This window comes from Dehalobacter sp. CP (genome assembly GCF_047652685.1).
In the GTDB taxonomy this organism is placed as follows: Bacteria; Bacillota; Desulfitobacteriia; order Desulfitobacteriales; family Syntrophobotulaceae; genus Dehalobacter.
The window spans coordinates 1329366-1387036 of sequence record NZ_CP157399.1 but is presented as its reverse complement, the minus strand read 5'-3'; the positions used below and the strand labels follow the sequence as shown (position 1 = coordinate 1387036).

General features: G+C 43.1%; 60 protein-coding genes and 1 pseudogene (2 of these 61 cut by a window edge). 4 read left to right on the top strand and 57 right to left on the bottom strand.

Annotated features, from left to right (window positions below; all coding sequences use genetic code 11):
- The 11 genes from pyk to trxB form a co-directional block, all read right to left on the bottom strand.
- Positions 1-292: the 5' portion of a pyruvate kinase gene (pyk, locus tag AAH944_RS07095; protein ID WP_415537595.1), read on the bottom strand. It extends 1436 nt beyond the left edge of the window; the window shows 292 of its 1728 coding nt (coding positions 1-292); its start codon is at positions 290-292; its stop codon lies off the left edge, out of view.
- Positions 293-543: 251 nt separating this feature from the next.
- A complete protein-coding gene (gap, locus tag AAH944_RS07090; RefSeq protein WP_415537593.1) occupies positions 544-1554 on the bottom strand; it encodes a type I glyceraldehyde-3-phosphate dehydrogenase in 1011 nt (336 codons plus the stop codon).
- A gap of 217 nt (positions 1555-1771) precedes the next feature.
- Entirely contained in the window at positions 1772-2305 is a 534-nt protein-coding gene (locus AAH944_RS07085) for an HD family phosphohydrolase (RefSeq protein WP_415537592.1), read from the bottom strand.
- Positions 2256-2981: a putative ABC transporter permease gene (locus AAH944_RS07080; RefSeq protein ID WP_415537590.1), complete on the bottom strand. Its 726-nt coding sequence runs from the start codon at positions 2979-2981 to the stop codon at positions 2256-2258. The genes AAH944_RS07085 and AAH944_RS07080 overlap by 50 nt, the downstream gene beginning before the upstream one ends.
- 77 nt (positions 2982-3058) lie before the next feature.
- Positions 3059-3808 carry a nickel pincer cofactor biosynthesis protein LarB gene (gene larB, locus AAH944_RS07075; protein WP_415537588.1) on the bottom strand — a complete coding sequence of 250 codons (750 nt, stop codon included), beginning with the start codon at positions 3806-3808 and terminating at the stop codon, positions 3059-3061.
- Between the two features lie 17 nt (positions 3809-3825).
- Positions 3826-4830: a M42 family metallopeptidase gene (locus AAH944_RS07070; protein WP_415537586.1), complete on the bottom strand. Its 1005-nt coding sequence runs from the start codon at positions 4828-4830 to the stop codon at positions 3826-3828.
- 162 nt (positions 4831-4992) lie between these two features.
- Entirely contained in the window at positions 4993-6048 is a 1056-nt protein-coding gene (locus AAH944_RS07065) for a M42 family metallopeptidase (protein ID WP_415537584.1), read from the bottom strand.
- 1 nt (position 6049) lies between these two features.
- Positions 6050-7108 (bottom strand): M42 family peptidase, encoded by a 1059-nt coding sequence (locus tag AAH944_RS07060; RefSeq protein ID WP_415537582.1) that lies wholly within the window; start codon positions 7106-7108, stop codon positions 6050-6052.
- A 38-nt stretch (positions 7109-7146) separates the two neighbouring features.
- A complete protein-coding gene (locus AAH944_RS07055; RefSeq protein WP_415537580.1) occupies positions 7147-9174 on the bottom strand; it encodes a penicillin-binding protein in 2028 nt (675 codons plus the stop codon).
- Between the two features lie 376 nt (positions 9175-9550).
- Positions 9551-9976, bottom strand: a complete 426-nt coding sequence (locus AAH944_RS07050) for a LysM peptidoglycan-binding domain-containing protein (protein ID WP_019225348.1) — start codon at positions 9974-9976, stop codon at positions 9551-9553.
- A 90-nt stretch (positions 9977-10066) separates the two neighbouring features.
- Positions 10067-10981, bottom strand: coding sequence for a thioredoxin-disulfide reductase (gene trxB / locus AAH944_RS07045; RefSeq protein ID WP_415537578.1), 915 nt, complete (start codon positions 10979-10981; stop codon positions 10067-10069).
- A gap of 195 nt (positions 10982-11176) precedes the next feature.
- On the opposite strand from trxB, the gene AAH944_RS07040 reads away from it, so the two are divergent.
- Together AAH944_RS07040 and AAH944_RS07035 are read left to right on the top strand one after the other, a co-directional pair.
- Positions 11177-14041: a UPF0182 family protein gene (locus AAH944_RS07040; RefSeq protein WP_415537576.1), complete on the top strand. Its 2865-nt coding sequence runs from the start codon at positions 11177-11179 to the stop codon at positions 14039-14041.
- Between the two features lie 22 nt (positions 14042-14063).
- Positions 14064-15296 (top strand): mechanosensitive ion channel family protein, encoded by a 1233-nt coding sequence (locus tag AAH944_RS07035; RefSeq protein ID WP_415537574.1) that lies wholly within the window; start codon positions 14064-14066, stop codon positions 15294-15296.
- Positions 15297-15303: 7 nt separating this feature from the next.
- Here AAH944_RS07035 and AAH944_RS07030 read toward each other — a convergent pair whose 3' ends face one another.
- The 8 genes from AAH944_RS07030 to AAH944_RS06995 all read right to left on the bottom strand — a co-directional run bounded on the left by AAH944_RS07030 (position 15304) and on the right by AAH944_RS06995 (position 22165).
- Complete coding sequence (locus tag AAH944_RS07030) at positions 15304-15708, bottom strand: ferritin family protein (RefSeq protein WP_368292473.1); 405 nt, start codon at positions 15706-15708, stop codon at positions 15304-15306.
- 112 nt (positions 15709-15820) lie between these two features.
- Positions 15821-16519 carry a hypothetical protein gene (locus AAH944_RS07025; protein ID WP_415537572.1) on the bottom strand — a complete coding sequence of 233 codons (699 nt, stop codon included), beginning with the start codon at positions 16517-16519 and terminating at the stop codon, positions 15821-15823.
- Between the two features lie 38 nt (positions 16520-16557).
- Positions 16558-17628 carry a hypothetical protein gene (locus AAH944_RS07020; RefSeq protein WP_415537570.1) on the bottom strand — a complete coding sequence of 357 codons (1071 nt, stop codon included), beginning with the start codon at positions 17626-17628 and terminating at the stop codon, positions 16558-16560.
- Complete coding sequence (locus tag AAH944_RS07015; protein ID WP_415537813.1) at positions 17625-18629, bottom strand: phosphodiester glycosidase family protein; 1005 nt, start codon at positions 18627-18629, stop codon at positions 17625-17627. Before AAH944_RS07015 ends, AAH944_RS07020 begins: the two co-directional genes overlap by 4 nt.
- On the bottom strand, positions 18626-19192 hold the full coding sequence (locus AAH944_RS07010; protein ID WP_415537568.1) for an ANTAR domain-containing response regulator: 567 nt from the start codon (positions 19190-19192) through the stop codon (positions 18626-18628). The genes AAH944_RS07015 and AAH944_RS07010 overlap by 4 nt, the downstream gene beginning before the upstream one ends.
- 196 nt (positions 19193-19388) lie before the next feature.
- On the bottom strand, positions 19389-19943 hold the full coding sequence (locus tag AAH944_RS07005) for a hypothetical protein (RefSeq protein ID WP_415537566.1): 555 nt from the start codon (positions 19941-19943) through the stop codon (positions 19389-19391).
- A gap of 158 nt (positions 19944-20101) precedes the next feature.
- On the bottom strand, positions 20102-20932 hold the full coding sequence (locus AAH944_RS07000) for an ATP-binding protein (RefSeq protein ID WP_415537564.1): 831 nt from the start codon (positions 20930-20932) through the stop codon (positions 20102-20104).
- A 489-nt stretch (positions 20933-21421) separates the two neighbouring features.
- Complete coding sequence (locus AAH944_RS06995) at positions 21422-22165, bottom strand: DnaD domain-containing protein (protein ID WP_415537562.1); 744 nt, start codon at positions 22163-22165, stop codon at positions 21422-21424.
- A gap of 204 nt (positions 22166-22369) precedes the next feature.
- Between AAH944_RS06995 and AAH944_RS06990 the strand changes: the two genes are divergently transcribed.
- A complete protein-coding gene (locus tag AAH944_RS06990; protein ID WP_015042643.1) occupies positions 22370-22960 on the top strand; it encodes an HD domain-containing protein in 591 nt (196 codons plus the stop codon).
- A gap of 6 nt (positions 22961-22966) precedes the next feature.
- Here the strand turns inward: AAH944_RS06990 and AAH944_RS06985 are convergent, their stop codons facing one another.
- The 8 genes from AAH944_RS06985 to AAH944_RS06950 all read right to left on the bottom strand — a co-directional run bounded on the left by AAH944_RS06985 (position 22967) and on the right by AAH944_RS06950 (position 30963).
- Positions 22967-24712, bottom strand: a complete 1746-nt coding sequence (locus AAH944_RS06985) for an MBL fold metallo-hydrolase RNA specificity domain-containing protein (RefSeq protein ID WP_415537560.1) — start codon at positions 24710-24712, stop codon at positions 22967-22969.
- A gap of 40 nt (positions 24713-24752) precedes the next feature.
- Entirely contained in the window at positions 24753-25391 is a 639-nt protein-coding gene (locus AAH944_RS06980) for a response regulator (protein ID WP_415537558.1), read from the bottom strand.
- An 18-nt stretch (positions 25392-25409) separates the two neighbouring features.
- Positions 25410-26531 carry a sensor histidine kinase gene (locus tag AAH944_RS06975; RefSeq protein ID WP_415537556.1) on the bottom strand — a complete coding sequence of 374 codons (1122 nt, stop codon included), beginning with the start codon at positions 26529-26531 and terminating at the stop codon, positions 25410-25412.
- Positions 26532-26721: 190 nt separating this feature from the next.
- Positions 26722-26961: a thioredoxin family protein gene (locus AAH944_RS06970; protein ID WP_019225335.1), complete on the bottom strand. Its 240-nt coding sequence runs from the start codon at positions 26959-26961 to the stop codon at positions 26722-26724.
- Positions 26962-27006: 45 nt separating this feature from the next.
- Positions 27007-28008, bottom strand: a complete 1002-nt coding sequence (locus AAH944_RS06965; protein ID WP_415537554.1) for a permease — start codon at positions 28006-28008, stop codon at positions 27007-27009.
- Positions 27998-28345 (bottom strand): ArsR/SmtB family transcription factor, encoded by a 348-nt coding sequence (locus AAH944_RS06960; protein ID WP_415537552.1) that lies wholly within the window; start codon positions 28343-28345, stop codon positions 27998-28000. Before AAH944_RS06960 ends, AAH944_RS06965 begins: the two co-directional genes overlap by 11 nt.
- Before the next feature lie 762 nt (positions 28346-29107).
- Entirely contained in the window at positions 29108-30604 is a 1497-nt protein-coding gene (locus AAH944_RS06955) for a hypothetical protein (protein ID WP_415537550.1), read from the bottom strand.
- Positions 30605-30663: 59 nt separating this feature from the next.
- Positions 30664-30963: a hypothetical protein gene (locus tag AAH944_RS06950; protein ID WP_415537548.1), complete on the bottom strand. Its 300-nt coding sequence runs from the start codon at positions 30961-30963 to the stop codon at positions 30664-30666.
- A gap of 127 nt (positions 30964-31090) precedes the next feature.
- Between AAH944_RS06950 and AAH944_RS06945 the strand changes: the two genes are divergently transcribed.
- A complete protein-coding gene (locus tag AAH944_RS06945; RefSeq protein WP_415537545.1) occupies positions 31091-31966 on the top strand; it encodes a transposase in 876 nt (291 codons plus the stop codon).
- Positions 31967-32098: 132 nt separating this feature from the next.
- Here the strand turns inward: AAH944_RS06945 and AAH944_RS06940 are convergent.
- The 30 genes and pseudogenes from AAH944_RS06940 to AAH944_RS06795 all read right to left on the bottom strand — a co-directional run.
- A pseudogene (locus tag AAH944_RS06940) lies at positions 32099-32977 on the bottom strand (AraC family transcriptional regulator).
- A 143-nt stretch (positions 32978-33120) separates the two neighbouring features.
- Positions 33121-33378 (bottom strand): hypothetical protein, encoded by a 258-nt coding sequence (locus tag AAH944_RS06935; protein WP_052514478.1) that lies wholly within the window; start codon positions 33376-33378, stop codon positions 33121-33123.
- 62 nt (positions 33379-33440) lie between these two features.
- Positions 33441-33935: a nucleotidyltransferase domain-containing protein gene (locus tag AAH944_RS06930; RefSeq protein ID WP_123779059.1), complete on the bottom strand. Its 495-nt coding sequence runs from the start codon at positions 33933-33935 to the stop codon at positions 33441-33443.
- A 196-nt stretch (positions 33936-34131) separates the two neighbouring features.
- Positions 34132-34770, bottom strand: a complete 639-nt coding sequence (locus AAH944_RS06925) for a Vat family streptogramin A O-acetyltransferase (RefSeq protein ID WP_123779058.1) — start codon at positions 34768-34770, stop codon at positions 34132-34134.
- Positions 34771-34804: 34 nt separating this feature from the next.
- Complete coding sequence (locus AAH944_RS06920; protein WP_123779057.1) at positions 34805-35251, bottom strand: DUF5946 family protein; 447 nt, start codon at positions 35249-35251, stop codon at positions 34805-34807.
- A gap of 135 nt (positions 35252-35386) precedes the next feature.
- Positions 35387-36850: an ABC-F type ribosomal protection protein Msr(D) gene (msr(D), locus tag AAH944_RS06915; protein ID WP_128123317.1), complete on the bottom strand. Its 1464-nt coding sequence runs from the start codon at positions 36848-36850 to the stop codon at positions 35387-35389.
- Between the two features lie 120 nt (positions 36851-36970).
- On the bottom strand, positions 36971-38188 hold the full coding sequence (gene mef(A) / locus AAH944_RS06910) for a macrolide efflux MFS transporter Mef(A) (protein ID WP_128123316.1): 1218 nt from the start codon (positions 38186-38188) through the stop codon (positions 36971-36973).
- 434 nt (positions 38189-38622) lie between these two features.
- On the bottom strand, positions 38623-40194 hold the full coding sequence (locus AAH944_RS06905) for a recombinase family protein (protein WP_415537543.1): 1572 nt from the start codon (positions 40192-40194) through the stop codon (positions 38623-38625).
- 3 nt (positions 40195-40197) lie between these two features.
- Complete coding sequence (locus AAH944_RS06900) at positions 40198-40611, bottom strand: recombinase family protein (RefSeq protein WP_044037642.1); 414 nt, start codon at positions 40609-40611, stop codon at positions 40198-40200.
- Complete coding sequence (locus AAH944_RS06895; RefSeq protein ID WP_415537541.1) at positions 40612-42174, bottom strand: recombinase family protein; 1563 nt, start codon at positions 42172-42174, stop codon at positions 40612-40614. It lies immediately after the preceding gene.
- Positions 42175-42235: 61 nt separating this feature from the next.
- A complete protein-coding gene (locus tag AAH944_RS06890; protein WP_046128486.1) occupies positions 42236-42442 on the bottom strand; it encodes an SHOCT domain-containing protein in 207 nt (68 codons plus the stop codon).
- Positions 42443-42672: 230 nt separating this feature from the next.
- Complete coding sequence (locus tag AAH944_RS06885; protein WP_044037646.1) at positions 42673-43374, bottom strand: N-acetylmuramoyl-L-alanine amidase; 702 nt, start codon at positions 43372-43374, stop codon at positions 42673-42675.
- Positions 43371-43787, bottom strand: coding sequence for a holin family protein (locus AAH944_RS06880; protein WP_415537539.1), 417 nt, complete (start codon positions 43785-43787; stop codon positions 43371-43373). Before AAH944_RS06880 ends, AAH944_RS06885 begins: the two co-directional genes overlap by 4 nt.
- Before the next feature lie 84 nt (positions 43788-43871).
- Complete coding sequence (locus AAH944_RS06875) at positions 43872-46340, bottom strand: glycosyl hydrolase family 18 protein (protein WP_163243987.1); 2469 nt, start codon at positions 46338-46340, stop codon at positions 43872-43874.
- Complete coding sequence (locus AAH944_RS06870; protein WP_044037652.1) at positions 46337-46906, bottom strand: hypothetical protein; 570 nt, start codon at positions 46904-46906, stop codon at positions 46337-46339. Before AAH944_RS06870 ends, AAH944_RS06875 begins: the two co-directional genes overlap by 4 nt.
- Before the next feature lie 9 nt (positions 46907-46915).
- Positions 46916-47110, bottom strand: a complete 195-nt coding sequence (locus AAH944_RS06865) for a hypothetical protein (protein WP_044037654.1) — start codon at positions 47108-47110, stop codon at positions 46916-46918.
- Between the two features lie 18 nt (positions 47111-47128).
- Complete coding sequence (locus AAH944_RS06860) at positions 47129-49648, bottom strand: phage tail spike protein (RefSeq protein WP_195217978.1); 2520 nt, start codon at positions 49646-49648, stop codon at positions 47129-47131.
- Between the two features lie 5 nt (positions 49649-49653).
- Positions 49654-50427, bottom strand: coding sequence for a distal tail protein Dit (locus tag AAH944_RS06855; RefSeq protein WP_044037658.1), 774 nt, complete (start codon positions 50425-50427; stop codon positions 49654-49656).
- 15 nt (positions 50428-50442) lie between these two features.
- A complete protein-coding gene (locus AAH944_RS06850; RefSeq protein ID WP_195217977.1) occupies positions 50443-52899 on the bottom strand; it encodes a phage tail protein in 2457 nt (818 codons plus the stop codon).
- A gap of 17 nt (positions 52900-52916) precedes the next feature.
- Positions 52917-53096: a hypothetical protein gene (locus AAH944_RS06845; protein WP_015926191.1), complete on the bottom strand. Its 180-nt coding sequence runs from the start codon at positions 53094-53096 to the stop codon at positions 52917-52919.
- Between the two features lie 11 nt (positions 53097-53107).
- Complete coding sequence (locus tag AAH944_RS06840) at positions 53108-53491, bottom strand: hypothetical protein (protein WP_195217976.1); 384 nt, start codon at positions 53489-53491, stop codon at positions 53108-53110.
- A 2-nt stretch (positions 53492-53493) separates the two neighbouring features.
- A complete protein-coding gene (locus tag AAH944_RS06835; protein WP_044037664.1) occupies positions 53494-54093 on the bottom strand; it encodes a major tail protein in 600 nt (199 codons plus the stop codon).
- 2 nt (positions 54094-54095) lie between these two features.
- Complete coding sequence (locus AAH944_RS06830; RefSeq protein WP_085333697.1) at positions 54096-54440, bottom strand: hypothetical protein; 345 nt, start codon at positions 54438-54440, stop codon at positions 54096-54098.
- On the bottom strand, positions 54437-54868 hold the full coding sequence (locus AAH944_RS06825; protein ID WP_195217975.1) for an HK97-gp10 family putative phage morphogenesis protein: 432 nt from the start codon (positions 54866-54868) through the stop codon (positions 54437-54439). The genes AAH944_RS06830 and AAH944_RS06825 overlap by 4 nt, the downstream gene beginning before the upstream one ends.
- On the bottom strand, positions 54861-55196 hold the full coding sequence (locus AAH944_RS06820) for a head-tail adaptor protein (protein WP_044037671.1): 336 nt from the start codon (positions 55194-55196) through the stop codon (positions 54861-54863). The genes AAH944_RS06825 and AAH944_RS06820 overlap by 8 nt, the downstream gene beginning before the upstream one ends.
- Before the next feature lie 3 nt (positions 55197-55199).
- On the bottom strand, positions 55200-55508 hold the full coding sequence (locus tag AAH944_RS06815; RefSeq protein ID WP_044037674.1) for a head-tail connector protein: 309 nt from the start codon (positions 55506-55508) through the stop codon (positions 55200-55202).
- Positions 55509-55526: 18 nt separating this feature from the next.
- Complete coding sequence (locus AAH944_RS06810; protein WP_044037676.1) at positions 55527-55745, bottom strand: head fiber protein; 219 nt, start codon at positions 55743-55745, stop codon at positions 55527-55529.
- A 12-nt stretch (positions 55746-55757) separates the two neighbouring features.
- Positions 55758-56951: a phage major capsid protein gene (locus AAH944_RS06805; RefSeq protein WP_044037678.1), complete on the bottom strand. Its 1194-nt coding sequence runs from the start codon at positions 56949-56951 to the stop codon at positions 55758-55760.
- Positions 56952-56970: 19 nt separating this feature from the next.
- Positions 56971-57660: a head maturation protease, ClpP-related gene (locus tag AAH944_RS06800; RefSeq protein ID WP_090411882.1), complete on the bottom strand. Its 690-nt coding sequence runs from the start codon at positions 57658-57660 to the stop codon at positions 56971-56973.
- Positions 57661-57671 carry the end of a phage portal protein gene (locus tag AAH944_RS06795; RefSeq protein ID WP_415537532.1) on the bottom strand. 1234 nt of this gene lie beyond the right edge of the window, so 11 of the gene's 1245 nt are visible here — the last part of the coding sequence; its start codon lies off the right edge, out of view; it ends in the stop codon at positions 57661-57663.

The window sequence follows — 57671 nt, the reverse complement described above, 5'->3', positions numbered from 1 at the left end:
GGCTTTCATCCTGATCAAGCATAAAGCTGCTTCCGTTTTCCAGATGAACCCCTTGCTCAGGAACCAAGCCTGTACGAATCTCCGGACCTTTGGTATCCAGCAGGATCCCCAGATTAACACCGGTTTGTTCTGCAGCAGCCCTGAGGTTCACAATTGTTTTTCCATGCGCCTCATGACTGCCATGAGAAAAATTAAGTCTAGCCACATTCATGCCGGACTGAATCAGCCGTCTGATCTTATCCGGATGCTCACTGGCGGGACCGATCGTACAAATGATCTTGGTTCTTCGCATCATATCGCCCTCTCTCGAAGAATTCAGCTAGCACGACATACTTAATTAACCTACGAAAAATAAACTAGCATGCAAAGATTCATCTACATTACTCCAGATTTTGTCTGCGTGCCACAATTCCAGCGTCAAGCGGAGCATGGAGTGCGTAGCGCGGCCTTTTGTGTCAAGGAAGACACAACGGCCGAAAGCGGAATTGTGGCACGTAGACAGGCCCGAAACACTAAAACTGAATGTTATTTACCCAATATTAATTAAAACCCGCGAGCAGCCATCATTTTGATCACATCAATAACCCTGTTCGAATAGCCGGATTCGTTATCATACCAGGCCAGGACTTTGACCATCTTATCCCCGATAACCATTGTGGACAGTCCGTCAACAATGGAACTGGCGTTATTGCCGTTATAATCGCTCGAAACAAGGGGAAGTTCGTTATAGGAAAGGATTCCTTTAAGTTCACCTTCTGCAGCCTGTTTAAGCTTGGCGTTGACTTCTTCCTTCGTCGTCGCTTTACTGACATTCACAACAAAATCGACCAAAGATACATTCGGTGTCGGGACTCTTACTGCCAGACCATTCAGCTTTCCTTTAAGTTCTGGCAAAACAAGGGCCACGGCTTTTGCCGCTCCAGTGGTTGTCGGGATCATTGATTGGAATGCAGCTCTGGCTCTGCGCCAGTCGGAATGCTCAAAGTCTAAAATTCTCTGGTCATTGGTTACGGAGTGCGTTGTTGTCATCATTCCCTGCTCGATGCCAAATTCTTTCATAATCACTTTCGCAACAGGAGCCAGGCAGTTGGTGGTACAGGAAGCATTGGAAATGATATGATGTTTGGCCGGATCATATTTATCGTCATTGACACCCATCACAATCGTGATATCTTCATCTTTACCGGGTGCCGAAATAACAACCTTTTTAGCCCCTGCTTTCAGGTGTTTACCTGCGCCTTCCCTGTCCACAAATCTTCCGGTCGATTCAATCACGACATCGACGCCCAGTTTTTTCCAGGGTAGCTCTTCCGGGTTCTTTTCGGCCAGGAGTTTGATGGTGCTTCCTTTGACCTTCATCACACCAGCTTCGACGATAACATCGTAAGGCAGTGTACCGTGGGTAGAATCGTATTTCAGCAAATGCGCCAGCATATCTGCTTTGCCAAGATCATTCACTGCAACGACTTCCAAATCCCCTGAAGATTCAAGAAAAGCTCTCATACAAAGCCTTCCGATTCTGCCAAAACCATTGATTGCTACTTTTACCGACATAGTTCTCATCCTCCAAATGTTTATTTAAACATATATATTCCGTGTAAATGAACATATTCCTGCATTAAAATGTTAATTCGCACATTTTTGTTTTGGAATTTGCATATGAACATAGCGTCCCCAGAAAAGAACAAATCTTTCAGGAAATTTCAAGGATTACTGCATGAAAAAACCAGGATAACCTAATGAGATACTATCCTGGTTTTTTATTTTCTCTCTAATTGTGGTTAGTGATCAGCAGCGTTTTTAAACGATCCTTCCTTGCCATCGCCGATCTTGGAATAACGATTTCAAACAGTGCACAGTATTTATCTGCAAAGGTGACAACAAACGATTCCGTATAGCGCGGCGGTTTCACAGTTAAGGGCCACATATGTTTGACAATAATGTCCTTTTCCACATCATTCAAAATAAAATACTTGCCGGCATTTTCCAGGGCAGCTGACGGATGCGTAAATCCATGCAACCCCTTCTCCGGTTTCGTCGTATGCCAGTCATACAGAAAAAAGTCATGCAGGAGTCCGCCTCGCGCCGCAGACCGGAAGTCGAGCCCCAGTCTATGGCAAAGAATAAAACTGGTGTAGGAAACGGAAAAGCTGTGTTCCAGACAGGTGATATGCTTATGATGAATATACTTCTCCATGACATACAGTTTTTCGTTATTAATCAATTCCTGAATACAGTCCCGGTATTCTTCAAAATCACAGGAATCTGTTTTTAAGTTCGACCTTAATTTTGTTAAGCCTTTCATTCAGGATGCTCCTTACATCACGGTTAATGATACCTGCATTCAAAACCATCAGGCGTGGAAAAGCCAGGAAAAACCGTTTGTATTTCAATACATTTTCTCGATATTTGTTTACGGGGATATTGGCATAATTCAAAATGACTTCCCTGAGATTCAGCGCATCGCCGACAGATTTCACCGTATCTGCAAAGAAGTAGACAACAAACGCAATGACCAGATACGCCTTGACTTCTGCAGGTATCAAGAATACCCTTGCAGAAATGACCGGATGAACATACTGGAGCAGCACAAAGGCCAGTAAACCCCAAAGTACAGAATATTCCAGACAGATATACCCCTTTAGATTGGCGATTTTGTTGCTGTAGTCCCACCATTTGTAGCGAAATATTTTTTCCAGAAGAAACCCTGTCAGATATTCCAATCCGGTAACAACCAGGACAGCCACCAAAATACTGATCAGTACTACGGCCGGTGAGTTTTCAAAGACGGAACTCGCCCATTCAGAAGAAAGAAGCACTAAAACAGCGCTGAAACCATAAAGCGGGCAAAAGAATCCGGCTAAAAAGCCCCTATTGACAAATCTTCTATGGACGATGCAGGCAAACCCCGATTCCAGCATCCAGCCTAAAAAAGAATAGATTGTAAAGAATAACAGAATATCCATTTCGCTGCTTCCCATGATTCCCCCTCCTTTCCTCCATTTAAAACTAAGATTAATCACAATTATTAATAAATTCTTTTAATTTTTAGGCCTCGTTATATTCCCGCCTGATTAATCAGCGAAGCCAGATACCCGGCTCCAAACCCGTTGTCAATATTAACAACGCCGATTCCTTCCGAGCAGCTGTTCAGCATGGTAAGCAAAGGGGCGAGTCCGCCAAAATTCGCGCCATAACCGACACTTGTTGGGACCGCGACGACCGGACTGGCGGCCAGTCCACCGACAACACTTGGCAGCACGCCGTCCATTCCTGCGACAACAATCAGCACCTTGGCCTGCTGCAGCCGCTCCGACTGGGACAATAGTCGGTGAAGACCTGCTACGCCTGTATCATACATGCGTTCGACCTTATTGCCCATAGCTTCCGCGGTTACAGCTGCTTCTTCGGCAACCGGCAGATCTGAAGTACCTGCACTCACAACCAGGATATTGCCAACAGACCTTTGAACCCCTTTTCTGATCACAATCGTGCGGGAGGTTTCATTGAACTCAGCTGACGGGATCTCCCGGCAGACGGCCTCATAGACTTCCCTGCCGGCCCTTGTCGCGAGTATGTTCTGATCGGAAACCTCGTGCAGTTTTTTGGCAATCTGAACAATTTGGTTTGTCGTTTTGCCCGGACAAAAGATTGCTTCCGGAAAACCCTTACGATACTGACGGTGAGTATCCAAACGCGCATAGCCCATGTCACAGCTGTACATCTGCTCAAGCTGCTGCAAGCCTTCATCGATTGAAATCTGGCTGTCCTGAACCTGATTCAGGATTTGTTTGATTTTATCTTTCATGTTATTCCTACTCTCTCTTATGCAAGTAAGGCAAGCAACAGCGATATACCGGATCGCATATCGTTTTTAGACGCAATTTCACCTGGCGTATGCAGATGCCGGACTGGAACAGCCAGGCCCCCGGTAGGGATCCCGCCTTTGGTCAGGTGAACCGGGCCGGAATCGGTGCCTCCGTTCGTAATGATTTCCCATTGATAGAGTATTTCGTGCTGTTCGGCGATTTCAGCCATCCAGTTTTTAATTTGGGGAGATACGACGATTGATCTGTCCATCACTTTAATCGCGATACCTTTATTCAGAGAAGTCCGCGGCACCCCGTATTCCCTGGGCATATCAAAACTGAACGTCGTATCGATATTCAAAGCGAGATTCGGTTCCAGCGCGTAGGCGGCTGTTTTTGCTCCGCGCGCGCCCACTTCTTCCTGGGCAGTAAACACAAAGTACAAGTCATCTTGGCTGCTGACTCTTTTCAATACTTCCAAGGCAATAAAACAGCCTACCCGGTTATCCAGCGCTTTGGAGATTACACAGTCTTTGGTCTCCTGATAGGTTCCGGAGAATACGGCCATATCGCCTTCCCGAACCATCGTTCTGGCCTCTTGCTCACTGGTTACTCCAAGATCGAGGAACAGCCGTTCCGGTGAATTCTCATCCAGCTTCTTTTTCTCTTCACGGCTGACGACACCTACTGCCCCGTTGGCAAAAACGAAGCGCTGTGCGAGCAGAACATGATCTCGCAAACCGCCAACCGGTGCAAAGTACAGATAGCCCTGCTTATTGATATGGGTCACCATGATGCCGACTTCATCCATATGGCAGGCAATCATAATCTTCTTCCCAGGACCTTTTTTTCTGACAATCAGATTACCCAGCGTATCCGTATAAGCGGTATCAGCATCATTTTTTGTCTGGTCTAAAATCAGCGCCGCAACGTTGTGTTCTTGGCCCGAAGGACCAAAAGTCTGGGTGAGCTGTTGAAGTAAGGTGAAATCTAAAGAATCTAAAGGTTTTGTATCTGTCATAAAGAGCCTCCTACTTCTTATCAGGGATTCCGTTAGACGTATTTTCTCGGGTAAGTCTGAGGTCCACAATACCGCTTTTCGGCTCTTGTGCCATCCTTGGCGCAAAGAGCCGCACTCCGCATTCAGCTTCGCTTTTCGCGGAACTGTAGCCCTCAGACTATGTTAAGAAATATTAAGATTTAAGAAATAGTGAATGTCATTTAAAATGCATTGAAGAAGCCGCACGCAGTGCTGATAATCATTCTTTGAAATAATGGAGCTCATCGTATGGATATTCCGGCAGGGTACACTGAGTGTCATCGTGGGTATGCCGATACCGGCCTGATGGATGTTCCCTGCATCATTGGCCGCGGCAGCTCCTTGTCTGAACTGGAGCGGAATATTATTTTTTGCAGCTGCAGCCATCACTTTTTGGACGAGTCCAGGTTTATAGACCGTTGCGGAATCCATCAGCGAACAGGCCGGACCGTTTCCTGGTGTGACAATCCAGTTTTCCCGTTCGGATTCAGTAAAATCAGCAGCGCGTGTCGCCTCAACAACCAGGGCCAGATCAGCCTGAAGATAATTGCTTACCACTTTCGATCCGCGCAGGCCAACTTCCTCCTGTACTGTGAATACAGCTGTCAAATCACAGGGATAATCCTGTTCTAAGAGCTCCATGATCGCCGCACAGCCCACCCTGTCATCAAGGGCCTTTCCTTTGTACAGTCCTGAGCCAATCTCTTCAAATACCGTTGGGAATGTGACGTAATCGCCCAGCTTCACAACGTTTTCTGCTTCTGCCTTGGAAGATGCCCCGATATCAATATAGAGATCCTCGATATCCGGGATTTTTTTTCTTTCCTCCGTTTTCTGCAAATGAACGGCTTTCAAACCGATGACGCCCTGCAGACCGCTGTCGAATACGACGGTCTTGGCAATCAAAATCCCCGGTTCAATACCGCCGACGGTCTGAAATTTCAGATAGCCATCCGCAGTAATTTCCGTAACCATTAGGCCGATTTCATCCATATGGGCACAGACCAGGACTTTTGGCAGATTTTCACCGGATCCTTTGCCGACCCCTTTTCTCTCTATCAGTAGATTTCCGATCTGATCCGTCCTGCACGAATTCAAATTGTCTTGGAGTCGGTCTTTAAGATGCGCCAGAATAAAGTCCCTGACCGGTTTCTCATTTCCGGATACGCCGTTAAGCTCAGATAATTCTTTTAACAGCATGTTAGATTTCCTCCAATTCTTCCGGCAACGACGCAATGAAATACGCCAGCAGCTTGCCGCATTCAACAATATCCTGCAGCGAGGCCGTCTCGACGGATGTATGCATATACCGGAGAGGTATGGACACCAACCCGGTCGGTATGCCATAACCGGTCAACTGAATCACTCTGGCATCGGTGCCTGTCGCCCCTGGAATCGCCTGCCGCTGACAGGCAATCCTGTTCTGCTGCGCACTGTCGGAGAGCCTGGTGTAGACCCAGGGATGAATATTCGGGCCGAGACTAATCACCGGTCCTTTCGCCAGTTCAGCGGAAACCTGACTTTTGGTATCCAGCGTTTGGGCATGCGTCACATCAACGGCAACTGCCAGCGACGGCAGAAGTCGCTCCGAGCTGGTAAGTCCTCCTCTTAAACCCACTTCTTCCTGAACCGTAGCGACTGCTACCACATCATGCTGATGTTTCATACCCATCAGTTCGTTCAGGCATACCGCCAGTACGACCACTCCAGCTCTGTCGTCAAGTGCTTTGCCGGATATTCTGTCGTTGAGCAGACGCAGCGGGCACCTTTTGATGCTGGCGATATCTCCCGGTTTGACCATTTGAACTGCCGCTGCATCATTAAAACCGATATCGATCACCAGATCCTCTATATCGAGGGTCTGCCGCTTTTTGCTGTCCTTGTGGGAAGATCCCAGGCAAACTACGCCACGCAGATCTTCCTTTCCGTGTACCAGGATTTCCTGGTAAAGCAAGGTTCTCTGGTCAATTCCGCCGAGCGTGGCAAAGTGTAAAAATCCTCTTTCATCAATATGGGTGATCATCAACCCGATCTCGTCGATATGCGCAGCAAGCATTACGGAATGTTTCCCGCTGTGCTCTCCTTTTTTAACCGCATAGAAGTTGCCGATAAAATCAGAGAAAGTCTCTGCTGAGAGTGGCGCAAAAATATCCTGAAGTGTTGTTTTTAAGCCCTGTTCATATCCGGAAACACCTGTCATTTCCGTCAACGAACAGGTAAGTTCCCGCGCAAGCTCGAAGGAATTCCTTAACACGTGCATCTTCCTTTCCTTAGTACCCTGTTATCCCTCAATCGAAGCTACTTACCTGTCCCAAACAGAACTTCGATCGTATCTCCCCGATTGACAACTTTGCCGGCCTCCGGTGACTGTTTATAGGCGAGGCCGCTGCCGCCGAATTCATAGCGCAAATCCAGTTTTCCTAGTAATTCGCCGGCTTGTCTGATGGTCAGTCCTTTCAGATCAGGTACAAGCACTTCGCCTTCCCCGGCCTGCCTGGCAGGGGTACTGTTCTTGTCTGCTGCTGTATTACCATTTTTCGCAGCCGCTTCCTCCACCAAAGCGTCAGGGTCAACCTTGGTAAGATCACTCGGGGTCTCAGCGGAAACCGGCACACCATAGTATTGCAAAGTGCCCTCGATAATATTTTTAACGCGCGGTCCACCGAGTGTTCCCCCCTGGACGACCGGAGCATGCGGCGTATCAATAACGACCAATACTGCAATCTTCGGATCGTCAGCCGGCGCATAGCCGACAAAAGAGACGATATAATCGGTATCCGAGTACTTTCCGGTTTTCGGATCAATTTTCTGGGCGGTTCCGGTTTTGCCGGCAACTTTAATTCCGGGAATTTTTGCCCGGCTTCCTGTACCGCTGTCGACGACACTCACGAGGATATCGCTCATGGTCTTGCTGGTTGTCTCGGAAATAACCTGACGGACAACCTTCGGCTGGGTTTTACTGACGATCTCCCCGTCCTTATTCTTAATGTTTTCTACAATATACGGCTGCATGAGCTGGCCTCCGTTGGCCACCGCACAGATCGCCGTTAAGAGCTGGATCGGGGTGACAAGGTTGGCCTGACCGAACGACATGGTCGCCAGTTCAAGGCTTTTGACCCTGCTCTTGTCAATCAATAGGCCTCTTTCTTCACCGGAAATATCAATATCTGTCAGACTTCCGAAGCCAAAAGACTTTAAGTATGTATAGAATAGGTCTCTGCCTAGTTTTTGTCCGACCTGGGCAAGTACAACGTTGGAAGACAGCTTCATGCCATCGACGAAAGTAATGTTGCCATGCGCCTTTCTGTCGGAATCCCAGTTTGTGATCCTGCGGCCCCCGACAACCCAATAGCCCGGATCTTTGAAGAGCTGGGTCGTATTAATGGCATTTTCTTCGAGTGCTGCCGATCCGGTGATGATTTTAAACGTAGACCCGGGTTCATAAATCATGCTGATGGCCAGGTTTTTCCTTTGATCCGGTTTGGTGGAGGCATAGTTGCTCGGATCATAGGACGGTCTGGAGCCCATACCGAGTATTTTGCCGGTCTTGGGATCCATGGCCAGGATAACGGCTCTCTGTGGCTTGGTTTCTGCGACAATATCATCCAGTTCGTGTTCAATGAGATGCTGAATGGTGGAATCGAGGGTCAGGGTTAAATTGTCCCCTGACTGTACATTATCCTGAATCTCATTGTTTTGATCCGTTTCTACCGGATTCTCTAAATTTGCTTCCCCTTTAAGCTCGGCGTTGTAGGAATACTCCAGACCTTCAACCCCGTCTCCAGCCATATTGACGATACCAAGTATAGCCGCTCCCATCTCCCCTGCCGGATAGCTTCTTTTATAATTATCACTGAAGCCGATCCCTTGAATATCAAGTTCTTTAATTTTTTCCACCGTACTGATATCTACCTGCCGTTTCAGGCTGACCCATGCCAAGTCTTTTCGCAGCAGGGTAAGAATATCATTTTTATCTTCCCCCAAAATGGCCGCAATATTTTCAGCAATTTTCTCTTTTTTTTGTAATATTTGCTCGCTTGTCAGCGTTTTATCCTTGGCAATGGATGTATCCAGCATTCTCGGATCGGCATAGACATCCTTCACCGGTACACTTTTTGCCAGCACATTGCCCTGTGCATCCATAATGGTTCCCCGCTCATAAAGCATGGTCTGTCTTATCGCCTGGAAATCTGCACCTCTGGCCTTTAACTCTGCGGAATTGATAACCTGGAGATAAAACAGTCTTCCTAATATTAAGACGCTCAAACCGATGAGCAGGCCATAGATAACCCACTCCCGGTAAAAATACTGCTTCGTTTTTTTCACGGTGTTGTTCCTTTCCTGTCATGATGCTCTGCTTCTATTTTACCATATGTTTTCAAGTTGATAAGATCCAAAACATCAAAAGCTCACATAATCTTAACTATCGATGGCAATTAAATAAAAACCACCTTGCTAAGATCTGTGAGCTTGAATCTATTCTCCCCCAATTAAACGAAAGCATTCAATGTAAATTTTGTCTTTGACGCTGCAAGAAAAAGAGAAGCGCACTGCTTAATGATTAAAAATGCCCATGTTTATCGGCATTCACTTGAAAGTTTATGAGAAAGACGGCAGCCGGAATGTGTGCACCTTAAGAACCCTGAATGTGTATCCGGCTGCCAGTTTTGTCCTCCGCACCTGACGCGGGAACATGATTCACTTAATATCTGGGAGGAATAAAAAGTCTTTCACCGGGATAGATAAGATCAGGATTGCCTAGATGGTTATACCCAGCAAGTTCACGCCAATCCAGTCCATATCTCTGCGCAATTTTGTAAACGGTATCCCCTTTTTGAACGACATAAACTTCCGGCAGCGGCTTATGAACCTCCATGTGTTCATAATAAGGTGTACAGCCGCATGGATCGCAGGTATACCCTGACTGCGTCTGCTCCGCATACATGCCTTCAGGACCCATCTGTTCATACTGAGACATCATTTCCGGGTTCATCATGCCCATCATATCCTGCTGGTTCATCATACCAGTCATCTCAGGCTGATTCATCATACCGGTCATATCAGGCTGATTCATCATATTTACAGCCGGCGGCTGATTCATATAGCCGGATTTTCTTCCGAAGTACATCTCCATACCTCCTTTTTGTTATAGGATATGGAGAAACACTGCTAAAGTGTCTGTACATGGTAATAATTGTCTGATTATTTTTACGTGTTTCTATTCCATTTTCGCCAGATACTTTTCAACCTGAACTGCCGCAAGCGCTCCATCCCCGACTGCGGTTGCAACCTGCCTCAAAGGGGTATTACGGATATCTCCGGCCGCATAGACTCCATTAATATTTGTTTTCAGCAAAGCATCTGTGATAATATACCCATATTGATCGACTTCGAAGTATTCTGACGTAAACTTGGTATTTGGTTCGGTGCCGATATAAATAAAGACACCGTCAACCTCGATTTCTTCCACAGCCCCGGAACTGGCATTCTTAAGAATTATTTTTTGTACTTTATCATTACCGGCGATCTCCTGAACAACACTGTCCAGAACAAACTTAACTTTCGGGTTTTCTTTCGCCCTTTGGGCTGCTATCTGCGAAGCTCTGAATTCTTTTCGGCGGTGAACGATATAGACTTCAGATGCAAACTTCGTCAGGTAGACACCTTCCTCAAGCGCGGCGTTTCCGCCGCCGATGACAGCGACTTTCTTTCCTTTATAAAACGCTCCATCACAAGTGGCACAATACGATACGCCGCGTCCGTGAAAGGTATCTTCTCCCGCTACGCCCAAAAAACGCGGCTTGGATCCGGCAGCAATGATCATCGCTTTCGCTTCCAGGGTTTGCTGTCCGGTCACAACCGTCTTCATTTCTTTCTGAAGATCCAGATGCAGGACCGGTTCGAAAATGAATTCGGCGCCCTGATTCATGGCTTGTTTATAAAAAGCATTCATTAAATCGAAGCCGGTAATCCCTTCCGGAAATCCCGGATAATTTTCAATTCTTTCCGTCGCCGCTGCCTGCCCGCCCGGCATCATGGATTCGACGACTGCTGTTTTTAATCCGCCCCTTGCCGCATAAATGGCTGCTGTAAGCCCTGCAGGGCCGCCTCCGATAATAATCAGATCATACATTGCTGCACCAACCTTTTGTTTTATTCTCAGCTTAATTTCTATGTTTATTAAAAGTATAGCTCAGAAATTTATTTTCAGGAAGCCAATAAGGTGAATTTTATGATAAACTATGAATATATTGCCAACAATAAAAAATAAATATGCAGATGTTACATACATTTCTGTGATTTGAACAATTTAACTCAGGAGGGAAATATGCGCGGGAAATCTATTTTAAAACCTGGTCTCAAGGTACTCGTTTTACTCATCATTATTATTGCTGTGCTTTCGGCCTTGAGCGGATTCTACGAAGACTGGCTGTGGTTTACCGACTTAGGGTACGCAACTCTATTCTGGACACCGTTCTTCAGCAAAGTACTTATTCAGGCCATTAACGGAACAATGTTGTTTTTAGTGATTTTCGCAACACTGATGTCGGGAAGACATGCGTTTACAACGTTTTACAATGAAAGATTCCGTAAAAGGATCAGACTGGTCGAAGAAGTCAACCTTCCGCCTGCTGTCAGTCCGCGCAGGGTTACCATTTCCCTGCTTGTTTTATCTGCCGTGATCAGTATTATTGTGAGCTTCATCGTCGGTTTTACCGGCTGGCTTGATTTTCTGTCCTTTGTAAATGCCTCTTCCTTTAATTATTCCGACCCGCTGTTTAATCAGGATCTTGGTTTCTTTGTGTTTAAGCTTCCTTTCTTTGAGACCATTTATAACGCATTTTTCTCTCCAATCCTTATTTTAACCTTGTTTACCGCACTTTTTTATATTATGACAGGGGTCGTCCGCTTCCATTCCATCCGGATCTGGAAGAAAGATGTTGTCGTCATCAGTCCTACGGCCAGAAGACACCTTGGGGTTCTTTTAACCATTCTTTTTGCGCTGAAAGGCTTTGGCTACTATATCAGCGCCTATGAACTCGTTTACTCGCATAGAGGCCACGTCATCGGTGCCGGATACAGTGACATCTATGCCTCGCTTCCGGTTTTTAAGATCCTGGTCGTTGTGAGTTTGGTCTGTTTTCTGTTCTCCCTTATCGCGTTTTTTCGGAAAGATTCCCGTTTGCTGACCATGCCGATTATGTTTCTGATTGTCTTTTCACTTTTCACTTCGGGAGTCTTTCCTACAATGCTCCAGTCCATGGTTGTCGTTCCGAACGAGCTGGAAAAAGAAACGCCGTATATTGCCAGCGAGATCCAAATGACCCGCTATGCCTACGGTCTGGATAAAATCGCGGAACAGGACTACACCGGGGTTGATACGGTTACTGCGCAAGACTTAAAAGATGAGGTTGGGACTCTGAATAACGTACGCCTGAACGATCCCCGTCCAATGCAGCAGATTTACAACCAAAAACAGGGAATTCGCCAATACTATAAATTTAATGATATTGATGTTGACCGGTACAATATTGGTGGTACGTATCGCCAGGTTATGCTCTCAGCGAGGGAAATCTCGGTTCAGGACCTTGATCCGAAAGCTTTGACCTTTATTAATACCCGGTTTAAATACACGCATGGTTTCGGCTTAACCGCTTCGTTCGCCAATGCCGTCACTACCAAAGGGCTTCCTGCTTTTGCGGTAAGCAATGTGCCGCCACAAACAGACTATGAGGAACTGAAGATTACCGAACCACGGATCTACTTTGGCGAACTGACGAATGACTGGGTCGTTGCCGACACCAAATCCAAAGAATTTGATTATCCCCTTGGCAATGATTACGCGATGAACAACTATGCCGGCAAGACGGGTATCCCGTTTACTGCTTTTAACAAACTGATGCTGTCTCTTCATCAAATGACTCCGCGTTTTTATCTGGCCGGAGAAGTGACTTCGGAAAGCAAGCTTCTTCTGAACCGGAATATTTTGGACCGGGTCAAGAAACTGGCGCCGTTTCTGACGTATGACGATGATCCTTATACCGTGATTGACAACGGCAGGATTAAATGGATTATTGACGCCTATACGACAACGGATAAAATTCCTTACTCCAGTAAAAACTCCACCCAAGGTTTTAACTATATCCGCAATTCCGTTAAAGTCGTTATTGATGCTTATGACGGTACTGTTGATTTCTACGCGATTGACGAAGAAGATCCTATTCTTAAGACTTATCAAAAGATTTTCCCGGGTGTATTCAAAAGTAACTCGGAAATGCCCTATTCCTTAAAATCTCACCTGCGCTATCCGGAAACGATGTTCAAAATCCAATGCGACATGCTGAATACGTTTCATATGACCAATACCAAAGTCTTCTATAATAAAGAAGATGCCTGGAATGTAGCGAAGGAAATCTACGGTTCAGCAGAACAAAATGTGGAACCGTATTACGTGATCATGAAACTTCCCGGGGAAACAAAGGAAGAATTCGTGCTGATGCAGCCTTTTACCCCGGCCTCCAGCGCGTCGAACAGCAGAAATAATCTTGTGTCCTGGCTGGGAGCCAGAATGGATGGCGAGAATTACGGAAAACTTGTCTTATATAAGATGCCCAAAAATATAGAGATCGACGGTCCGTTCCAAGTTGAGTCCAGAATCGATCAGGATCCCGAAATTTCCCAGCAGTTTGCGTTATGGGACCAAAAAGGATCGAGCGTTCTCAGAGGAAATCTGCTGGTATTGCCGATTGGCGGAAATATCTTGTTTGTGGAGCCCATTTATCTGCAGTCTACGACCAGCGGCAGTATTCCCGAAATGAAGCGCATTGTGGTCGTCTATGAAGATAAAATTGTCATGGCCGATACGCTGGAAGAAGGATTGAAAGGAATCTTCGGTCGTTCTGTACCGTCTTTGAATACGCTGCAAGAGAAACCGCTTGAGGAATCCGGCGCAGGGGACGGAACTGATACCACGAAAACAGAACTGAAGAGTGTTCTGGAACAAATCAAACAAATCCGTGAAATGCTCGAAGCCTTGGAAAATCAGGTCACAGCCATCAATAACGAAGACCCCACTCCGGACAGCGGGCTGGGTACCGGTCAGGACGTTTCCACGGATAATAAAGCTGAGAATGCCTCCGCCGCTTCTGTTAAAGGCACTGCTGCTGAGGCTACCGTGAACGCTGGCCAATAATTCTAAGCAGAAGGTAGTGCGTATGATATTCAATCTGGACCAATGGCTGATTTACAAAGGAATTGAAGAAACGGCTGCAGTCCTGATCGCGAATGCCGCAGCGGTGGTTATGGTTCTGCTGGTCAGTATTTTGGCCTTCATCGTTACAAAGCAAGTATTCCTGCGAATCCTTGCTTTCTACATCCATCGCAACAAAATCCTCTGGGATGATAAGCTTCTTGGCAGGAAAGTCTTCAGACGCCTGGCGCATATGATCCCGGCAATTGTAATCTACGCCGTAGCCGGACTGTTCCCGGAATATTCCGGCTTCATTCAAAAAATAGCGATTATTTACATCATTGTGGCCGGCACATTGGCCATGCTCGCTTTGCTTGACGCGATTGACGATATTTATCGGACTTTTGAAGCTTCCCGGTTCAAACCGATCCGCAGCATCGTCCAGGCCCTGAAAATAGTCGTCTGGCTCATCGGCGGCATCTGGATGATTGCTACGATGATTGACCGTTCCCCTCTCCTTCTGCTAAGCGGAATTGGAGCAGTAACGGCAATCATCCTCTTGATCTTCAAGGATTCTCTTCTAGGTCTGGTAGCGGGGATTCAGCTGTCTTCCAATGATATGCTCAGGATCGGTGACTGGATAGAAATGCCCAAGTACGGCGCTGACGGAGACGTTACGGACATTTCCCTGAACACCGTCAAAGTCAGAAACTTTGATAATACGATTACAACAATTCCGTCGTATGCCCTGATCTCCGATTCCTTTAAAAACTGGCGCGGTATGCAGGAATCCGGCGGCAGAAGAATTAAGAGATCTATTTTTGTTGACAGTTCCAGCATCCGTTTCTGCACCGATGATATGCTGGCGAAGTTCAAGGAATTCCGATATCTTTCTGAGTATATCGAGAATAAAAAACGGGAGCTTGAGAAATACAACCTGGAACATAACATTGATCCTGCTCAGCTCGTAAACGGCAGAAGACTTACGAACATTGGTACGTTTCGGGCCTACCTTCAGACCTATCTTGAAAACCACCCGGAGATCCACCCGGAAATGACCAGGATGGCACGTCAGCTTCCGGTGACCGAGTACGGGATTCCGATCGAAATCTATGCGTTTACCAAGGATACATCCTGGGAAAGCTATGAAACCGTCCAGGCCGATATTTTTGACCATATCCTGGCCATTGTTCCGGAGTTTGAGCTGCGGATTTATCAAAGCCCCACCGGCTACGATCTGCGGCATATGGGGCTGTGAGCTTTCTTTAGACTTTTAAAAACCACAAGAACCAGACTGCATGGTTTTGCTCATCGGCGGCTGCTCTTTTGAATTGTTCCCTGATAAAAGGATCCTGTGTCTTTTCAGCCACATTATGATAGAAATCAACCGTATGCTGCTCATCCTGAAAGGCAGACTTTAGAGCCGCCCTGTAAGCGGCAGGACATTCTTCAGTCATCTGAGGGTTTGGTTTTGTCCCTGTGATTTCAGTAAATATCTGCGAAAATATGTGATAATGCCGCACCTCGTCCTGGCGGATCTCCAGGATTTGTTTTCTTATTTCCTGATTCGGCGCTTTTTCAGCCAGCTTGGCGTAACAGGCGATCGCGCTATACTCTCCGTTGATAGCCCTGACCAAATCCTGAGTTAATGAGCTTGTGCCCGGAACCATATAAGATACCTCCCCAACATTAATTGTTGGTTTATTCTATCTCATTAATTCACGGATCGTGCCTGGCTATTAATTTCCTGATCAGAAAATTTTAAGTACGCATTGGCCGCGTTCAGGCCAGTCGTTTTACACTTTCCGCCAGGGCACCTATTAGACGGTGAAACCCCAAGGCATTCTGAGCTGGAACACGGTAATGTTTATTGATCTCTATCTGTACTGCCGGAATTCCCAGTTCGTGTGAGACAAAATGGGAGACGGTATTCGCGCCGGAAGCGGCAAAAAAGTCCGTCGAAACTCTGGCTAAGCCGAAATCCCGGAAGTTTTGTTCCAGGATTTCCAAAATATTCGCCTTGCCAAGCAGGTTCTTCTTTTGATTTGTGCCCAGGTCCACATCGAAATCTCTCTCCCGGGCAGCCCCATGAATGTCCAGAACAACCTTTACTTTCTTTTCACGGCAGAAGCTGGCGATCCGGTCTTTATACATGCAGGGATCGTCGGCATTCGGGTCTCCGCCGTAGAGCTTTGTCGCTGCTATGGCATGGCATCCCGTCAATTTGTTTAACAGGAAGACAACCGAGCCGGTGAACTGATCCGACATCAGGATCTTTTTCTGCCTGTAATGCCTGACCGCATGCGGCGCGGACACCAGCACCGGAAGCTCCCCGCGCGTTAACAGGAACGGCTCTTCCTGCCGTGGATTGACGCGTTTGTCTGTTTTATAAAAATATACTTTTTCTATATTGACGGCTTCTTCATTTAAGCGGGCCCGGTTATATTCATTTAAGACCTTTTCAGGCATATTCTCCATCATTGGACTAGTACCTCGTTAACTTTAAAAATCGGCATGGACTATACTTCCCTCCAGTAATAAACAGACTTCTCGTTTCCCGGCAAAAGCTCCAGGTACAAATCACCCGTTGGAGCTAAGATGATGACCGCATTGGATTCTGTAGCGGACACATCCGGTAATCTCAGCCATTGATGTTTACCGTTAGCGAAAATGACGTCCAGGCGTCCCTTGCTTTTGATTATAACCTGATTCGTATTGCTGATTTTTGTTTCTGTCTCCGCATACGGAATCTCCCCTTGCCAGACCACGGCTTCCGTCATCGCCGGGCCGGATGGCTGTACTTGATAAACGGTCACCTCCTGAAGGATGTTCCCGCTGACTTTACCAACATAGATTTTGTCGTCACGACAGCCAAGCAGCGTATCTTCAGGGTCAACAGAAATAGGGTTCTTACTGCCGGCCTGATAAACATCAATCGCCTTGTCCGTCCCCATTCTGCTCTCTGCATAGATGCTGCCGAATTTATTGGAAACCGCAATGTTTAGGATTTCTTCTCCCTGCTGATTCACCCTGTTCAGGGTCTTCATGATATCCATTGTAATCAGCTGGCGGGTCTGATTGTCATCCTTAAACAAGATAAATAGCTTGTTCGTATAGGTCGACATTTCAATTTGCAGCACCTGATTGACCGCGAGGCTTAATTCCCTGTCCAGCATCGGTTCAAAGCTGTTCAATTCAGAAGAGCCGGTGCTGAAATCCACAGAATATAAGCTTGTTACGGCGTTCTTGTTCTGCTCCCTGATCAGATAGACCATACCGTTCCGGTCCGGAAGCCAAGCGAAGCCGGCGATCTTTGCTGCGTCCTCTTCCGGGCACTTTGAGAAGATCTTCGTGTTCGTCGTCAAATCAATGACTTCAAGATAACGTCCCGCTTGATAGGCCAATAACTTTTTATTGTAAGACAACGCAAAGCCGTACGCCTGACTAAGATCCGTTTTCAGAACATACGCCTGATTAATATGCAAAGAAGGGTTTAACAGCTGTTCTGCTTGCCAGTTCAGCAGCGCATAAACAGCAAGCTGTAATACCAGGGAAGGTAATAACAGCCAGATGATCCATCGTCTTTTCAATTTTGCCCCACCCCTCTAGGTTTCTTTTCCGGCATCACCACAAAAGCTGTAGGCATATAGCGTTCGCCGTAGATGTTCCAGAGTTTATTGACAATCTGACCTTGATAGAACAATTCCGTTGAAGAACCGCCGTCAAGATTCGCTGCATTTTCGGCTCCATATTCAATAAATATATTCATCAGATCCCGCAGCGTGGCTCCCATACTCCAGTCAGGCTGTCTGCCGTCTATCACAACGAAAATAACCGTACCGTCGGCTTTTTGCCCGATTCCCGTCCTGGGAGCGAGTCCCCAGCCGCCGTCGCCTTTAATCTGTGGTTCTCCGTTCAGAATAAGGTTTGGCTCGAAGCTGACCGCATGCCGAATCCCAAGATCCCCGATAATCCCTGAGGAGAGTTCCTTGGCAGAGACTGTCCGGAGTATCAGTTTTCCTTCTTTGTTAAAACCGATCAGATTCGCACCTTTAGCCGCGTTCAGATTTTCATGAATGAGCTGCCCGTCCCTGACGGTGATCCCATCCGGATAAGCACCGTTCCCCTGCGAATTCGGATCATAAAAGCCGCCGGCATTCATACCGGCTACTGCGCCCTCCGCAGTGACCAGTTCCGATAAGCGCTGTCCGGCTATGCCAATCTCTTTGGTAACGGCAACTTCGATCTGAAGAGGGTCACGTACGAGCATGACGATGCCTTTAAAATATTTGCCTTCAATATTTTCTATCCTAATCCCGTTTTCTTCATCGTCAATCTTATGGTCAATATGCTGAATGACAGGTTCCACGGTAACTGACGTATTTCCGTATTTCTGGGTAATTTCAGCAATTTTTTCATCCGATAAAAAAAAATCCGCTACCTGAGGATGGCGGGACGTCAGAATCGTTCCGACCGTAACATACGTCAACGAATGAAAAGGACCATAAAAGACAATGAAAGGCCCTAAGAGGATGAACAACAGCATATTCCCAACGATGAACCGGATCAGAAATTGTTTTTTTGTTATCAAGGTCTCCACGTTCCTTTTACGACATCGGCAGCGATTGCCCGAATTGTTTTTCTTGAGGTCATCGCTTCTGTTCGAATCGAGGCATAGGCTGTTTCTTCATCCATCCCGCCTGCAATCAGGATTAAAATCGCCTGATACACCAGTTTTCTTGTTTTAAGCTCATCATTTAATTTATTCATTTCTTTGCGCTGTTCTATTTCTCTGTTAAACCGGTGTTCAGCCTGGGCAATCCCGGAGACGACATCTATCGCTCTGAGCGGAGCCGTCATGATATGGTGGACATTGGTTTTCAACGCAAAATCCAGGTTCACATAATCCTTTTGATCAAGCACGAAAATAACCGGACAAATATTGGCATGAACGAGATTCTGAACGAGATCAAGCGGGGAAATCCCCTGGATATCCCCTCCGCAGATGATCAGGTCAGGCTCAACCCGCTGCGCCATGCGCAGAGCCTCTATACCACTGTCAGTCCTCGCGATCGCCTGATAATTGGCCAAAGGCAGGACGGCATTCAATTCATTGATTTGTTTTTCCTGGCTAATCAGTATGGCTCTTTTCATTTAGTCCCTTTACTCCATCAAGAAATCGATCAACAGTTCTATTATACTATTTGGCAAAGCAAAAAAATAAGTGCTTTCGTACCAAGAATTTTTTGATTAAAAGGTACCAGACACTTAATGATACTATATTTATAAGGTTCTAAGCAATGATTTTTCCTTACACTCCGTTTTACTACGGTTACATGGTTCGATAAAGTCAGGACTTTATCGACGAATCAACATTGAAGACCACCCTGGCTTCCGTATTTTGAGACGCACCGCCTTCGAGATTGGCTTTGATTGCCAGTACCATCTCATGCTGGCCTGCCGTCGCACTCTTGCCGGTTGCATCACCTAAGGCTTCAATATTTTCAAAGGCAATTTTAGCTGTTGCTCCGGGTTCCAGTGTCGGTATAATCCCTTCCTTGCTGACCTGCTTATTTTTATCTTCCAGGGACTGAATGGTCAGGACAACCGGCACATTGGTCATCGTGTTTTCGGTCATGTTTTGGATGATCGCAGAGACTTTAAAATGACTTGCCGGTAGGATCTGGACTCCCTTAAACATTTCCTCTCCGTAAGTGATGTCCCGGATGACAATTTGAGGATCAAAATCAATACTTACAATTTTAATCTCAGGTTCTGTTTGTTCCGGAGTGGAAACGATCTCCGTATTTCCGATCAAGCTGCCCATAAGGCCAATAAGAGCAACCAATATGACCAGTCCTCCGACAAACAAATACTTTCTCTTAATAATAAAGAATTTAGCCAATTGTCTGCACCTCCATAAAACCATTTCTAATAGAAAACCTATGCATGCTTTTCATGGACATGCATAGGTTTATACCCAAAAAATCCTTATGATTTGAGGAAATTCGCCTTAAGCAGACAGCTTAGGAAAATATCTTAGCGTTTTTTCTAATTGGACGCTTATTTTTTATCCTTTTTTAATCCTTCCCGTTTTAAATAATTCTGCATCCGGATGTCCTGCGGTGCAGACAAGCGGAAAATCCTGCACATCTGAAGAAGCCGGGAGCAGGTTCGTTCTCCCAGATAATGATCGATCTCATCAAAATCAAGATTGGTCGTAATGACAGTCGGCAGCTGCTCGTTCATCCGGTAATTCAAGATGGAGTAGATCCGGTTGCGGGACCATTCGGTATAATTATGCGCACCCAGGTCATCGAGAATCAAAATCGGTACGGTTCTGGCAATATCCAGCAAGTCGTATTCCGTATTTTCACTTTTATTACTGAATGTAGCGCGCAGTTCATCCAAAAGGTCCGGGACAATCAAAAAGAGCAGCTTGTGATTATTTTCCAGAATTTCATTCGCGATGGAAGCTGCCAGAAACGTTTTGCCACTTCCGACGGAGCCCGTGAAGAGCAGCCCGACTTCATGGGGATTTGTCCGGACATTTTTGACAAACTCCCTGGCGGCTTTCAGTGCTTTTTGGGCATTCAGGTAATCTTCCTGATCCTGCTGGGTGTTCCGATAGTATTCGAGGCTGAATTTTTCAAAACGGCAGTTCATTAGTTCCCTGGACAGACGTGCATATTTAAAGCTGTTTACAATCCTCTTTTTCTCCATACACGAACAGGGTACCGCTGTATCTCCATTCAGGACGATTCCCCTGTCTCCGCAGAGCGGGCAGACAGCACCGGCTTCAATATTTGTTTCGTGCTGAACAGTCGGCTGAATCTTTATCTCCGATTCATTCCGATTTGTTTTATCCAAATCCGTTGCAATCCGATCTTCCATGTTCGTGTTTCCCTGATTCGGCAGCACTCTTCCAATGATACGATCTGTTCTTTCCAGATGAGATCCCTCCTCTGACAACAATTTCGTTACCCTTCAATGATGTCTATCTACCTATATTTCAAATACCATTTTAACATGCGAGAAAATGTTCTTAAAATAACTCCACAAATAATGAGATACATTCCGACGATCAGACCTGCTTGTCTAATCCGATAATCAGTCTGGGGATCGCAGCCAAGCCCTAACATGCCTGTTTATTAGTCTGCGTGCCACAGTTCCAGCGTCAAGCGGAGCATGGAGTGCGTAGCGCGGCCTTTTGACGGCCACGGATGGCCTAATGTCGCGATGCCATGGATGGCAAGGAGCGACGCGTCACGGAGGACGCAACGGCCGAAAGCGGAATTGTGGCACGCAGACAAGCCCTAATAAAATAGTTCATATACAAGAGCTTATCTCTGCAATTTGTATAATCATTCTCAGAACGTGCTACTAGAGATAAATATTATCATATTTGCTTTTGATTTTTGGTGCGCCTTTCAACGGTTTGTCATTTTTTTTATTTTGTCTGGACTGGAAATTTTGGTCCTCAGCCTCGACTTCCAGACGTGTTTTGATCCCCTTCTTCTCCCACTCTCTTAAAATAGAATCGAGATAGCGGAAACTCCGAATCCCGGCGCCAACGCCTCTTCGTAAAGCCTCAATAATCAGTTCTTCGGAATACGAGGCCATCAGCCATTTTTCAATATGTTCACACTCCAGACCGGTTAACGGCCTGCCTAATTCCTGTTCAAACAGCGAAGTCAGCTTAGCCTGAGAAAGGTCCGGCATATTCTCTATATTCATTTTGCCATTACGTTCACTGCCTGAGGACATCTGCTTAAACTCATTGATTCCCCATAATTCCAATAACTGATCGATCAGCCCACTGAAATCATATTCACGATTCGTGCCGTTTTTCGCTTTGCGGCTATTGACAGAAAGCAGTCCTCTGGTCTGGAGATTCTGGATCATGATTTTGTATTCTTCAACCGAGAGTCCCATTTTCTTGGTGATCTGTTCCTCAATACGATCACTGTTCGTACTTGTCTCAGTCATCATATGAATCATCAGCATCATTTCCTTGTGACCGATTCCAAGTTCCGTATAATGATCAAGAATAAGATTGGGAATCGAAACGGAACCGGAAAATAAAAGAGCTTGACAAAAGCCCCCGTATACCTTGTTTTTTGACATTGCTACCACCTCATACCATTCATTGATGTTAGAAAAAAAAATTATTGGCATTATTGCTACTATTCTATATATTACACTATTACTGTCCTAAAATCCTAAAGATTTTAGGAGGAAAAACAATTTTTATGACGACATTTTTTCCATGTATTGGAAGGACTTTTGCGTTTTTTTGCCGTAATACTTAACAGAAAGGTGGTGCAGGATATGGATATCTCCAAAGAACTATTTCAAATTATCAACCAATCCGGTGCGCATCCGGCTCTTGGCTGGAAACACTGTCAGCGGGTCTATCATTTATCCAAAGAATTATCTCAGCATCTCAACCTGAATGACGAAGTACTTTATATTTCTGCAATGCTTCACGATACCGGAAAGTACCCGATGTACGCGCTTCCCAACGTCGATCATACCCTCAGATCAAAAGGCGTCGCGATGAACCTGTTGAAGAGCTATCACTTTGAGCAGGAAAAACTGGCAAAAATTCTGGACGCCATTGAATGCCACATGTATTATTCTGAGCCGGGCAACAGTGACGAGGCTATTTATTTACGGGACGCCAATATCCTTGATAACCTCGGAAACATCGGATTAATGAAACTGCTGAGCCTTGTCGGACAGGACGAGCTGATCCCGAGTCCCGATGAGGCTTTAATGCGGGCGCAGACTTTCGCTGAAGCACTGCCCAAAAAAGTGTACTCCAAGACCGGCAGGAGAATCGCTGTAAAACGGCGCGAAGAGATCATGCGTTTTCTGTCAGGGATTAAGCGTCAGACCTCGGAGTATGCCTGGATCTGATTCGGTTTACCGTTTCATTCTTGTTTTTAAAAGATCGGAAATGCTCTCAAAGGTATCAATCAGGTTTTCATAGTCTTTGCGCTCATTGTTCCTATCAATGAATAGTTTCAGGTCTTTGCGTAGTTTGGTATAGGCCCTGTTTGCTTCGGAAAGCAGAACTTTTCTCCGGCGTTTGAAGATTCTTCCCCCTGATCCTTCTTCTGAAGATCTTTGCTTAACAGATTTGGACGGGTGTGACTGCCATTCCTGAGGTGCAGGATAACCCATCCTATCTTCAATTTCCTTTAGCCAGGGCTTGGAAGGTTTCAGACGCTTGATTTCGCCGTCCGCTATCTCCAGGCATTCACCCAGTTCCGGAATGATTGGCGCAATCCCGAATTTTTGCTGGACCAGAGATGAAAACGCCTGAATCGCATCATCTTCGCCATGGACCAGGATGAGATGATCTGCGTTGCCGCCGGCGGCTTTAAGCCACGCCAGCAATTCATTCTGGTCCGCATGCGCTGAAAAACCTTGGAACGCAACGATTTCGGCGTTGACCGCGACTTTCTCTCCGTGGATAGTCACTTCTTTGGCACCGTCAGTTAAAAACCGGCCAAGTGTCCCTTGGGCCTGATAACCGACAAAGATGACCGTGGCATCGTACCGCCACAGATTATGTTTCAAATGATGCTTGATTCTTCCGGCATCAGCCATCCCGCTAGCCGAAATGATGATCGCGCCGCCCTGTATCGCATTCAGCCGGATCGAATCCTCCGCGGTTTCACTCAAGTAAAGATTCGGCATGGCAAACGGGCTTTGGCCAGCCTCCAGCAGCTGCTTGGTTTCCTGATCAAAATTCCGGGTATTCCGCCCAAATATTCTCGTCGCTGCAACAGCCAGCGGACTATCGATGTAGATCGGCATTACCGGAATTTTTTTGTCATCTTGAAGTTTGCGCAGATAGTACAAAAGGTCCTGTGTCCGATTTATGGCAAAAGCCGGAATGATAATATTGCCGCCTTTTTGGTGGGCATTATTAATGACCCTGGCCAGGTTTTCCATTCGATTGGTTTTATCCGGGTGAATCCGGTTGCCGTAGGTTGTTTCCATCACAATCATACAGGCATCTCGTATACCATCAGGATCCTTAAGACACGCTTCTTTAATTCCTTCGGGATCTTCGACATAAGGCTGACCGGAAGTCCCGATATCTCCGGAAAATGCAATGGTTTTCGTCGTGTTGTTTTCTTTGACACTGACAATGACATGGGCTGAGCCCAAGATATGCCCGGCATCAACAAACTGAAAGGACAGCGATTGCGAGATCGCGGTCTTTTGATTATAGGCCGCCTCGACAAAGTGCTTTTGAGCATTCACCGCATCTTCAATCGTGTAAATCGGTTCGATTGATGGAACATCCATCCTGCTGTGCTTGCGGTTTTTTCTGGTGACCTCCATTTCCTGGATGTGCCCGCTGTCAGGCAGCATCACAGAACATAGTTCTATGGTTTCCGCCGTCGCATAGATCGGCCCGCTAAAACCTTTTTTGATGAGCTTCGGAATAAGCCCGGAATGGTCAATATGGGCGTGCGTTAAGATCACAGCGTCAAGAAGGTTGGGATCAAACGGAAACGCGCCATAATTCAGTTCTTTCATGATCTTGGAACCCTGAAACATTCCACAGTCAATCAGGATTCTGGTATCTGCTGATTCCAACAAATAACAAGACCCCGTCACAGTCTGACTGGCACCATAAAAACAAAGCTTCATTCGTATTCCCTTCTGCAGCCTTGTGAAGCCACAAAAAAATTTATTCCAGTGTAATAAGTTTCGTCTTCACTGCTTTCAAAGCAGCCTGAGTGCGGTCTTCAACCCCTAGTTTTCTAAAGATACTGGAAAGATGATTTTTGACTGTTTTTTCACTTATAAATAGCGTTAAGCCAATATCTTTATTTGACGAGCCTTTGACCACATAGGTAAGTATCTCCATTTCCCTGTTGCTTAATCCGAAATGATCTTTTGGACTGTTCGGATTGGAAAGCTGGCCAAGCAGTTTGCCGGTTACCGACGGAGATAAAATGGGTTCTCCAGCATATACTTTGCGGATGGAATCAACCAGGGCTTTCGGAATGACGTCTTTCAGCAGGTATCCAGCTACCCCGAGCTGTAATACCTGGAACACTTTTTCATCCGAGTCATCGACAGTAAGAATTAAAATCCCAATGTTCGGGAATTCCCTTCTGATGACTTTACAGGCTTCGAGACCATTTACCCCAGGCATATTCAAATCCATCAGCAGAACATCAAACGGCGTCTTCCTCGCCATATTAATTGCCCCTTGACCATCTCCGACTTCGGATACAACCTGAATACCTTCTTCAAATTCCAGAATTCTGCGTAATCCTTCCCTGAGAAGCGGGTGATCATCGGCAATTACAACCCTTATCATTTTGATCCTTTCCTCCTTTTATTCAGAATATGGAATGTTAAACGTAACAACAGTACCCTTGCCCGGTTCTGATTGAATCGATAATTGTCCGGAGTAAGCCTGAATTCGCTCATTAATTCCAATCAAGCCGAAATGGGCACCGGAATTATCCAAGCCATTGCTGATATCAAATCCTTTACCATCATCGATAATCTGACCGACAATCCTGTCATCCTGAAAATTCAAATGAACCCTGCACTTCGGGGATTCCGCATGTTTTGCCACATTGGTCATCCCTTCCTGAACCAATCGGAAAAGGGCTACTTCTACGGAGGAATCAAGCTCCCTTTCTTGTCCTTCCACGATAAGTTCACAGGTCAGCCCATACGTTTTTTCAAAGTTTTTCATATAATGATTGATGGTATCAACAATTCCCGCCCCATTTAAAGGAATTGGCCTGAGTCCGAAAATGATTCTGCGGATATCCTTCAGATTATCCCTGACCAGCATATTCAGTTCTTTCAATTCTTTTTCTACCTGGCGGTGATCAAGTTCCAGAAGCTTCTCGGCTATTTCCAGACGCAGAACAATGTTAGCCAGACTCTGGGCGGGACCGTCGTGGACTTCACGGGCGACCCTCAGGCGTTCTTCTTCCTGAGCCTTGATGATCTGAAAAGCTGTTTCTTTTCTCTGGTCACTGCTATAGAACTGACTGATCTCACTGATTCCTTCTTTTAAAAGCCGCAGGGCAAGACTGACCTGGCTCATCAGCTCCTCAGCCTTAATCACTGTGATATCCAAATTTTTTAACGTTCTTTCGATTTCATCCCTGCGGGAACGCAGCTGAAGCTCTTTCGCCTGGAGCAGTTGCAGCTCTACCTGTGCATCCTTCGTTTCCGAATACGCTTCGAGCATCTGCTTCTCATTGAACTTATCGAAGTTCTTGTTGACTTCCATCAGCTTCCGACGGAAGCGTTTTTCTTTCATAAACTGGGTATCCACCATTTTGATCGTGTCTTCGATTTCCCTGCGCATAAATTCCAGTTCTTTTTTTAACCGCTGTATTTCGTTGCGGGTCATCTCATAGATGTCGAATATTTCTTCTTTACCGTTCTCGATTGCGCTGAGCGTTGATTCAAAAACAACTGTTAATTTATCCATAGCGTGACTCCCCAATAATCATTTATGAGTCAATTAATATCTCATTCGACATTTTCTTGCTATTTCCTACTAAGGCGGACTAAAAATAAAACTATCCACGCTATTCCGCTAAAAACAAGCGAGTACTTCTTGAGTTGTACTCGCTTTTAATCACACGAAACTATTTTATGAGATTGATAGCATCTTTTTTCTACCTCGCAGTTTCTAAAATTTTTACGATCTCCTTGGGTTTTAGAACTTTCCCAAAAGATACCACCTTTTCGTCAATAACCAGGGCTGGTGTGGACATCACACCATAGGCTATGATGTCTTGAATATCGGTAACTTTGATTACTTCGGCAGCAAGGCCCACTTCTTCCAAAGCAATTCTGGTATTTTCAGCAAGGGTAACGCAATTTTTGCAGCCAGATCCTAAAATTTTAATCATCATATTTAATACGCCCCTTTTACTTGAAAATTTAAATATTATAACCCCTTACATGAGCAAATATCCTAAGGCATTAAATGTATAGCCGATGATAAGAATACCAATGGTTACAATCCCTGCAAATATGACGAGTAGTTTCATTTTTACGACTTTCTTGAGCATGATCAAAGACGGCAGAGAAAGTGCAGTTACAGCCATCATGAAGGATAAAGCAGTTCCCAGACCAACGCCCTTGGCCACTAACGCTTCCGCAATCGGCAGCGTCCCAAAAATATCTGCATACATCGGGACCCCTACAAAAGTAGCCAACAATACCGAATACCATTTATCCTGACCCAGAAGTAAGGAAATGATATTTTCAGGAATAAAGTTGTGAATCGCAGCACCTATACCGACACCGATTAGAATATATACCCACACTCTTCTCACAATATCACGAACCTGATCTTTAGCCAAATCCAGCCTTTCCCGAGTTGTTAACCGCTCCGGTTCTATTTCCGGCATTTTATTGCTGAATACAAACGGTTCTACATACTTTTCCAGCTTTGCTTTGCTAATCACGGTTCCGCCGATCACTGCCAGAATCAAACCAACAACAACGTAGGCAATGGCAATGGTCCAATTAAAGATACTTGCCAGCAAAAGCACCGAAGCCAAATCCACCAAGGGGGATGATATTAAGAACGAGAAAGTAACACCGACGGGAAGCCCCGCGCTGGTAAAGCCAATAAAAAGCGGAATAGAAGAACAGGAGCAAAAAGGCGTCACCGTGCCGAGTAAAGCACCTAAAATATTTCCTGAAATACCGTTAAACCTGCCGAGTATTTTTTTGGTTCTTTCCGGCGGGAAAAAACTTTGAATATAAGAAATGAGAAAGATCAAAACGGCTAGCAAAATAAATATTTTAAGAACGTCATAGATAAAAAAATGAAGGCCGCCTCCCCAGCGATCCTGGATGCTAAGCCCAAATACATTCTCAACCAAAAGTTTTACCAAATTCGAAAGCCATTCCATCCTGAGCAATTGGTTGTTTAGCCATTCAAATACCATTTAAGTCACCTTCTTGCTGTTTATTCGTTTCATTCGAATTGTTACTTTTTGTTACTTTTAATTTTTTTGTGACCTTATTAAAAAAGCGGGCAATGACTTCAAGTTTACTTTCATTGATAGAATACCTCATCCAAATGCCGTCCCGCCTGGCATTCACCAGACTGCTTTCACATAAGATCTTCATGTGATAAGAAAGCGTGGATTGGGTTATGTTGAACGCTTCGAGAATCTTACAAGCACATAGTTCCCCATTGCCCAACATGTCAAATATTTTCAATCTTGTTTCATCAGATAACGCTTTCATCGCTAAAGCATAATCTTGATAATTTTTTTCCAATTCAACCGCCTCATTTGTATGTTTATATATTGATAAACATCAATATGCTTATATATTATCCGAGACATCGATACTTGTCAATGTCTTGCCTGCTTTTTGAAAAGGCTTCTCTCAACAATTTCAGCACTACCGGGCTTTAAACTCTTCTTTTCTTACTCATGTTCTCCATTATAACTTAGTTTTTAATTTTCGTGTTTAACTCATTAGGGTCATTATAATTGTCTCTACCGGCCAGCTGGTAAAGACAATTTACCCTAAGCTACTAATATATTACAACTTTTCAGATCACGAGCCAGGTGTTAAAACCAATATTATGAATTTATTTGAGTCAGACCGAGGCCGTGCGTATTAATGCCCATTCCTAAATCTTGATTAAGAGGTCATATTTTTCCCAACCCAAAAAAGAAATAGGTTCTGGACTTAACCCCACGAAACAAAAAACTCCCTGAATGATCCTCCGGGTGCTTTTAAAACTTAAAGGTCACGGCGACCTTTTCTTTTTCTCACGCAGACCGAAACGGAATCCGGCTGAATCTGCTTATGACGCCCGGAGAGTACCGCCGTGGTCAGGGCCTGTCAACAATTTTTTTTGTATGGTGTATTATCCTATTCAATACTTGAGGAGAACTATAAAGGGAACTGGATTATGATGTACTAATAAAGGGATTCTTCAATTACATAACAGTAAAGCTATGAGACAGTAGCCGCCTAATATTGATTAGGAAGCTCATCTCATAGCTTTTAATATTTATTAACGAATTCTTATTTCTCGCTCGAGTGTATTGTACCGTTAATAACTAAATCATTAAATTTTGAAGTGATTTGATAACTCACATCAGATATCTTGTCAGTAATAAAAATCACGGTAGGAAAGGCCACTGCCGTATTGTGTTTTAAATAGTCTATATGAAGCTTTACGATAATATATCCGTCATCATCAAAATACTCATATTCAAAGACATCGTCTAAATCTTCGATATATTCTTCCCTGTAATCTCTAAAACCAGGTAACCCAACTGGTGGAGATATCTTATTTAACCTAAACCCATTAGAAACCTTCGAAGATTTATAATCATTATAGTTTGCTGTACTGGAAATCCCAAAAATATCATGCAATGAATAATTTTCAGTTATATACTTCAGAGTATTTTTCTCTGGAATTGGCAAATCTTCATGTTGAATTATCATCTGTGCCGGGAATCGCAAAGAGACATCAATATCTTCATCAAATGTGGTTCCGTCGTTTACAACAACTAACTTTAGACACTTATAATCTTTGAACTGATTTTCAAATGGAGCCCACCCTAGAATATCCTGGATTTTCTCATATAGTTTGTTTATTTCACGATATCTTGTTTTTTCTTCTGCATTGCCTTCAAACGAACGGCCCCCTACAATTGATATTGCACTATTTATTTTGTTTTCTCGCAAATTTCCCAAAGAAAAGAAGTTTTCGGGTATCTTAATATTTAATTTTTCAGCGAATAGAGCAATGACCTCTTGTTTATCAGAATTGATTTCAACAGGGCTAAAGAAAGCTGAGTTTAGAGTTACAGATGATAAGGTATTTCCATCCACATTGTAGCTACATAATTTTTCAAATAAGCTCTTTGCTTCGTTTAGCATATTTTCCGTGCATATGTGCCCAGAAAGATTGAAAACAGTCGGATAAACAATATCGCTAAACCCGTTGTCGGTTATTGATTGTATACTTATTTTTGAGCATTTTGTCTGGGCGATTTGCTCAATCTTGTTTAACGATAAGAAATACTGCGATAGATGTGCAAGAAATAGTTTTTTGAATGCTTCATCCGAGGTATACGTAAAATAAATTCCTTTATCTTTGTATTTATCTTTAAACCCTTGAACTTTTTGATATTCTTCAGAAACTAACAGAGAAGGTTGTATCGCTTTTTCGGAAAAGTACATAAATACTTGTTTACCCGATTCTAACATTTCTTCAATTTCTTCTTCCGTACCTGAGCCATATTTATCTGTTGGAGTTCCAAAGCGTGTCCAAAATATAGCTATGGCAGCATCGCAATCTCTTACAAACTGTTTGTTCAAAAGGTTCTGCGGTTTAGCTCCCGATTGGGCATAAGAGTTTTTTGACCAATGTTTTGTACGGACACATAATCCCAAAACATCGGTGTATAATTCGTTGAATTGAGTTATGACATCGTTTATTATCTTTAATTCATCCTGAATATCTCCGGGACAAGAAATCAGTAAATCATATTGTACAATGCTTTTTGCCATGGCTGGCTTCCTCTTTTCTGAAATTGACTGATTATAATATCAGTGTGTATCTTTATCTACTATGTTTTAAGTTGATGTGATAAATGACTTAAGTCACCAGAGAAAGTCCTCAAGAAGTCAGCCGGGGCCATTACTGTAAAATGCTCCTGAATTTCCGACGTGTGGAAATCCAAATCTCCAGTAACAATGATATCCGGCTGAGCCACCATAGCAGAAACCAAAATAGGCAAATCTTTTGGGTCTCGTATATATGGAACTTTTACTGTGGATAAATCTGAAGGAGTATAGGCTATCTCAAATTCAAGAGTTGGGGTCTGTTGACAAACGGTGTAGAATAACTCAATTTTAATATTTGACAATTTTGAAATTTACTATACTAGTGTACTCAAATTCTAAACGACGAAATTTAAAACTTTCCCCAAGGTCTTGTAAAATCAAACGATATCACCCTCTGGAATGGTATAATGAAATAGGGTGATGACGATGATGACAGAGCAAAAAAGCAGACAAAATCGGATGCTGTGCGTATTAATGGAAGACCTTGTACCTAAAGGACACTTCCTTCGGAAGCTGGATGCGGCAATAGATTTCAGCTTCATATATGAAATCATGAGGCCGGTGTACAGTGACATAGGACGACCATCAGTTGACCCGGTCATTTTAGTAAAAATGCTACTTATCGGCTATTTGTACGGGATAGATTCGGAGCGAAAGCTCGAGGAAGAGATTACGGTCAACATCGCCTACCGCTGGTTTCTTGGCCTTGATCTGGAAGACAAAGTTCCGGATCACTCCGTCTTTTCCCAAAACCGCAAGCGCAGGTTTAAGGATACAGAAGTGTTTCAGGAGATATTTAACACAGTGGTTAAAAAATGTGCTGAAGCTGGACTTATTGGCGGTGAATGCGTGGTTATGGATTCCACGCATATCAAAGCTAACGCTGCTAATGGCAATGCAGAGAAAGTGCTTCTCATGGAAGGGCCCAATGAGTACTGGCAAAAACTAAATGACGAATATGGCCAGGACATCCGGCAAAAAAGTGAAGATGCCGACATGACTGTGACCATAAAAAAAAAGGCCGTCTCCGATCCTGAAGCTGGATGGATGCACAGACATCCCAAGCCGGCAGGATTCCACTACCTTTGCCATCAAAGCGCAGATATCCAATACGGTATCATAACAGACGTGCATGTTACGCCGGGAGATGTGACAGATGCTCCCTATTGTGTTAAACGTATAGCATACCAGAAACAGAAACTAAAAATACCGTTCCGCTTCGCCGGATTGGACAGCGGCTATGATACAGTCGCAGTACATCATGGTCTCCACATGGCTCGAGAGGACAGAATGAATGTCATTTGAAGTTGCCCGTTCTCGGAAACATATCCACTACGTTTTTGGCACTGTCAGTAGACGGGAACATATCCACCAATCGTACCATTTACGAAAAGGGCACTCTTACTAGAGCGCCCTCAATCATAAACATTGATGTCATTAATAGTCTTTTTTCTTTACTGGAATCCAGATTTCGCTTCGATACTTTGGATTTCCAGTGTCTGGACTCTCATTCCATAAAATTTCAGGACCTTCAACCGCCTCGTATCCTGAAGATGGAAACCACTCTGAGTATATCCTACCCCACACATTTTGAAGTGTTTCCGGAAATGGTCCAATCGATTCAAATACAGCCCAGGTACTAGCATCAATTTTTAATACATCAAAATCTGCAGTTTCATTACTTGATGTTGCTACCCCGATGTAATGATCTAATTCTCCTTTCTCTTCCATTCTACCTTCTGAAAAATTAGTGGAAGCACTAATAATACCTGTAGGTTCTACATTTGAAATTGCTTTTAATTTGATTAATAACATCCATGGTTAAAAGTTCAGTCATTTTTGCAATCTCTGGATTGACACCTTCAAAAATAATTGGAACTCTCTTCTTAAATCCTACTAACTTAAAAGGTCCTTTCTCAACAATACGATAGTTCATTTCGCATCCTCCTTTAATTGATAATTGAAAGGTCATTCGAGGATAAGCTTTTAATTGTGTATTCTCACACCTTGCCTCAGAAGGGAGAAAGCCATGCAGAGAATGAAAAGCACGGGAAAATGAATCAGCCGAATTATAGCCATATTTGACGGCTACATCAATTATTCTCAAATCCCTATCTTTCAAATCAAGTGCAGCCAACGTCAGTCTTCTTCTCCGAATATATTCTGATAAACTTATTCCTGCTAAAAAAGAAAACATTCGCTTGAAATGATACTCCGAACAATATGCGATTTTAGATACTTCACTATAATCAATCTCCTCTGTTAAGTGCTCTTCAATATACCCAATGCATTATTCATACTTCTTAAAGAATCCATCAAACAACCTCCTTTCATCATCAATATTATCAGGGGATGCATTTACCCGTCCGACAATCTGTGCACAGTATTGTCGATTCCCTTTCATGTAATTAGTATCGTTAAACTGAATTTATCTTTGGGATGTTTACCACAGGAATCCTTTACTTTTCTTCAGTGTGTCTTTCTTGCTGCAAAAATCCCTTTGCCTCGCTAAGGCGTAAATCCCAATATTTTTGCAAAAGGTAAATGATTTTCTCATCTTCAACTTTGGCTTCCTTCAGAGCCGCAGTTGCCTTTTCAATCCCAATGACTCTTTCTTCAAAGGCAGCTTCATCTAGCCATGCATTGCTATCTTCTCTTATTCGTTCCAACAGTTCACTTCCAAATCCCGAAAGGGAATCTCTAATTGAACGTGCCATATCTATTCCTCCTCTAAATTCTAATTTATTGCACTATTGATAGACAAATTGGAATTTGTCAGTTACTTGTATTCACTCGGAACAGGAATATTAAATCTCTCGCACAATAGTTTTACATCATGCATATCATTTTCATCATACTCATAGCCCAGATGAAATAATACTTGATTTTCAGCATCAATACATCTAACCATTTTATCGCCTATTTTCCCAATGCCACTAAACACTTTTGGTGGATATGCTTCTCCTTCAAAAACAATGTATCCTTTTTCGTTGAAATTAAATATATGAAGATCAATTACCCTACCTTTAGTATCCTTCCAAACCGTGTGAGATGTGGTGGTATATGCTTCTGTAACTTCCGCAAAGCCTTTTTCTTTTATTATTTCAATAAACTTTTTACTATTACTTTCTTCCACAAATAAATCAATATCATTGTGTGCTCTTGTTTCTTCTTCTAATAGTGCATCTACTCCCCAACCGCCATCAATCCATATGTTAATTCCATTTTCTTCAGCGTATGTTATTATCTCAATGGCATCAGTTTTACTTACCATGTAATCCCTCCGTTCAAATTAAATCTATAAGTGATAAATCTCAAAGCTATTTCTCCTTAATATAATGTCTATTGTTCCAATCAAAGCTAAAGATGAAGCTTGCCTTCTTTAGCTCGCAATAATTAGAGCTAAATCGAGGTTCCAGCACCCCCTAGATTTAAGTTCCCTTTTGTGCCGTGGTAGAAAGGCCCCAAGTCTAGGAATTTTTCATGAATTGCTCTAACCCTGCTTTGGATGTTAACATTTCAAGATTATTAAATATTTCCTCTTCACTCCAGTTCCACCATTGTAGCTTTAGCAAGAATTCAATCTTTTCGTCACTAAAGCGTTTTTTGATAAACTTAGCTGGATTCCCACCATATATTGTATATGGCTCAACACTTTTCACTACTGTTGAATTAGCGGCAATAATCGCACCATCACCAATTTTAATACCCGGCATAATGGTAACATTTTGACCTATCCATACATCATTGCCAATCACTGTATCTCCCTTAAAAGGAAGTTGTTCAATTGTAGGAGTCACCTTTTCCCATCCATGGCCAAAGATATTAAAGGGATAGGTTGTAATTCCATCCATTCTATGATTTGCACCATTCATAATAAACTTAACACCCTCTGCAATTGCACAGAACTTTCCTATTATAAGTTTATCCCCTAGAAATTCGTAATGGTGCTCTATATTATCATAAAATTTCTCCGGTGTTTTTTTATTATCGCTATAATAGGTATTTTCCCCAATCTCCACATTGGGTCTTTTAGGTAGATTGCTTATAAAACAAACCGTCTTTATATTTTCATTTGGATAAAGTTTTTTCTTATCTGGTCCTATCATAAAATATTAGCTCCTTTAATCTTTAATTACTTCATTACCTTAATTCGTTTCTTATTTGCTCTTTCCATTTATTAATATTAACGATTGCATTTTGCTCCCGACCTAAATATATATCTTCAATTGTCATAGGCCAAAGTCTTAGTTCACGCTTTCTTGCGTTGCTTGGTAAAGGGTTTGTTATTTTGCTTAATGACTTTACTATTTCTCGATTTTTCTTAAGAATATATGGTGTATCCCAATCATTATCAAAAGCGTTAATAAAAAGATTTACTAAATTTGTATATCCTTCTTCAGTAAAATTCGAAGGATGCTGGATCATATAGCACGAAACAAGCCAAAAATGTAACTCATATAGCTTTGGATCATTATGCTCCCATACAAGAGGGAACCCGAATAGCTCATGGCATGAAAAACCATCGGTCTCTTTAGCTCCACATTCTATACATCTCCCAGATTTCATGACTGTGTTATTATCAACCACCTATAACCAACCTCCCTTATTTAAATTATTTTAATATTCATTAATGTAATGTTTGCCAAAGAAAAAAAGTCTTTTTACTTTAACAACGAAGCCGCCAGCCAGAGAAGACTATTCTGACCAGCGACTACCTTAAGTTTAATGTTTCAGATTTATTTTCTTATCACTAATTTCATAAATCACATCAGCCACATTATCAAGCAACCGTTTGTCATGGGTGATAAACACTATAGTTCCAGCATACTCCTTCATTAAAATTTCCAAAGCCTCTAAGCTTGGTATGTCAAGGAAGTTGCTTGGTTCATCCATTAGTAGGATGTTATATCTGCCCATAAGCATTTTAGCTAGCAACAATTTTATAATTTCTCCGCCGCTTAAAACAGATAAACTTTTCCCAATATCGTTTTGTTTAAACCCCATCGATGCTAGCACTGAACGAATTTCTGAAACATTGTAATCACTATCTTCCTGCATAAACTCCAATACTTTCTTATTACTGTCGTACTTGTAACCATTTTGTGCAAAGTAGCCTATTTTTGCCTTAGGTGAAATAGAAATTCCATCTTCATGGTTTAAGATCATTTTGATTAAAGTTGTTTTTCCTGTTCCATTACCACCAGTTAATGCCACTTTTGCGCCAAGCGGAATTTGAAAAGATACATTTTCAAACAATACTTTATCTCCAAATATTTTATTAATTTCCTTACCGACAATAGGATATGGATTGTGGAGCTCCAATGCTTTACTTTGCCTGAAACGAATCCTACGAATATCTTCTGGAGCTTCTACACTTCCTAAGGCCGCAATCCTATGTTCTAGGGATTTAGCGGCATTATGCATCTTTTTTTCCTTACTTCCTATTGATTTTTGATGAGCTAAACGCCCTCCGCCTTCAGTACTTTTTTTCTTTGAAGCACCTTTTGCCTTCTGTCCTATTTTACGAGCCTGTTTTCGCTTTTCCTCTGCAGCCCTTTCCAATCGGGCACGTTCCGCAACAAATTGTTCGTATTCTGCAGCTTGGCTCCTGCGTTCTTCTTCTTTCTGGCGAAGATAATCAGAATAGTTTCCCCAATACTCAGTGATTTTGCCATCTTTCAGTTCCCATATTTTATCTACTACCTCATCAAGAAAATAACGGTCATGGCTAATAACTAACAGTGCACCTGTAAAATATTTTAACTGTCCAATTAGAAAATCAATTCCTTCACGGTCTAAATGACTCGTAGGTTCATCCGCTAAAATACCATGAACCTGTGCTGATAAAGCCTGTGCTATTTTAAGCCTTGTTTCTTCACCACCGCTCATGGTCTGTATATCTAATTGTTCAACACCAAGCTTTCCTACAAGTGCAAAATCTTTTTCTTTCTGCAAAGTTACTTCGTCCAACTGAGGGATATAGGCAAGTTCACCCAGACGATTTAATTTACATCCTGGGGGAGTTAATTCTCCTAAAAGTACCTTGAGTAGAGTGCTTTTCCCTGCACCATTTGCTCCCACTAAACCAATACGGTCATAGTCATATACTTCTAATTCATCTATATCTAAAACATCGCGTCCTTTGAATTCCACACGAATGTCTTTTGCTTTTAATATCAATTCCATAACATTATCCTCCTGTCTATAATCGCATGTTTTCATTTGCTTGTACGCAGGGAAAACCCTGCGATTTAAGCAGGAAGAATTACATGAAAATAAGATACATAAATATCCCTCCAATATTGTTTATTTTAAATCTAATTTTCTAACCTCAGTTATCATGGGGCAAACTATAGCAATGCCAATAATTAAAATACCTGATAGTAAAAACCAATGATTTACACCGATCCTATCAGCAAAGAACCCAGAAAGAATTAACCCAATTGGCATTGCAAGTGACATGATACTTCCGGTCAAAGAAAATACACGTCCTAAATATTCAGGCTTAATTTTCTCCTGAAAAAGAGCTGTTTGCACACCGCTATAAAACGGCACCGAAAGCCCCATTATTGCACAGCAAACTACAAATATAACAAATCCACTTGGAGGAAGTATTCCTGAAACGGCTAAACTGGCCCCCATTATAAAAAACGAACCTGTTATTAGTAGTACACGCTTTTTGAAACTTCCTAATCTCCCCAATAGTAAGCCTCCTACTAGCATTCCAGATGCAAAAGCGATTTCGGTAATAGAAATATGCACAGGTGTTCCATTAAAGTATTCCATGCTTATTAAAGGAAATAGTGCATTAATTGGCATATAAACAAAAGTATATATTGTTCCTAAGAGTAATAAGGCAAATAATCCTTTGTTTTGTCTCAGTACGACAATTCCTTCTTTCATTTCTCTTATGAAATTTGGTTTCAAGCTTTGCACTTGATCGCCCAGCTTAGGAATCCGTACAATTGCCACCGTAATAGACGCAATCACAGCACCTAATACATCGATGGCAATAATAGCATTTAATTCCCAAACAGAATATAACAATGCTGCAACCGCTGGACTAACAATATAGCTTATAGACTGCAAAGACTGACTATAGCCTGCGCATTTCGTAAGCTGCTCTTCTGGTACTAAAAGTGGCGTAACTGCATTGAGTGCTGGGGTATGAAAAGCTGTTCCAACGCTGCGGATAAACAATACTACCATAACCATCCAGACAGGTAACTCCATATACAATGCAACAATAGCCAGCACTGCCCCAGCTGCTGCGATAATTAAATCAGCACCAATCATTATCTTCTTCCTATCATGACGATCCACTAATACACCTATGGCAGGTCCAAAGACAGCATAGGGTAAAAAACCTACTAGTGAAGCCATAGACAAGACCATCGCAGATCCTGTTTTTTCTGTAAGGTAAAAAATAATCGCCATTTGCAGGATAGCACTAGTGATTAAAGAAACTGCCTGCCCTGCCCATATTGTAATAAACTTAAGTTTCCAATTGTTGTATTTTTCCATTTATATTTTCTCCTGCATAATTATTTTGCTTGAATTTCTATTTTGAATAGCATTCTAGGCAATAAAAAATGCAGGCCTAAATCCACAATGTGGCTTTTGGTCTGCATACATACAATTTGGAAACATTCATATTAAAGACACAGTTAAATAAAGGTATAGTTAAATAACCTATATTCTGACCGCAACTAATGAATGCTCAATATCGTATAAATAAGCACAACAAAAAAGCCTATCATAAGGGATAGATTCTGCCTTTTTTATTGCCAGCTTATCTTAAACGCATTGAGGCTGTCATAGTTTCGGTTCCTCCTGAATTCTTATTTGTATCAGCGTATATTTTATCACAATAAGGTTCTATATTCAACACAAAAAATATAAAGGGAGGAAATACCGCCAAAGGCGATAGTTTCCTTAATTGCGGTTGACTCAATAATCTATATCATTTCTTCAATCTTCACACCTGACTTAAACTCCACCTCAATCCTGTCATCGCGGATCGTAACTTTTTCAATAAGCCGCCTTACCAACTGCTCATCATACTCCTCTAACTCGTGAGACTGTTCATTCAAGAAAGCAGTCATTTCAGCGATTCGTTGCCTTTTTCCTTCACGCTCGGCATTTTCTACAAGTGAATTTTGCTTCATCTCCCGAAGGCGGTATATCTCATCAGCAACATTATCGTAGTCATTTTTTGACTTTGCCTGTTTAAGAAGCTCTATCTGCAATTCTTCCAACTTGCTATCAAGCTCATCCGTATCATTATCACTTTCTTCATTAAATATAGTGTCGATATTTTTCTGTAATGTTGAAAGGAAAGGTTCTTTGTTAGCCAAAAGTTCGTTAATAGCCTTAACCACTGCTGTCTGCAATGTTTCCTCATTTATGGTAGGGGCAGTGCATTCAGAGTCCTTCTCCTCCAGACGGCTGACGCATCGCCAAACAATTGACTTGTAGCCTCGGTTATTCCAGTGTACCCGCCGGTAAATATCACCGCACTGTCCGCAGTAAACGATACTCGATAAAGCATACTTGCTGCTGTAGACCCTTTTTTTGCCGTTCTTGCCGCCTCGAAGATTTGCTCTTCGAACCATCTCTTCTTGAACCTGCATAAAAAGGTCGCGTGGAATGATAGGCTCATGGCTGTTTTCCACATAATACTGGGGAACGATTCCGTTATTCTTCACTCGCTTTTTAGAAAGGAAATCAACCGTATATGTTTTTTGTAGAAGGGCATCACCGATGTACTTTTCATTTTGTAGTATTTTTTTCAGTGTTTCAGGTCTCCATTTAGATTTACCCGCCGCTGTAAGAATCCCGTCTGCTTCTAGTCCTCTTGCTATCTGTAAAAGGCTGGCTCCTTCTAGGTACTCCCTGTAAATCCGTTTAACAACCTCAGCGCCCTCCGGCTCAATCACTAGTTGCTTGTTTTCATCCTTGGTGTATCCAAGGAAACGCTTGTGGTTGACCTGAACTTCTCCTTGCTGATATCGATACTGAATGCCAAGCTTAACGTTCTGGCTTAAGGACTGGCTTTCTTGTTGGGCAAGGGATGCCATGATGGTCAACAATACTTCACCCTTGGAATCCATGGTGTTGATATTCTCTTTCTCGAAGAATACGGCGATGTTTTTATCCTTTAACTGCCGGATGTATTTAAGGCAATCTAATGTATTTCTGGCGAATCGGCTGATGGATTTTGTGATGATCATGTCAATATTTCCAGCCATGCACTCTTCTATCATGCGGTTAAATTCATCACGCTTTTTGGTATTTGTACCTGTGATACCGTCATCCGCAAAGATACCCGCCAATTCCCACTCCTTGTTTTTCTTAATATAATTTGTATAATGTTCAATCTGAATGTCATAACTTGAAGCTTGCTCCTCACTATCCGTTGAAACACGGCAATAAGCGGCCACTCGTATTTTGGGTTTGCTTTCACTATTTTTATTATTTCCGATTCGTTTAATTGCTGGAATGACTGTTACATTCCTACTCACTGCCACTTGTTACACCTCGCTTTCTATCAAACTGTAGGCATATTCCGCCTGCTTGTATGGGTCGTCATATTTTTGCACTAGAGGTTTTGCTTTGAACTTTACAGGATAATCCGTTTTTGGTACATCTTTAGGCTCCCATATCCGTCCAAGTTTTTCTGCTCGCTTTTGTTTTTCTAACCTTGCTTTTTCAAATATCTCCTCATCAATAATTGGAGGATAGAATTCGTCTCCAAGGTATTGCTTGTTCTGTAGCATCCTACTTACTGTGGCATGGTAGCAATCTATCCCAGCTTTTATTGCAGCATTCTTCAAGGATAATCCTGACAAGTAACCTGAAAATAACTCTTTTACTTGTTCTGCTGCTTTATCATCTACAACAGCCTTTCCATCTTCAATTCTATATCCATAGGGTGTGTGACCCATCTAATTCACCAACCTTTCCTTCAATGTGATTCCACATTTTAATTCAAATCCGACTTTCTCTCGTGAAAAAACAATAATCTTCTCTACGTAATTTTCAAACAACTCATCCTCATAAGCTGTGAGCATTTTGGACTTAGTGGCAAACTTAAGCAGACGGTCAACCTCATCTACCTTTGCAATATTGCCATTGACGGAACGAGTAAGTTGATCCTTTTCGGCAAGAAACCTTTCTCTTTCTGCCTCCAGTGCATTCTTTTCTTTATTAAACAGAGCAGGTTCCAGATACCCTTTGGCCATTAAACCTGTCAGTACCTGGCTCTGCTCCATGTTGTTTACAATTTTAGTTTCCAACTCTTCGATTCTACGAAAACTTTTCGCATTATTCTTGCTGCGCAACTCATCCAAAAGTGGCCTTAATATGAACTTCTGACCGAAAATGAGTTTATTCATCATCGTGACAAATGCAGTCTTTATATCTTCATCTCGAATGAACTGCATAGAACATTCCGTCATCTGTCTTATATGCTTACTGCAGCACCAAGCGATGTATTTTCTTCCAGATGAATGAATCCGTCTTTTAAAGGTACTGCCACATTCAGAGCAGATTATTTTACTGGAGAAAGAATATCGGTTTAGATATTTGCTGTTGCGCTTTTCGATGCCTTTTTCTTTTGCTCTCTGATTAAGAATGGCATCTACTGCTTCAAAATCCTCATGGCTGATAATTGCCTCATGATGGTTTTCTACTAGGTACATATTTTTCTCACCGTAATTGGTGTGCCTGTTAAAATGGCTGTCAGTATAAGTCTTTTGCAAAATAACATCGCCAGTATATTTTTCATTGGTCAGAATCCCTCGAATGGTAGTAGCCGTCCAACGGCCACCTCTTTTTGATGGGATACCTTTTTGATTAAGATCATTTGCAACTTTCTGTGTACCTTTGCCCGATAATACTTCTGCAAAAATATACTTCACAACTTCAGCCTGCTTGAGGTTTACTATCATCTGACCGTCAATGTTTTGATACCCATATGGTGGGTAGGAAATTTTAAAGGTTCCGTTTTGAAATCGTCTTTGAATGGCCCACTTCGTATTTTCAGAAATGGAAATTGACTCACTTTCTGCAAGCCCACTTAAAATGGAGAGCATCAATTCACTTTCCATTAAACCCGTATTGATGTTTTCCTTCTCAAAATAGATATGAACCCCAAGGTCTATCAGTTTTCGAACCATCTCCAAGCAGTCTGTAGTATTTCTCGCAAATCGGCTGATGGACTTTGTAATGATTAGGTCAATTCTCCCAGTTTCACAGTCTGATAACATTCTAAGTAGGTCAGAGCGGTTTTCCTTTTTCGTGCCGCTGATTCCCTCGTCATAATATAAGCCTGCATATTCCCATTCCGGATTCGCCTTTATGTAGGTCTCATAATGGGCCTTTTGTGCTTGCAAGCTGACTAGCTGTTCATTACTATCTGTTGAAACTCGGCAGTAGGCAACTACTCGCATTTTTGCCTTAATAAAAGAGTTGGCTAGATTCCCTTCTATTTTCGTTATCTTTTTCATCCTCTCACCTCCTTCTTGGTATGTCACATATTACCTCTGAAACCCTTATATATCAAGGATTTCAGGGCATTATCTCAGCTAAAAAAGGGGAGAAAGTTTGGCGGTTGAGTGCATCTATCTTGTTAAATTCCACTTCAGTTATTAAGCCTTTTTCGAGCATCTTTCTCAGCAACTTTTCTGCCTGGATATAATCAAACTCACGTTGTAACTGTTCCTGTGAAACTCTCTTAAGTGCGGTGGTGCTTTTGTCTATAACCTCATCCGAGATCTTCGTAACTTTTTTATTCTCGTGCTGATTCACTAGGAATCACCTCCTACCTAATAGCCGTGGGAACAGGTCGAAGTTGAGGATTTGTAGAATTTAATTAAATCAAGGCATAAAAAAAGAGCCTGCAAGGGAAGAACCCTCACAGGCTACTTAAATTTAATAGTTTAATATTTTATTTGAGAGGCTTGATGAAATTTAAGAAATACTGTTTTTTTACCTGCTCTATTTGATTAATCATACTTAATAAATGCATCCGTAAAGCCTGCTTTTTTAGCTTTGGCAAGCTGTGCCTCAGCATTTGCTTTAACAGAATAAGCACCGATCTGCACACGGTAATATTTCTTATTCACCGTGTCTGCTGGTTTATTTTCGGCACTTAATAGTTTCTTTACATCCGCTCGAAAGGTGTCCATACTCTTCCCATGCTTAGGAAACCAGTGCATCACGTCTGCATGATTACTGGCAATGCCTCGTTTATAACCTTCGCTATGACAAATGATATCTCTTTCACTAAACCCATAAAGTTTGCAAAGATATACACAAAGCTCCACAGCTTCCTTATAAACAGCAGAAAAATACGAGGCATCGGTCAAACCGTCCTCGCAAATTTCAAAACCAATATGGGAATTATTAGCAGCTCCTCCAGCATGCCAACCACGATGATTCCAAGGCAATGTTTGATAGGTGGCAATAGATCCATCTGCTAATTTACCAATAAAGGCATGGACGCAGACTTCACGCCCTCCAGGTTTGCTTTGATTCCAATGGTTGTTATACTGGTTCTTTCCTAGCAAGCCATCGTCTGGACCAACGTAGCGTTTTAGGTTTGGGTTGTTAGCCCCTGTTGAGTGAACCATTATACCCTTCGGTTTTATTGTTTTACCTGCCTTGTAGCAGGCATTGTTCGTAAGTATTAATTTACGTAGATTCATTTATAGTCCTCCTTGTCGCTTCTGTTGTGAAGATGCTCTAATATATCCTTGAGTTTCTGTGGCACAGGCAGACCAACATGAACAGCATTTTCAAGTATGGATATGCCTTCATTTGAAAGATAAAAAAAGATGACCGCTGTTCGTATAACAGAGCCATCTCCAATAACGTTTTTATCAATAATGTGACCGATTGCTACCAGTGAAAAGATGAGTACTTTCTTGAATATGCCGCGAAAGCCTACCTCACTGGATAGCTTCTTATCAAGCACAGCACACATCAAACCTGTGATGTAATCAATCACAACAAAAGTAAGTAAAGCATATAAAAATCCGTCCCATCCTCCGAGAAAATATCCGAGCCAACCACCAACAACAGCAAATGTCACTTGAATCCAGTTCCAAATTTCCTTCATTATCTTAACCTCCTATCATTTTGATTACATAAAAAAACGCCAACCGAAATAGGCAAGCGTATACTTGTATAGTTTATTTTTCCTCTATATTTGTTTTGGCAAAGCTTCCCATAGCCGCATATCTTCCTGTCCCAATGACCAGATAGCAATACCCCGTAGGTCCCAACGATAAGCCGCTTCGTTTGACCAGTAGACCAGCGAATCCACATCTTGATAGTACAAAATTGAAAAGCCATCTGCATCACCGAGAAACAACCGAGATATCCAGACGTTTATGTCCTTTGGTATAACCTTCGCTGTATAATCTGCATTGCATGGTATCTGCAAGAGATTACTATGATAAAAGTCATAATCCATGGAAATATCCTCACTTCTGGTGGAGGCTTCCTCTACATCAGCTGTAAGAGTAAATACATGAAACTTACTATCCCAAGTTACACCATTCCTAGCAATTCTGCCATACTGCATAAGTGATCCGTCTGGCATGGTGACATCAAAGGCTTCGTAAGGTTCATAAGTCCATGCATCGCCTAAGCGGAGAAGTTCACATTTAATTTGCCCATCGGACTGAATACCACAATAGCCACCCGTACTTGAGATGTTTGCAGTAAAACGAAGTGTGTTGGAATTCCCAGAGTAGACACGCACCTTATTTCCACGTTTCCTCATTTCAATGAGATACATATTCGGATTGGTGCGAATGTCAGCATCTGAAGTCTTATAGTAACTTGCCGGATAACTACCAAGTAATGTAGAGCCTTGGTATAGCTCCACTTGTTGGGTGTCAATGTTGATACAGCAAAACACATTCCCACAAAATATCCCTGCTCTTCCGCTACCATTCATAGGAAAGGCAATTCTAGCACGGATATGCACATCACGAAAGCTATCGTATTTCCAAGCAAGCTGACCACTTCCTTCAAGCTGAGAATACGGACGATTGCCATTGTCTTCAGGATTTTGCCATACACTCCAACTCCCCGATAACGTCTGCCAGTAGCTTTCTGGCAGGATGACGGGATCTCTAAAGTCTTCATACCAAGCTAACGCTGAATCCGGCTTACGGCGCAAAACCTCTGTAGTAAGCTTAAACCCTTTGTCTGGAACAGCCATGTTACCATTTACGTCTTTAAAGCTTCGTGGAGATAAACTGAAGGTTGCCTCTCCAGCAGAAGGATGTTCACTAAAATTAGAACAAACCCGGAAACCATAAAATTGAGTACCAACTACACCACCTTCAATCGTAATGCTATGTGTTCCTGCTAGGAGATTTACATTAGTGGCAAGTTCTGCCCAATAAGTTTTCCTCCAGTATGGCCACCATAGACGATTCTCTGAGTAGCTAACCACTGTACCGTCAAGTGCAATTGTGATACCATTCTTATCCCAGAACGGAAAGCAAAGCTGTACAACTACATCATAAGTACCTGATTTGTCAATTGTAAAGTTGTACTCCGCTTTACCTTCACTTGACGAAAGAGTGATCATTCCATTACCAACCACAACACCATCTGTGTAGCTGTTCGGTTCACCATCTCGGTTAACATATATAGTTCCAAACTCCGACTTTTGTGTTTTCCCGTAACAAGTAAGATATTTTCGCCGATTATATGTTTCAGCAATAATAGGAGCTTCTCGTGATACTGCGTCCCAGCCTTCCATATAATCGTAGACATGTGGCAGCGCCCATGGTACTTTATCGTGATCATCCCAGTAGGCAATGATTGGGATAAATGGTTGTGGAGGCTGATCATTTGTAAAGTTATACACCCCAGTCATCCAGTTCTTAGCTGCATAGTAAGTGTTCGATGTACCGCGATAAGTCTTACCTAGGTTGGATGGATAGTCGTAAATCTGCCAATTCCAACCGTAACCAGGTAAACCCATATATACTTTTTGTGGTGACATAGCTGTAATAGCATAATTGTAGATACCTTCAAGCCAGCTCCTTGGTGATACTGGACCTGGAGCTGAACCTGCCCATGCCATGCCATAACTCATGATTGCTGCCGTATCACAATAATCGTTAAGGTCGGCATAAACACACCAATTTTCTCCACCAACTGATCCTTGCACACCCGTCATTCCAGGTAAGCAGATATTGACCAGTTTTGATGAATCATAGTTTTTAACAGTCGAGTATATATCAGCGAATAGAGCATTTGCGGTAGCACGGTTCTCAAATCCGCCACCGCGCTCTAAATCGATATCTACACCTGCACACCAAGGGTATTTGTTCATAATACGTACTATTTCTGAGAGGAATTTCGACTTTGCACCACCTTCGTTATTTCTCAGAGCCGTAAATATGCTCTCTGTCCCATGATTCATAATGGTAAGTAACCATTTGATATGTGGCCACTTTGTACGATATGGAGTAAGGGAAGAAACGCTAGTACCTGTTTCCGTTATCGTGCCTGTGATGTCTACCTCAAAAGTGAAAATACCAACAGTATCTAAACGGTCACCGTAATCGTTCAAAGCCTGATACATCCGAGCATTGCCCATGAAGGACCATACCATACAGCGTTTACCCTTAATATAATCTTTCATGGACGCAGATCCCCTTTCAGCATTTCTTTGTATTCGAAATATACCCTAGCAGATTTTCTGTCTTGTAGCTTTACTTGGTGCTTACTGTCGGTAGCGGCTGTGTATTGAAAGAATCCATGCTTCGGCGTGGGATAGCCGTTTCTCAAACACTCTCTTGTTGAAGCCTTAAGTGCAAATTCATCACCTGGGTAAGCCTCTGAATCAAATTTTACCTTATGTGAACCCATCCCCTGTGAAAGCTGAATACTGCCAGCTTCCATAGCTTGCAGGGGGTAGATATAACAATCTAGCCCGCTTGAAGTTTCTCCGAGGTTAAAAATAATGATTGTGTCTCCACTACGGACTACACCATTGTGGAAACGTACCGGATTAGGCGAATGCTTTAGGAACGTTTCCGTGTGTAGCGTGTATCCTGTCAGCTTGTCACCCTCCTGAAGTTGTAGGTCGGTGAAATAAATCGAACCCGTACAGTTGGTAATAAGGGGACGCACAGTAATACTAACTATACGCTTTTCTGATTTTACTTTTATGACTTCCGCAAAACGTATAAAATTACTTTCCTGCATAGCCATCACCTACCCGTCGTTCGTCCACTTGATTTCGCATACATGACCGACCCAGCCAGTGGCTATAGAACCTGCCTGCAGCATAATGTCAGTGAAATATACTTCTCCCGTGCAGTTTGAAACTACCAACCGAATGGTGATAGAGTGAAGCGTTCCATACCCTTTAGGTGTTGCATCACGAGCAATTTGTTGAAATACAGCCAAATCAATCACCATCCTTTCTTAAAACAGGTCAATAAATCTCGTTTCAGTAGTTCCATCTTCAAACTCAAATACTACCTCGATACCCACTTGTCCATCTATACCTTTTTGGAGATTATCTGATCCTATTTGTGCTGATATGGTGTAGTTACGGCGGGATGCAGGATATACTGTTTGAGCCATACTTTTTGTAGAGGTTGCAGAACCTACCGCTTTAAATGAAGCTGTACCTGTCACACCTTTTTCAGTGTCCACCTCAAAACCTGAATTCTGCCAGTAAGCAAAGCCATCGTCTGCTCTACTATTACGCAGATGGTTAAACGGCACCATATCTTTGATTTCCTGCCCAATGAGGTTGCTTTGGTCGAGCTGATCAGCGAGAATGCTAGAAGACGTATCACCAAGTTCACGAAGTTTTGATGATAATTCAAGTACAGTTTTCCATGGCTCCTGAAGATTGTATTGTCTGCGAACAACCCTTGTTTTGATAGTAAGATTCAAATCTCTATCATCCACCGTCACAATGTCGCCAAGTGACCACCTTTCATGCTCATAACCTGTCAGCACAGACAAATCCATCGCTGATAGCACATAGGAAACACGGGGCTTTGAAAATTCTGCAAGTCGCATATTCGTAAACTCAAGCATTTGATAAGGATTTGTGAAATTCGAAAGATCGAGTGTTGAAACCCGCACCTCATTGCAATATTCATAGTTTTCTACATATTCCTTGCCACTATTGATAGTGGCAAAGGTCATGCCATCTTTACCATGGGCATATAGCCTTGTCACCAGAGAGCGGGTATCAACAACCCTCTTGATACTTGTAAGGTTTTTCTTATAGGCAAATAATGCACCACTATCTCTACCACTAAATGTAAGTAAATTTACAAGACGGTTTCGACTATCAAATACTAAGTCTCCACCGTGAATCTGTTGCGTCATTCTGAGTATGGCCAATGCATTCTTCTCTTGGCATTGCCATGTCCGTTTGGTAGTGACATCAACTACACCAATAGACCATCCTGTGCCTTCCAACGCATAACTCATTGGAACGGAGGGTAAATCGGCATTAAACTCTCGCGGCTGTTTTTCATCTGAAAAGGTTAAATCATAAAATGCTGCTTCCGCATATACAGTGGTCAGAATCCCTGTTCCATCTGCTCCTTTTTCATCTGTCAGTGTCCTTATGCGATAAATGTCATGTGCAACCTGAACCTGTTTTTCATTATCTAAATATACACGCTTGCTATCATTCCATGGCAGTTTGAATTCCAAAGTATCTGCGCCATTAATCTCTCCCGTTACGATGATGTCATATGCATTTTCAAGTACTGCTTCCCATGCGCCATTCTCGTCCAGCACGACAGGCCTAGCAAAACCCAGTTTTTCATATGGAGCTTTCGGTATGTCGTGAAGTGTGATATCCAAAAGTTTCGGTGTAACCAAGGGATCAATAGTTGAAAGTGTAATCCTATAACGAATAAAGTTACGGTTTGGAGAAACCAGTTCACCGTTGGAACCCACCTCCTGCCACGCCGACCAATCCTGCAAATCGTCTGACGTAGCCGTCTCTATAGAAGAAATTGAAGTCACACCTGCAGTATATTCCGAGGTTACAGACACCCGACCACTACCTGCAAGAGAACATTCTGTAGCTATAGTCGTAAGCTGCCCACTTTCAGGATATCTGTTGTTAGTATCCTTGAGGAGTGTTACCACACCTGGCTCTGTTATAGCATCAACCGCACCACTGGTATCACCACCGTTGGCAAGCATTGACTGCTTGAAATGTCGTTCTAAACCCTCAATTGTAAGCTGTGAATTCACTTCAATGAACCAATCATCAAATCCACCTGCATAATAATACTGATTTGCATGCATTCCAATCACAATATCGGCTGTGCAAGATGGGTTTAATGTTCCCGTGAATGTCCGTTTAGGCGCAATCCAGACTGTGCCGTCTGCTCGGTTACAAAGAATAAACTGCGATGTCTTGGTATTCACTTCAATAATTGCTGCGATAAAGTACCACCCGCCGTTAACCATGTTAAAACTTGGTGTTTCACTCTGGTCGAGAATCAGTGAACCAGAAGAGTTATATAACATCATTCGAGGTCTGCCCTGGTACAGAGACAAGTATAGAATAGGTTGACCCGGGCCCTGTCTTGTATTAAACAGCGGAATAAAGGTCTGTCCCACAGAGTAGGTAGTTGGGTTTATCCATCCACCTACTGCGACTTTATCGCCTAGATTGGAGAAAAATGTACCATCATTCTTTGCAATTAAGTGGGTTTTCTCTGATGTCGGATTAACAATATTCTGACGAAAAAATCGTCCATAACGACCGCTTGGGAGACTTGCCGATGTGCCAGACCATCCCGATATAGTGACGTGCCGACCGTGGCCACTCGCATCTACAAGTTTAACATCGGAGTCAGGTCCAGACTCATTGAATCGCCAAAGGGCAAGGGTATTCTCACTTACAGGAAACTCACCCGTAAAGTCAGTTTGTGATGTCAATATTGATTTAATTGCCATTTGCATCACCTCCATCGGCTTTTTGCTTGTATTTTAAGTTCCGTAAAATCCGCTCCTACAGGAGTAATCGTCACAGTATTGTTACCCTTACGAAGTACAGGGAAATTGAGTTCTTGCATAAGCGGTAGACCGTTACGGAGTGTTTCGCCGCTAGTATCAACGACCTTTGCTGTGACCTTTCCTGTATCAATGATTAATGTTTCACCATCATACAAAGGGCCAATAACACGAATTTCTTCATTGTTAGTCTGAATGGAAACATATGTGTTTGTTCCTGATGGAATTATTCCTTTTACCAAGTACACAGGCTCAGAGTCGGCATTCCCTTTAAGCCTTGTAACGGTACTTTCTCCCATGACCGATATGCTATAGGTTTCATCCGTTAAAGCGTAGGCATGAGGATCTGGGCAAACAAACTTCAAATCAAATGCACCGGCTGAAAGAATGAGTCTGTCACAGTCCACAGCTTCTGACAGACGAGCAGTAAAATAACGGTCAGGTACATCGTCTAAAACGAGTTGTTGCACCCCACGTTCAGGATTTAGCCATTCAGCAAGGCTATCCATAACAGATACCAGTTTAGAAAATTTATATTGTGGGTAGACATTGCAATGAACTGTGATTATTTTCTCTGCAATATCGCTGCCAAAGTCAGCTACACCGGGCTTGCCAGGTATCGTTACAAAGGAGTTTCGCAATGAGGGTGATGCTTGCCAGTATGTCAGCCTAGCCTTGATACTCATTGATTGCGATGATATGCCGTTAAATGTGAACCCCATTTTCATCCTCCTTCCTTAAGCGGGATTGAAGCGTCCTTGCGCCCTCGAGCCAGTTTCCATCAAGTTGTACAGTTCCTGTGAAATCCTGCGGATATCGTCCTCGGATCGAACTATCATCTGCTGTATGGTGATAAGCGAACCACCAAAGCCCCCAGTACCGACTGACCCATTGATAGAGCTACTAAGGTTTATACCTGGTGTGTCAAAGTCTGTGGGGATAGCGTTTTGCATATCCTCACCAACCTGCGCCATCGTCTTCTCAAAGCCTTGCCCAAGCCCCTGTGCCATATTGTCACCAAGTCCTGCAAAAAGTGCAGAAGGTGAGCGGATGCCAAAGAAGTTTTTGATTTTATCCACCACACCACCGAAGAAGCCGGATATTTTCCCCCAGAGCCATGCACCCGCATCAGAGATTCCCTGCCATAGACCCTTGATGAGATTGCCACCAACTTGAGCCATCTGCCCAATTGAACCCGTAAAACCCTTTACTAAAGCTGCGATTATCTGTGGGACAGCTTTGACAACCTCTACGATAATAGTAGGTAGGTTTTTAATCAGTGATACTAATAGTTGTATGCCCGCCTGAATTATCTGTGGGATGCTGCCAATAATTGCATTGACAAGCGAGGTTATAATCTTAGGTATCGCCGCCACCACAGTAGTGATGATGAGTGGTAAATTTTGAATTAAGGCAATCAACAGATTCACCCCGGCATCAATTATTTGGGGGATTGAGCCAAGTATCGCCGTAACTAAACCATCAATTATCTGTGGGATTGCAGCAACTATTGCTGCAATGATTTCCGGCAATGCTTCAACTAGTGACACCAAAAGCTGAATACCTGCATCGATAATCTGCGGAATGGCACCAATGATAAAGTCAACTAAAGCGGTAATGATAGCGGGTAATGCGGCAATTAACTGCGGAATAGCGTCAATTAGACCTTGGGCAAGCCCCATAATAAGCTGAAAGGCTGCCTCCAGTATCATTGGCAAGTTGTCAGTTAATCCTTGTACAATCTGTGTAACTGCAAGAACCGTTGCTGGTATGAGTTGTGGTAAAGCCAAACCGATGCCTTCTACAAGTGCAGTGACCAGTTCCACTGCGGCATTAATCAGGAGTGGAAGATTATCGATCAATGCCCCAACAATCGTCATTACAGCTTCAACAGTAGCTGGAATAAGTTCTGGTAAAAGATTCAGAATTGCCTCCAGTACTTGAGAAAACAGTTCTGTTACAGTGCCAAGAAGCATAGGAAGCAAGTCGCCTACCGCTGATAATATCGCACCTGTTGCCGTAGGTAATGCAGTTACGATATTCTCTAAAACTGGGACAATATTAGCAACAACCGATTGGAATGCATCTACAAGATTCTGTGTCAAATTCGTCATATCTGCATCGGCATTGCCAAGTCCTGCTGTAAACGAGCCGAGTGCGGCTTGGAGTAGACCCAGCGAACCTGTGACGGTTTCTGTTGATTCACGGGCAAAGTTGCCTGCATACTGCTCTGTGTTCTCAAAGAACATCTGCATGGCTACTTCAGCTTTTTCCGCTTGTGTTGCGGTGTTCCAAGTGAAATCCAGCCCTTTTGCAAGTGCGTAGGCTTCGATATTGGTAGCGTTCATAGCAACACCCAGGTTATCCATCATATCAAAGTTACCCTTTGCCGCACCTGTGACCGCCTCCAGTGCAGAGGACATATCGATACCCATAACAGATGCCATATCCGCCGCTCGTTGCATAGCCTTTTCAGTTAGCTCAAGACTTCTCTGTTGCTGTATACCAGAGCCTTGAAACAATGCACCCATTTTGTTTGCCGTAGCAAGATACTCACTTTGGGAAACACCTAGATTTTTGTAAGCCTCTTCACCAGTTTTTTGAATGGATGTGGCATATTGACCAAATACCGCCTCAGAGCCACCGAGATTCTGTTCTAACTCCCCGAACTGAGTAACTACCTCTTTCCCTAGCTTTATAGCAGCAGCTCCTGCTGCAACAGCAACTGTACCCATCGCCACACCAATGCCTTTAAGGACACCGCCTAGCTTCTCAAACTTGCTACCGGCTTCATCTGCACTATTACCTGTATCCTCAAGTTCCTCTCCAAGATCATCTGCTTCATCAGCAGTCTCTTCTAGCTCTCGTTCCATATCGTTAAGTTGAGCTTTTGCATTATTCAGCTGAATAGCCCAATTTTGTGTACGTCTATCGTTCTCGCCAAAACTCTCAGAAGCATTTTTTAGAGCGGCTTCCAGCGTAGAGATTTTATCCTTTTGTGCCTCAATGGCCTTGTTCAAAACTTCATTTCGAGCGGTTATCGCCTGAACACTTTTATCATTTCTATCAAATTCCGAGGACACGAGTTTCATCTCACTACCTAGAACCTTAAAGGACTGATTGATATCACGAAGGGCGTTCTTAAACTCTTTTTCTCCCTCAATGCCAATCTTTAAGCCAAAATTATCAGCCATATGTAAACGCCTCCTTTCTAATTCAATCCTTCGGGGATTATGTCCTCAATGAAGAGTTCTCGCTTCCGGTTAGCAAGTCCCAAGAACTGGCGATGACAATCCCACAAGTCCATGAGAAGCCCTAATGGTGTGAGCCATGTTTCTTCCTCAGTACGGTTAAGATGCACTGTTCCGTAATAAAGAAGCCGAGTAAACAATTCATCATCGCTTACTCGGCCTCGGTGTTTTTTGAGTTATCTTCACTTTCAATATTTCTCTTTGTTCCTTTGAACATAGCTTCTGTAATGGCACTTTTATAAGTAGCAAGTTCTAGTGGTGAGGTGAGCAGTTCCACCTCATCCTCGGTCAATACATCCTTTGGAGCTTCTTTATTTTTCAGATTGTGAATGAGAATGGATTGGTTTGCCAAAAGAGTGATAAGCCATATTATCTCCTCCAAAGCCATCTCAAAGTTTTCGGATTTCAGCAATTTCTCTCCCAGATTTTCCAAACCACCATAGCGACGGGCAATTTCTTTTGTAGCCTTGGTCGTGAGGATAAGCTCATGTTCCTGTCCGCCAATATTAATCATTGCACTTCTTTCGTTATCCATCCTTATTCACCTCCACCAGAAACAGCAAAAACAGGTTCATAGACTTCCGTGTACCAACCACTGATAGTAGCTGGTAAAACTCCTTCATCATCTTCATTGACCTCCGCTTTCCACGGATGGTTACCATTTCCATCTAATTTATTTCTGCGCGATACAGTTCCCTCAATGGTTGGTGTAGAAAAAGTGATAGAATCTCCCTTTGTAGCTAGGTTGGTGGAGGGAACACCAAACTTTACCCTGTATAGCCAGAAGTAGCGGTAATGCCCATTTGCCTTTTTCGCTCGAAAGCCGATAGCAACAGGGCTACCTCCATCCTCACTAGCTGAAATAAGTACACCATTATCATCTGTAGTTGCTCCTGTGAGACTCTCAGCAGCTTTACGTCCAATGTCATCCACACCAAGGGAGAGTGTTCCGTTTTTGAATTCTTTTATAATCTCTGCCGCTCCGTCATCAGCGTAAAGGGTAGCTTCCGCAAGCTCAATGGATAGCTCTGCGGAGATTGCCTTTGCCAGCATAACGGGCGTACCGTAGGTTTCGTCTCCGTTTTCGTCCTCTGTAATGGGAGCATAATAGAGACGGTCAAGTCCTATCGTTGCCATAATCAAACCTCCTGTAATTCATATTCTTTTGCCACATCAATGGCATAATGATGGTAGTCCGTGTCATCCTCATGTCCAATATAACGGCGATCCGTCACTGTAAAGTCTGCATCCAGAAACGCACGGACAAGCTGATTCTTTCGTACTTGATAGTTCTTTTTGCTAAATAACGAAAGCCGTGCTTCTTGTATCTCATACTGTGGACGATTGTCTGAGTGAACATCAAAGGTATCCGAAAGAGGTGTGATTACAATATATTCATCAGGGGCTTTATCCTTGAACACACCCGTTTCCACAAGAATGCCTAGACCATCCACAATTCTATTTAGTTCCAATAATATACTCATAGACTGTTAATCTCCTCCTCCAGTTTGGCAGTCATGGCCTCCACACACTGCTTTCTTGATTTAGATTTTGCGGGTTTTAGAAATGGCCTTGCAGGCTGCCCATGTTTACCATATTCAATGATATTAGCAATTTTTGCATTGCTACCACCATCGCTTCTCGGTTCTGAAAACCCAACCTTGACATTATAATTACCTTTACGGTCTTGTTTTGCTGAAGTAACACCAAGGGAGGATACAAGTTCTCCAGTGGATTTGGACGGGTATTTTGTTCCCTTTCCAACAACAGAGCGTAGATTATCTTTGACTTTAGCAAGCACAACTTCGCCACCAACTTCTAGTACCTTTGGGATAATCACATCAGTTTGCTCAGCCAATTTAGATACCTTAAGAAGAAATTCCTCAGGCATTCTTACATCCACTTTAGCCATTCGATGCCACCACCTTTTTTGCTAAAACCTCAATATACATTCCTCGGCCTTTTACATCTTCTACACCGGTAATTTCATACCGCCCATCACTATCTACAATGACCATTTTTGCTGTCACATGGATACTAGGGATCCTTCGAAAACAAAAAAGAGCGGTTGCTTCAGAAAATACCGCCCTGTTTGCCCATTTCTCATTACCATGTCGTTCTTCCTTATACGCACGAACCGAGGCAATAATAGTGTCACTGATTGTACCAAATCCCTCGCTATCCTTATCGTTTTCAACGGCAACTATATCGATAAAGGTATTCATTTTCCCATAACTCATAGGCTACACCTTCCATTCACGATCTAACCGAAGTAGTAGGTTCACCGTGTTCCAAACCTGCTGCCCCGCCTGTACGCTATCGGCGAAGAAACCAGCCGTCGAGCCATCTCTGCTTTCGTAGAAATGACTCGACAGCATGATAACGGCCTGTTCAGTAGTTGGGGGCATGGTATTCTCAGAATAAAATTCCTGGGGCAGGTGTTGATAGCTTTCAGCATATGAGATAGCAGCGGTGATGTACATTTTAAGAAGTTCATCATCAAGGTCATGCTTAAGAATTAGATTTTCTTTGACCTTTTCAAGTATTGTCATCACTCCACCATCCTTCCATTAAGGAGCGTCCGCAATCATAATCCCCGCGACTTTTAGTTTGGTGAGCAGATTATTAAAGTCTGTCACCAAAGTTTCTACACTATCAGCGGTACTATCTGCCTGATTTTCAAGAACAGGAAGCCCCGTAATCAAGGCCCCCTCTTTAATTTCTAAAACACCACCGATAACAGTTTTTTCTCCGCCTTGTTCGGTATAATTCTTCGTATTATAACTCATAATGCACCTCCGTTACGCTTTCTGTTGAAGTACCTTAACAGCCTCCGGTAAGATAAGCTTTCCATCAACACGCTGAGTAGCAATAAAGCCCACCTGTCCCGTAACAGCATAGAGTTCATTTAGTCGTTTGAATACTCGTCCTTGACGATCTGCCACCCAGTAATAACTAAAATCACCGAATACCACAGTCTTTGCACCTGCTTTTGCAGTAGGTACATATGATGAGGTATACAGCGGGCGGTTAAGAATCGTATCAGGTGTTCCCGCTTGGATGGAAGGTTGCCATAGGTATTGCCCATTACCGTCTTTCAATTTACGAATAGCCTTTATAGTGGCATCGTTCATTACGAATACTGCCTTATTACGATACGGTGCTTTTAAGCTGTAGAATAAATCTAAAACCTCATCCAAAGTGATGGCAGTGGCACTTGCCGCAGTAACACCCACTTGACCGCCGCCAGTAGCATTTAAAATCCCTGTTGGCTTACCTGTGCCATCACCTACAAAGAAGGCTTCCTCTTCCTTGTTACCAATGCGACGGGCGAATTCTCTTGTGATGTAGCTTTCGAGATTAAATACGGAATCATTTAGCAATTCCTCAGAGACTTTAATCATCGTTGCTAGTTTATAAGCACCGATGGATACTTGACCGAAGCTGTCATCACTTTCGGGAATGGCTCCTTCTTCATCGATCCAGCTTGCAGTGCCTTTGCTTGCAACAACAGGAATCTTGCGGTCACCAGAAGATGTCGTGATTACATTGGCCAACCTACGGAAGATATTTTCTTCCTCTAGGGCTTCTACAAGCGTACGCTCAAACTCATCTGGCACGAGGAATCCGCCTTCGGAATCAGTGCCAATCTTTAAAGCGTTCCTTACTTCATAGCTGACATTATCACGCATCGCATTCCAGAAAGCTTTTTTGTATTCAGCACTTGCACGACCAGTCTTTTCCTCTCCAGTTCTAGTAGGTTCGTTCGTAATTGGGTTACTGGTTGCTTTCGACAGTTCCAAGTCGATAGATGCTTGACGTTCTAAACGCTCAATTTCCTTACCAAGAGCCACCACATCGGCTTCCATTTTTTCATAGGTTGTCGTGTCCTCAGCGGATAACAGTCCATCACCGCCACGTTTTGAATCAAGGAATGCCTTTGCTGCGTCCCAAGCTTTAGCGCGTTTCTCGCGCAATTCAAGAATTTTACTCATTGTTATTTCCTCCTTTAAATTAGTGCGAAATTAAAGAAAGCCGCTTATCCAGCGACTCGATGGGTGTACCTGTTTTCTGTTTTGGTTGTTTTGGCAGTTTGCTGATAAGCGAGTTAGTAACCGCCATCCTGCTAAAGATAAGACTATCCGTCAAATCTGGTGTTTCACTTTCCATGAACATGATCTTGTCTGCAAAACCAAGTTCAAGGGCTTTATTTGCATTCATCCATGATTCTGCATCCATCAGATGGGAGAGCTTTGTTCGGGAAAGGCCTGTCTTTAACTCGTAGGCATTAATAATGCTTTCCTTGACCTCATCCAATAGAGCCTTTGCCCGCAACATTTCCTCACTGTCACCGATAGCAATCGTTGATGGATTATGAATCATAAGCATGGAAACTGGGGACATATATACATCTCCACCTGCCATTGCAATAACGGATGCGGCACTTGCTGCAAGCCCATCAATCTTTACAGTGACTTTTCCGGTATACTCCATCAGCATGTTATAGATCTGGGCTGCTGCGAACACATCACCGCCAGGGGAATTAATCCACACCGTAATGTCGCCGGTGCCTGCCAGCAGTTCATCTTTAAACATCTTAGGTGTGACCTCATCGCCCCACCACGTTTCTTCGGATATCACTCCATTTAAATAGAGGGTACGTACTTCATCAGAATCTCGCACCCAGTTCCAAAACTTCCTCATTTACTGACCTC

Bases quoted from the DNA above. Each gene is read 5' to 3' on its own strand.
- AAH944_RS06850 (WP_195217977.1), bottom strand. From the start codon at position 52,899: ATGGCTGATAATTTTGGCTTAAAGATTGGCATTGAGGGAGAAAAAGAG.
- AAH944_RS07085 (WP_415537592.1), bottom strand. From the start codon at position 2,305: ATGAAAGGCTTAACAAAATTAAGGTCGAACTTAAAAACAGATTCCTGT.
- AAH944_RS06985 (WP_415537560.1), bottom strand. From the start codon at position 24,712: ATGAAGCTTTGTTTTTATGGTGCCAGTCAGACTGTGACGGGGTCTTGT.
- AAH944_RS06855 (WP_044037658.1), bottom strand. From the start codon at position 50,427: ATGGGGTTCACATTTAACGGCATATCATCGCAATCAATGAGTATCAAG.
- AAH944_RS06935 (WP_052514478.1), bottom strand. From the start codon at position 33,378: ATGGCACGTTCAATTAGAGATTCCCTTTCGGGATTTGGAAGTGAACTG.
- AAH944_RS06825 (WP_195217975.1), bottom strand. From the start codon at position 54,868: ATGGCTAAAGTGGATGTAAGAATGCCTGAGGAATTTCTTCTTAAGGTA.
- AAH944_RS06900 (WP_044037642.1), bottom strand. From the start codon at position 40,611: ATGGGTCACACACCCTATGGATATAGAATTGAAGATGGAAAGGCTGTT.
- AAH944_RS07000 (WP_415537564.1), bottom strand. From the start codon at position 20,932: ATGGAAGATCGGATTGCAACGGATTTGGATAAAACAAATCGGAATGAA.
- AAH944_RS07080 (WP_415537590.1), bottom strand. From the start codon at position 2,981: ATGGGAAGCAGCGAAATGGATATTCTGTTATTCTTTACAATCTATTCT.
- AAH944_RS06925 (WP_123779058.1), bottom strand. From the start codon at position 34,770: ATGATAGGACCAGATAAGAAAAAACTTTATCCAAATGAAAATATAAAG.
- AAH944_RS07065 (WP_415537584.1), bottom strand. From the start codon at position 6,048: ATGCTGTTAAAAGAATTATCTGAGCTTAACGGCGTATCCGGAAATGAG.
- AAH944_RS06955 (WP_415537550.1), bottom strand. From the start codon at position 30,604: ATGGCAAAAAGCATTGTACAATATGATTTACTGATTTCTTGTCCCGGA.
- AAH944_RS06880 (WP_415537539.1), bottom strand. From the start codon at position 43,787: ATGAAGGAAATTTGGAACTGGATTCAAGTGACATTTGCTGTTGTTGGT.
- trxB (WP_415537578.1), bottom strand. From the start codon at position 10,981: ATGTATGATCTGATTATTATCGGAGGCGGCCCTGCAGGGCTTACAGCA.
- AAH944_RS07035 (WP_415537574.1), top strand. From the start codon at position 14,064: ATGATATTCAATCTGGACCAATGGCTGATTTACAAAGGAATTGAAGAA.
- AAH944_RS06830 (WP_085333697.1), bottom strand. From the start codon at position 54,440: ATGAGTATATTATTGGAACTAAATAGAATTGTGGATGGTCTAGGCATT.
- AAH944_RS06895 (WP_415537541.1), bottom strand. From the start codon at position 42,174: ATGAAAAAGATAACGAAAATAGAAGGGAATCTAGCCAACTCTTTTATT.
- gap (WP_415537593.1), bottom strand. From the start codon at position 1,554: ATGTCGGTAAAAGTAGCAATCAATGGTTTTGGCAGAATCGGAAGGCTT.
- AAH944_RS06810 (WP_044037676.1), bottom strand. From the start codon at position 55,745: ATGAGTTATAATACGAAGAATTATACCGAACAAGGCGGAGAAAAAACT.
- AAH944_RS06805 (WP_044037678.1), bottom strand. From the start codon at position 56,951: ATGAGTAAAATTCTTGAATTGCGCGAGAAACGCGCTAAAGCTTGGGAC.
- AAH944_RS06945 (WP_415537545.1), top strand. From the start codon at position 31,091: ATGACAGAGCAAAAAAGCAGACAAAATCGGATGCTGTGCGTATTAATG.
- AAH944_RS06860 (WP_195217978.1), bottom strand. From the start codon at position 49,648: ATGGCAATTAAATCAATATTGACATCACAAACTGACTTTACGGGTGAG.
- AAH944_RS07025 (WP_415537572.1), bottom strand. From the start codon at position 16,519: ATGATGGAGAATATGCCTGAAAAGGTCTTAAATGAATATAACCGGGCC.
- AAH944_RS06840 (WP_195217976.1), bottom strand. From the start codon at position 53,491: ATGGATAACGAAAGAAGTGCAATGATTAATATTGGCGGACAGGAACAT.
- AAH944_RS07040 (WP_415537576.1), top strand. From the start codon at position 11,177: ATGCGCGGGAAATCTATTTTAAAACCTGGTCTCAAGGTACTCGTTTTA.
- AAH944_RS06930 (WP_123779059.1), bottom strand. From the start codon at position 33,935: ATGGTAAGTAAAACTGATGCCATTGAGATAATAACATACGCTGAAGAA.
- AAH944_RS06870 (WP_044037652.1), bottom strand. From the start codon at position 46,906: ATGCAGGAAAGTAATTTTATACGTTTTGCGGAAGTCATAAAAGTAAAA.
- larB (WP_415537588.1), bottom strand. From the start codon at position 3,808: ATGAAAGATAAAATCAAACAAATCCTGAATCAGGTTCAGGACAGCCAG.
- AAH944_RS06885 (WP_044037646.1), bottom strand. From the start codon at position 43,374: ATGAATCTACGTAAATTAATACTTACGAACAATGCCTGCTACAAGGCA.
- AAH944_RS07050 (WP_019225348.1), bottom strand. From the start codon at position 9,976: ATGTACTTCGGAAGAAAATCCGGCTATATGAATCAGCCGCCGGCTGTA.
- AAH944_RS07030 (WP_368292473.1), bottom strand. From the start codon at position 15,708: ATGGTTCCGGGCACAAGCTCATTAACTCAGGATTTGGTCAGGGCTATC.
- AAH944_RS06815 (WP_044037674.1), bottom strand. From the start codon at position 55,508: ATGACAATACTTGAAAAGGTCAAAGAAAATCTAATTCTTAAGCATGAC.
- AAH944_RS06835 (WP_044037664.1), bottom strand. From the start codon at position 54,093: ATGGCAACGATAGGACTTGACCGTCTCTATTATGCTCCCATTACAGAG.
- AAH944_RS06875 (WP_163243987.1), bottom strand. From the start codon at position 46,340: ATGAAAGATTATATTAAGGGTAAACGCTGTATGGTATGGTCCTTCATG.
- AAH944_RS06800 (WP_090411882.1), bottom strand. From the start codon at position 57,660: ATGAGGAAGTTTTGGAACTGGGTGCGAGATTCTGATGAAGTACGTACC.
- AAH944_RS07070 (WP_415537586.1), bottom strand. From the start codon at position 4,830: ATGACAGATACAAAACCTTTAGATTCTTTAGATTTCACCTTACTTCAA.
- AAH944_RS06965 (WP_415537554.1), bottom strand. From the start codon at position 28,008: ATGGTATTTGAATGGCTAAACAACCAATTGCTCAGGATGGAATGGCTT.
- AAH944_RS06970 (WP_019225335.1), bottom strand. From the start codon at position 26,961: ATGATGATTAAAATTTTAGGATCTGGCTGCAAAAATTGCGTTACCCTT.
- AAH944_RS07010 (WP_415537568.1), bottom strand. From the start codon at position 19,192: ATGAAAAGAGCCATACTGATTAGCCAGGAAAAACAAATCAATGAATTG.
- AAH944_RS06980 (WP_415537558.1), bottom strand. From the start codon at position 25,391: ATGATAAGGGTTGTAATTGCCGATGATCACCCGCTTCTCAGGGAAGGA.
- AAH944_RS06975 (WP_415537556.1), bottom strand. From the start codon at position 26,531: ATGGATAAATTAACAGTTGTTTTTGAATCAACGCTCAGCGCAATCGAG.
- AAH944_RS06995 (WP_415537562.1), bottom strand. From the start codon at position 22,165: ATGTCAAAAAACAAGGTATACGGGGGCTTTTGTCAAGCTCTTTTATTT.
- AAH944_RS06820 (WP_044037671.1), bottom strand. From the start codon at position 55,196: ATGAGTTATGGGAAAATGAATACCTTTATCGATATAGTTGCCGTTGAA.
- AAH944_RS06990 (WP_015042643.1), top strand. From the start codon at position 22,370: ATGGATATCTCCAAAGAACTATTTCAAATTATCAACCAATCCGGTGCG.
- AAH944_RS07060 (WP_415537582.1), bottom strand. From the start codon at position 7,108: ATGCACGTGTTAAGGAATTCCTTCGAGCTTGCGCGGGAACTTACCTGT.